Source organism: Caballeronia glathei (genome assembly GCF_000698595.1).
Lineage (GTDB): Bacteria > Pseudomonadota > Gammaproteobacteria > Burkholderiales > Burkholderiaceae > Caballeronia > Caballeronia glathei.
Genome location: NZ_JFHC01000050.1, coordinates 1 through 57,025 on the forward strand (window position 1 = coordinate 1; position 57,025 = coordinate 57,025).

Here is a 57,025-nt window from a genome sequence, read left to right on the forward strand (position 1 = left end):
ACGCCGACGGGTTCCGCTGACGGATACGACCGCGAAGCCTCAAAAGCGAAGCTGGAGCTTGAAATCCAGAAGTTGCGCAGCGACGGTGCGCGACAGGCACGGGTTGATGCCCGCGACGAGCGCGTCGTGAAGACGGCAGATTTGATGGAAATGAAGAAAACGGTGAGTGCTTACGGGCGCGGCCATTTCCGACTGCCACTAAAAGAGTGGGTTCGCGTAAATGTCCGCGTACGCCGGCCATTATCCGGAGATGCTGGCGTGACCATTGTTCCAGGGACCTACACGGTAGACCATCGAGGCAACGACCTCAGGTTCATTGACCCCAGCGACCCGGAGGGCAGGATCTACGTCGATCTTCGCGACCACCCGGAGAGCGGCACTTTCCCGGACGACGTTGCGCCGGACAGTCCGATTGAGATTGTTCGCTCTGGCGATGATTGACGGCGGTGACTTGACAGTCGGAAAGCCGCCCACAAGGAATTGAAAGCGGACGCCGGCTCGAAGATCAGCGTGCCGCAGGAGGGCGGCGGGCGGCGGCGCTGAGGGGAATTTTCACCCGGGCGAGCCGAACGGGACGTGCATACCTCCACTGATGAAAATGGCGGACTACGACGCCTCCGCTCGCCTATGCTGTTCAACAGTCGCGTGACGCGCGTCGCGGATTACCCCGTCGACGTGCGCCAACCCCGGAGCCTTTTTTCAATCCGGTACGAAACCACGGAGCGACGATGGACGCGCTGATCGAACTGATGGACACACCTGGGCGTTCATCTTGATAGTGGCCGTACTGGTCGGTGGGGGTGGCTTATTGGGTGAATGTAAATGCGCTGCGGCGGGAGGTGCACAATCGCAGGAAGCTGGATCTGGAAATCATGAAACTCAAGGAGGAGGTGGACCGATCGGAACTAAATCGAGTCAAGCTAGGATGGGAAATTCGAAAGTTGTGTGAAGACGCCGAACGACAAGCTCGCAGCGACGCAAAAGCCGAACGCCTCATCAGGGAGTTTCAGGTGGAGCGGGAAATTTTGGACGCTTGTTTTAGCCTCACACAATAGCTAAAGATCCACTTAACATGGCCGATAACCCAGCCATGAAAACACAAAACAATGAACACGCCGACGCGATGGACGCCGTCGCTTGCATCTTCGGCAGCACTCCGGCGACCATCGCCGAAAAGCCAGCACAGATCAATGTCGCGCTCGCTGCCGACGATCATGTGACGGCAGCCGCCGCCGTTTTCGACCAAGCGAAAGACTTCCGTGTACCGATCACCGAGCACGATCCGCGAGCCGACAAGACGATTCCGTATCCGGACCTGGCGCCGTTCGGCAATCAAGGACTGGAGCAATTTATGGAAGCGCTCCGGCATTTGGGCATGCGAGTAGTGGTGCAGCCTCTCGAAGGCTAAAGTATCCGAAGACCCTCGATTCGCGCCGATCGGCCACTCTTCATGTCAGACGTGCATTCGCCACATTGGCTATGGATGAATCCGGTGTAGGCTAATGCCTAAAGAACGCGAAACGAGGAGCGCCATGAAACAAGCTAATGCAATGTCCCAATCGGCCGTCGATGTGGCGGCTGTGCCGCTGATGGTTTTTCTCGACTTCGACGGTGTACTTCATCCTTTCGGCGACCGGCACGGCCGGCGCTACAGCGACCTGCCAAGGCTTGAAGAGGTGCTGAGGCTGGGTTCTGATGTCCCAGTAGTGATTACCAGCACGGAGCGAGAGAACCTGCCGCTCGACGCGTTGAGGCAGCCGTTCTCGCCCGACATCGCCGCACGCATTGTCGGCCAGACGCCTGTGCTAGTGCCTGCCAGCGCGACCGAGCTTGCCGGCATCCGATATCGCGAGATTCTGCAGTTTCTCGAGGACCATCCGACCCAACACTGGATCGCGCTCGATGACGACGAAAGCCTCTTTCCGCCCGACTTCCCGAACCTGATCCTCTGCGAAAACGGGTTTGATCAGCGCGCTGCAGCGCAACTGGAATCGGTCTTGAGAGCCGCAGCGAAACGGTCCGGGGGTGGGTTGTCTTCCACTGTCTGCGCGCCAGTTACGGAAGATCCATGAGCGCACCGGCAATGCTTAGCAACCGGGCACCACGCAGTCCGTGGAAGGTCCGCTATTTTCTGGATACCGAGTTTACGGATTTCAAAGCCTGCCAGCTGATCAGTATCGCGGTCATGAGCGAGGATGGGCGTGAATTCTATGGCGAATGCTCGGACTTCGATCGGCCGCTTTGCAGCGACTTCGTCCGCGATACGGTGCTGCCGCAGCTCGGCAACTTTCCGGGCCGGTCAATGCCCTTCTCTCAGCTACGTGAGGAGTTGCAGGCGTGGCTGTTGGCTGTTCCACTCAAGCCCAAACCGATTCTCTGCTATGACTTCGAGGGCGATCTCGGACTGACCCACCGCCTATTGGGCGGCCCGATGCCGCGAGGCTGGAAAACCGAAAACGTCGCGCAAAAGCTCGATGTCGCACGGCTTGCCGAGTATGTCGCCGCACATGGCGGCATGCACCATGCACTCCACGATGCCCGCGCCAATGCTTATGCCTTTCGCTGAGAAAGGCCGAAACGCCCTGTGCATCGGCGGGCTCGAGGGCGAGTGTCCAATTGGACAAGCGTGCCACAGCGTGACGTGGTCGAGAAGAGTTGGACCGCAATAAACACCAGCGACCAAGCCATCAGCGCTAGCTCGCCCAGATTTCCCAGTTGCTGGCGTAATACCGCCCATGGCAGTCCGCGCACAGCCGCTTAACCTCGCCTGTGAGGTTCACCTTGACCGCCGGCATAGCGCCGCACTGCTCGCACGGCATAACGACGTCTTCGGGCCGGCTGCCGGCGTCAAATAGTCCGTTTACGTGATCATCGGTTAGTCGGGGTGGAAGCGCCATATAAGTAATCCTAATCTATAAGCCAATAAAAACGCGTTCGTCTAGCTGCGGTGACGAAAAAGTTAGAAGAGCGCGGTTTGTCGCTCCGATACGATTGGCGCGACCTTCAATTCGGCAAGCCGCTCGCGTGCTTGCGCAAGGTCGTGCAGCACTTGGCGCTGAAGCCAGGTTTCTGCCCCGCCACCGAATGCCAGCTCGAGCCGCAAGGCCATTTCCGGCGAGATGCCGGCCTTGCCGGTGAGCAGGTTCGTCAGCGCCTGCCGCGTGACGCCCAAGGCACGCGCACCTTCCGTCACACTGAGATTGAAGCGTTGGAGGCACTGCTGGCGAACCAAGTCGCCCGGGTGAGAAAAATCGGTTTCGGCCATTAGCATACAGTAGGCTGAACCATCTTTTTCGTCAAGTGACAAGCGACACTTACTTTTTCGGCGCCCGCCCATTCGGTCGAGCCTGGAAGCCTCGATCTCTTCCGGTGTGAAGGGGCGCTGGAATGGCGTAGCCGCGTGCGGTTGCTGCAATAAAGGGTGAGACTGCTGATCCAGTAAAGTCGCGATCCACTCAGGCGCTTGCGTGAGAATGGCCTGCCAGCCCGCAATGTACTCTTCCGACTTCGAGGCTCGATCTTCCCAATCCTGCACTTCCCGCCTTGCGGCTGCGAGTGTGTCATGAGCCCGCGAAGGGTCGCGCAGCGCCTGGAAGAAGGGTTCATGCCAGGCGTGTCTTTCCTGCAGCGCCCCCTGCCTGAGCTGCTCCAATATTTTCAGGTTCATATCGAGTCCCTGTTGTCGAACAACGGGTGGCATTCGGCCAAAATGAACACTATAGATTGTAGCTCTAAAGTGTTCAACATGAGGTCATCGGCTCCTGCTACCAGGAGCTCGAATGACACAGTCAGACACGATGGGTATTGGACAGGCGATCCGCATCGTGCGCAAAGCGCGCGGCCTCACGCAGGAGGATTTCTCGGATGTCTCCAGCCGCACCTACCTCAGCAGCCTCGAACGTAATATGAAGTCGCCGACATTGGAAAAGCTCACACAGATCGCCAGCGTGCTGAAGGTCCATCCGGTTACCTTGGTCGCTCTCTCCAGCCTGCCCTCCCCGTTTGCTGCGGACGTGCGGCGACTCATGTCCGTGCTGGAACGCGAGCTAGATACCTTGGTCGGGGCAACGGCGATAGATTATTAAATCCCCCGCTTAGTGGCAGATCGCTTTTACTGATTACCTTCGACGCCCTTTCCTTGTGCGAATGGCTTGGGCGGACGTCGAATCGGGCAACGCAGACGACCATGCATCCGCGGTTGTAGCTCTCGGTTCGACAACCAATGCTCTCGGCCCCGCGGCAGCGAGTTCGATCGCCTCAGAACGGGTAGATGTCGTGTTCGGCATGACAGGCCTTTTTTCGTTTCGCATCTGCAGAGCGATGTAATCGGCCTGCATCGCGCGAAGCTCGGGGTTTTGAACCGTCATGCCAGCATCGACAGCTGCCTTGACCATACGCTCCACGAAAATCGCATCGCCCCCCGTCAACACGATCGAGCGCCCCCATTTCTCGCGCGCATGCAGCATCGTCACCGCCAGATCCTCGTCGGTGACGGTCTTGCGCTCGAACGTCAACTTCTTGCCCTTATCAACGAATACGAGCTCACTCGTGGCGCGTCGATATTCGACATTGCCGTTATTCGTTACCCGCCAGGTCAACCCGCGGATCTGACGCAGCAGAGCATCGGCTTGATCTGCGCGTATGCGATCAAGTCGAGCCGCTCGGATGGAGATTTCGTCCTTTTCGTGCGCGAGCAAACCTGCCAACACCGCATCAGCGTCGTCCTCGCTCGGCAAAGAACTGACGGCGCTCGCGCCAATGGACAGACCAAACCGCTCCTGTTCGCGGCGCTGGCGCCCCGCTTCATGAACGAGGCCGCGAAGCGCTTTGAGCGCGGCCGGATCGCCCGCTTGGGCTTCAGCTTCGAGCCACGTTCGCCAGGCAAGCGGAGCCGGACGCAAGGCGAGAATGACCTCGCGTCGCGCCTGCGCCTCCATTTTCAACAGTCGCCGGTCTATGCCCGTGCCAACGGTCAATGCCTTGCGTCGACACTTCCGTTCGTATGAATCCGGCTCGTCCCGCAACAAGGCTTCCTTTGCCGCGGCGGCTTGCGCCTGCCGCGCAGCAGATTTCACCTTGTACCATGCAGCGAGTTCCGCGAGCTGCTGGTCGATCGCGAATCGAGCGGATTTCACTGCCTCCTGCGCTGCTCGATAGCGCTCGATCAACGCGGAGCGTTCTGCTGCCCGCTCGAACCGCCTCGACTCGCGCTTGACCGGATCGCGCTTCAGTGTTCTGTGACTCTCGTGCAGCTCCTGCGACCCTAACGGTTTCGTTTCCGCCGTGATCGGAGCCCGACTTGGCTCGAAGGAGCCCATCGCACTCTCTGCGGCGCTCAGCTTGATGCCTCGCAACGCCTGGCTAATGGGTAATCGAACCGTACGACCGGCATCATTGATGGCCTCAAGCTGAAAGGCCTGGGCGCCCGTTTTATGTAGCCGCATGCCATGCTCGTCGAGCAAGTGGTGTACGGCGTCCCATCCGGCCGCCGAATCGAGCAAGCGCGCCATCTCTGCGTTGACCCTCTCGCGGCAATACTGAACCAGACTGGGCTTGTCCGACCAGGCCGCCATTCGTTGTGCCTTCTCTCCGCGAAGCGCATTGACGGCGTCCGGTGAGTTTCGATAGCTTGTATTCGGAACCACGGCTTTTTGCCCATCTGGCAAGATCCGGACGACAAAAAGTCCGTCATCGTGGGACCACCCATTTTTGATCTCGATCTCGCGTGCGGCCCGGTGCAGGGTTCGGTGCATCCACGGCAGATGCTGGGATCGATAGGTGTCGGGATGAACACGGCTGACTTCGATGTGGCAATGCAGATTGTCCGTATCGTTGTGAATCGCCATCAAGGACTGGTGTTCATGCAAGTTAAACGCTTTCAGGACATCGCGGCCGGCCGCAAAGATCGCCTCGTACGACGGCCGCTCATGCTCTGGCCAGCTCACGATCAGGTGCACCACCGGATTGTCGACACTAGGATTGCGCATCGCGACGCTGCGAAACTGCGCGGCGGCGGTAGCGGCCGAACGAATGCGGTGCAACGACACAGCCACACATTTGTCTTGCCCCGCCCGACCCTGAGCTTGGGCGACATACTCTGTGAGCGGACCAAAGCCGCGACGCTCGCGCACGGCCCGCGCATGCTCGTCGGAATTTATTCCCTCGGTGATATATCGCGCGAGTTCGCCGAAATCCGATTTTCCATCATGTCGATTCGGAACCTGTTTGACAATCATCCTAAATCTGCCCGCTGCATCATTTCGATGCATTCGTTCACGAACGCTCTGAAAACTTCGTCGTTCAATGTCGAACCTGGATTCTCGCGAATCTCGTTTCTTAAAGCGTCGACGTTATCAGCAATGTTGGTGAGCGCCAGAACGATGTCTGCGTTGTAGTCAACCTCAATACGTCGGCCCAGCGCGCAACGCCGAACATATTCTGAAAACGTCAGTCCCGACTTCAATGCACGACTTTCGATCGCCGCAGCGTCTTTGGGTGTAACCCTGAATTTTTTGGTTGTCGTGGCGTTGCTGTCGACACTATGCGAGGTGAATTTGCTTTTCATCGTTTTTTGGCGCGGTAGGCGCCAGCTTGTTTAAGCGCGGGTCTCGGGGCGCAGCCCTGAGGATCCCCGGGAGGGCCGGTGGCGACGGGCGCGCAGCGATCTAGCCAGCGGGCGATGGGGACACGAACGAAATTCGTGTCCACGCCCGGCATCCTGTCCTACGATTCTAAGTTTTAATGTAGATGCAATGTAGATGGAATGAAGATCAAGTGTAAGTGAAACTGCTTCGACTTTGCTTTCGGATTGGGTAGCTGTTTGTATAGTTTGCGATGTTAAGCTGATACGGCTGTTGGATCAATCAGCGGCGGGTAGTACAAAGTTTTTCAGCCCGACTTCTGCGCACTTGTACATTTTTTATTCGTAAATTATGCACCAAGTTATGCAGACGTTATTCGTTATTAGCGCGGACGCTTTTTAAAATAAAATGGAAGCACTAGAACGCCGCCGAAAGTACATCACCCTGGTGGACTTCGAAGCGATAAAAATATCGATGGAGTTTGCGGCATTCGTAGCCGAGGTAGACGAATATACCCAGCTTTCGGTGTTCACCGACGCGATGCCGAAGATTCACACGATGCGACGTCGCGGGTTTTCCTTTCGGCAGATCACCCGCGTCCTGAACAGCGCGGGCATGTCGCTGACATATGCCTCCGTGCGCACGTACTATTACCGGCTATATCCGACAATGGTTAGGGAATGCGAGCGTTACGCGAGGAAGCAGATCGAACGAGTCAGTATCCTCGCAGCAGGCGATGTGGAGCAGACTGAACTCACGTGTTCGACAGCAGCTCGCGCCCCTCGAGCCTCAATCGAACGCGGTCGAGCCGGGACAGGGTGCGTCAGGCGCGCTTCCGATCAATAGCGATCCGGCTCGCCGGCACTGCCGGAGAAAGGTGACAAATTCCGGCCTAGCGCTTTTTCGGGCTCGATGGCCATTGGCGCCGCGTGTGCAACACGCGCAGGATGTGCACATCGTCGCCCTCGAGGCGATAAACCAGCAGGTAGTTTTCGGTGGCCACGCATTCGCGCGTGCCGCGCACGCGGCCCGCCTTGTACAGTTTCGGGTGCGTTTCCAGCTGCGCGGTTTTGCTCTGGAACTCGGCCGCAAGCATTTCGGCGCCCTGCGGGCTTTCCTCGGCCACCGTATCGAGAATGTCAGCCAGGTTCAGCAGCGCTTCGGCAAGCCACTGCACCGTCATGCGCGAGCCTTGCGCCGGGTCTTCGCGGCAGGTTTGCTTGTCGCCCTACCCGCCAGCGCCCGCAGCGCCGCGGCGTCGCCGGCTTGCAGCGCCTCAGCGACCACCTCGTGAGCGACCTTCTGAGTGGCCGGATCGTCTGCCTCGGCGATCGCGGCCGTTATTTCCGCGCGAAACCATTTGTCGTAGGCCGCCGCTTCGTGCGCCGCCTTCATCTGCGCGCGGGCGCGCTCGGCATTGCTTTCTGACCGCGCGGACGCTGGCGCGTGGGGGTCGTAGTCGGCCGCGTCGACCTCGAAGTGGACGATGCCCATGTCGCGCAGGTAAGCCACGATGGCTTCGAAGCGCCGGAACACCCGTACATTGCCCCGCTGCGCGGCCAGTGGCCGTTCGAGAGTGCCATATTTAAAGATGACGCCCCAGCCACCAGGTTGTCCCACCACCTGCGCGGCGCGAATCGCACCGGCTTCGACGAGCCGTGTGACGCTGTCGTGCGTAATGGTTTCGGTAGACATCGCGGCGCCTCCTGAGAATGCGAGCGACCAGTATCGCACGGAACAGGATTCAGAGTATCCGTTGACAGGACTTTGACGGGAAATCCGGGCATAACGCCGGAGGCAGGCAAGCCTCGCGAACGGTACCCATTAAGGCTTTCCTGCTTCCATCAAGGTGACATATTCCGACCTGAGCTTTCGGGAGGGCCGACAGACTTACGACGCGCCTTGACCAAAGACTTTCCACGATGTCAGCGCCCTCGGTTCGTATTCAGCAGCGTCGACGGCGAACTGCATAACGCCCCTCTCACGCAGGAAAGGTACGACATTCTCGGACCGCTTAAAGACGCGCGCGGCCCAGCTGTGCCGAAGAAGCCGTTCGACCGTGACACGCCAAACGCGCAGACTTGCTGAAAGGTAAGATTGGGCGGCACATCGGCCTTTCAACGTGAAGTCGACAAGCCTCAGCCGACTACCTCAGCTTATCTATCCATCGCCTTCAAGTCTTAAGTGGCGTTGTGGCATGGCGCTGCACAGGCCTCGCCTCCTGACATTTTTCACGATTGTCCTGATCGCTCTTTCGATGACAATCTCATTCATCGTCGAACGGTTCGGCGAAAGGCGGAGTCCGACGCCCGACAGGGGCTTATCAATTCCAGGGCGAGGGCTCCAGCTGCCCCAGCGATCTCAGGGCCCGCGTTTGCTGGTTTAAGGTAGTGGGGTTGAGCGACCGCTGATGAGGAATGTCACTGACACCAGTGCGGAAACACGAGTGACGGCTCCGAGTCAGGTCGTTCGCTGCCGCTGGATTATCGCTCCGAGAACGCATCGTGCGCAGCCGTCAGCACCACCCATTCGCGCCAAATAGCGCTGAAAATTCACCCGTGATTTATCGATGAAAGTCACACCAATCGGCATCGACGGCGGCCAGCGTCCATCAAACCTTCGTTTCTTGGACGAACTATCGGTCTGCGGTTCTGAATACTGAGCGTGCTGGCGCTGCTTGATCGACCACCTACGCTATTCTAGTTCGGGTTCGAACGACCGAGTCCGGGCCATTTGCTGCCGCTCGCTCATCCGCCGAAGCCGTCACTCGAATGGCTGGTTCACTCGGATAGCTGCCCGAAAACCAATTAATGCATTCGGCCTTTGCTGACGTTGAAGCTGGCTGCGTTCTATGTCAGCAGCCTGCCCGGTTGCTGACAAGGACGACGCGGCGCATTGCATCGCCTTCACACGAAGATTTGAGGCGCTGCTCCTGATGATGAGCGAATGCAATTACACCTGGACGGCCGAGCAATTGATCCGCTTCGCCTATGGCGCATAGGGAAGCTCGCCTCTGACGCCAACGGATTCTGAGTGGGAGCGCTTCGGCCATTGCGGACGTTCATCCTTCTATAGTGATACGACTGCTGAATCGTCGGTTCAGGCCGCCGCTGCGTCGGGACTCCGTTCGGCAACTCCGCACCTTCAAAGGTGCGATGGCATCCCCGCCTGGGCATCCGATTACAGAACGGCGTTGGTTTGTTCACACAGTTCAAGCTGTTCGGTCCATACTGCTTCGGCCGTTGCCTTCTATTACTTTGAGCGGGTTGAATGTGTATCAGCGAGCACGCGGTACAATCCAGCCTCACATCGTTGTCCAGCAACTTCCGTTACGAAGGGAAAAAAATGCGTATCGCGTCGAAGCTTCATGATGGGCGAATAAACGCGACTAATTACTTGATCGAGATATCGATTGGAGATTATATTGATCTCGCCCGCGCTGTACTAGATAACAATGAGTTCCAGCGAAAACGCGTATCCAGTTCGAAGACCATCTATTCTTTGCTAAAGACAGATGCGGTGCAAGGTTGTGTGATTCCACCGATCGTGCTGGCATTGTCGTCTTCCGACCCAGCGGAGCTCACCGACCAAAACCTGAAGCTCGCGTTAGAAGAGCATGTTGATCGACTCATGATTCTTGATGGTCTTCAACGCACGCACTCATTCATTGATATCGAGGACGAGTTTAAGCGACGCGGAGACGACGCCGGACTAAAGGCTTACCGTGATTTGCCAATAAGATGTGAGATATATCTCGGCATCAACCGGTTGGGAATTCTATATAGAATGCTGACGTTGAATACCGGCCAGACCCCGATGTCACTGCGGCAGCAAATAGAGATGCTCTACCTTGATTATTCAAAGGAAGAAATCGCTGGCGTAGTGCTAGCGCGAGAAGTCGACGCTACCAAGGCCAAGGGACTCAACGCATATAACTTTAAGGAAGTCATTGAAGGCTTCAACTGTTATCTTGAGAGAAATGAACTTCCTCTGGAGCGCGCTGACCTTCTCGAAAACATCAAGAGTTTGGAGAAATTGTCGCAGGAAAACTCGGGAAAGGACTTGTTCAAAGAATACGTTAGCTCCTTCCATCAGTTCGTTATTCGGATATATGCGATGATGAACGACGAATCTTTGGACGAGGATAAATTTGGGGAAGGGACTGTCTGGGGAAAGACAGCGACGCAGATATTCAAGAAGCAGCAAACGCTAGCGGGCTTCGGCGCAGCGATTGGCAAGTTGCGAGACAACGCGGTCATAGAAGGATTCCAAGACGTCGTTTCGGTGTTGCCGACTATCGAGCTCAACGGCGAGGTGCAAGCGTTCCTGGTTGAATTTAATAAGGCGATGCGCTGGATTGCCGATAATGCAAAAAAAATCGGTAACGCACAGCGGATGTACTTCCAGTACTATTTTCGCGAACTCTTCAACCCTTCGAGCGACGGATACCTGAAGCTGTACGAAGCTATTCCACTAGCGCTCCAGAAATACAAAAGCCAGGTTTTCTGAGAGGCCACCGTGTTGAGAATACGTACAGCGAACGGAGAGGTAGCGCAACTGTCGTCATACTCGTGTAGCTTAGACGGGCGGGAATTACGAGGCATCGTAACATCCAAAGATTATGAAGGGGATGTCACCATTACGAGGCCCTACTCGGACCGTGTTGCGCGGGAATATCTGTTGTTCTTCTTCACATCGTCGCTTCCGGGTGAAGGGCAGATCTTTGACCTTGTAGACACAGCAATTGACGAACGGGTCGGCCTTCTTGCCCCCGTTCGCGCACTTGCATCTCGTGAGCACTCACGAAGCGACGACGAGTATTTTCAGACTGTTGCGGCTTCCGCATTTTGGCAACTCGTCGAGGACAAGGAACGGCATTCGCAGGAGTCGACCATTCTCGATATTGCCACGTATAGCATATCCGATTTCTATGACGAAAATTTGTCTGTCCTCATCGTTAATCCGCTCATGCAGCCGACTTTTAACCTGAATGCCTACGTGCCCGGTCTCTTTTCTTACGGGTATTCAGTCTATACTCCTGGACGGCCCATGTCATGTAGCTTCGATTTCAAGGATTTGCCCAAAGGGAAGAGCCTGAAGCTCGCGCCGGTATGGCGGGATTATGTAATAGAGCCTTACTTTAAAAATCTCTACACGGAAATACTCCCATACGAGATAAACCCAATAGCCACTTTTTTGCTCCAATATCAAGTGTTCGAAGTGCTTATGCAAGCGGTTTTTGCAGAGCGACTGCAACAACTGAAGGAAGCAGTCGGGAAGTTCAGCGGAACGGCGTCCGACTTAAGAGAACTCGTTACTCCTATCCAAGAATTAAGTGCGGAGCGAGACCGAATTCGCACGTCGATTTCAGCCGCATCGGTTCCGGCCGAGCTTTTACACGATATTTGCGATGCCTGTAAGGCGCTTCTAGCCGGGGCAAACAAGGCGTGGAAGAGTGAGCAATGTGGCGATCTTCTATACGACGTGCGGAACTTAATCTTTCATAATTTCCGCGCGATACCCAATTCGGACCGACAACTCATAACTAAAATAAACGGAGGCCTTGTGCGAGCTCTGCCTCGCCTCCTGTCGCGCCTGGCTTAAAAGACGCGTCGACTGATTGCGTAGCGAAAGAGAGAATAAATGAGCGGCGACGAAAAGAAGGCGGCAAGACTCAACTTCCGTCCAGGTGTCTTAGAAAGTCTTTACAAACGAGCCGGCGGGAGATGCTCCGTACCTCGATGCAAGAACCCAACGATGGGCCCTTTTCTAAATCAAGAGGGCGCAGTAAATATGGGTATGGCGTGTCATATCTTCAGTGCCGCGAAAAACGGCCCTCGCGGGCGAGGCGGGAAGGATGAAGAGTTCATCAGCAGCGAAAGGAATGGCCTCTGGTGCTGCAATTATCACGGCACGTTGATCGACAAAGCAAAGGGATGCGACTTCTCAGCAGACACTCTGTTCGCGTGGAAGGCCTTGGCGGAGGCCCGGACTGCAAAACAGATGAACGACATTCCATCGCCGCTCGGTTGGGTGGAAGAAATCGCATTCACTCAGTTCGCAAATACTGATTTTCTTCCACGAATTAGGTTGTCTCGTCGCACTCTGCTTTGGGGAAAAAGTGGCACTGGGAAGACGATTCTCTTAGAAGCCGCAGCATCTATCTCGCAAGCCAAATACGCCGAACGCTTTTCGGCTAGTTATATCGTGAATGACGATGGAGTCCGGAGTCCTGCGCCTTTTGGCGCTAAGGTAACGTACTCAACAGTCGATTCGCTGAGCAAGGAAATAAGCTTGCGCATCTTGGGAATTGAGCTAACCCGGCAAGATGGGTCAATCCCTTGTCTGCTGCCGCCGGGTGATTTGGAAGTTATTTACTGCTCAGAGCTGGACTGCCGTCGGCGGGATGATGAAGACGATCTGGACTTTATGATGAGAGCACTACACGTTGACAAAAGCGCGCTTCTCGCACTCGCCAAAAAAGGAACCAACACGGTCATGGCGGGTGAGATCACTATTCGTCAGGGTTCAGAAACTGATGACGACACCGGCGATGCAACTCTCAGGTATAAGGAAAACGGCGATCCATACTTCGAGCTTTTGTTTCGAAAAGCCTGTCAAAATTTCTTCGTAACTTACAACCGTCTTTCCGGTAGCGAAAAGGATCGCCTTATTCTTGATCTTCTTATTGCGAAAGCGCGTGAAGTGTGCAAGCAAAGGCTGACCCTGCTGCTAATCGAGTGTCTCGCGGTAAGTCTCGATTCTAATAATCTTGAAAACCTGCTTGGTAAGCTTACTGAAGGCCAATTTCAAGTTATAGTGACTTTGCCACCACGCGCCGAAAAAGACGTTCTGGAAGTCAAGTCGGGGCGACTCAAACTCCGGGAAGCGGATTACTTAAAAAGTTGGCAACTCGCATTGTTGTGAACCGCCATGAGATATCCAATGCCGAATAAACTGCGGAGCGGAGTAATCATAAGCGCCCCAGTGCGCGAGGGAGCGCGAAACCAAGAAAAATTTGTCATCGCTCTTTTTGCGCGTCATTGTTGCGGCAACGCCTTTGGGGTGTCCGCGAGCAAGCTGCGCTAACCGGCACGTCGAATGGCAAAAACGCCGGTGGAATTGTGTGGGCCCGAGAGCTCGATTTGCTGCTGAGTCAGGACTGCAAGCTCGCGAATCGGAGGTTGCCGTTCGGTTGCGCGATGCCGCCACCGTCGGAACTTCCTCACGCTGCTGCCGTAGATCCCAGTCCGCCCCGACGTCGGCGAAGGCCATCTGCTGTCCCGGAGAAGCCGGCTTGGATGGCCGGACCGCTCCCGTTACCTGTGTTTGGAACGCTGACGGTGCGACCGTCGGCCGAAGGTCGGGAATCGCCGATGGAGGACCGGCGCCAGCTGTTCGATGCGGCAAAATCACAACGGACCGCGCTCGGCCAGCTGCGCCCATTGGACCGCGCTTTCACAAGGACACTTGGACGTCGTATCCATCTCGTTAGCTCACATTCGAACACCAAACCCAATGCAGTCGCGTTCGCGTTCTCCTCATTGCCAGTGGTAATTGGACGGCGACAATCATGTTGGCCGGTGTAGCGGCGAAGGTTTTGGCCGGTGATGTGGAGTCAAAGGCGGCGTAGCGCCGAAGGCGACGCATCACCGGCTGCGCCGAGTCGGCTGGGTTTTACGATGGCTGATCGAATAAAAAAGCGATCAGCTACATGTCTGGAACCCGCATTACCGACCAACAGGTTCGCCTCTACATGTCTAAACGCAAACATCACTCGCAGGAGATCGCCGCAGCGAAGGCTGGCATCAGCGTACGCAGCGCCCGGCGCATAGAAGGAAACGCCACAATGCCTTCACAGAAGCCGCGCGGCTACTGGCGCTCACGCCCCGACCCGTTCGCTGACGTCTGGGACACCGAAGTCGTTCCGATGCTTGCAAATGCGCCGCAACTTCAGGCGATCACGATCCTGCGTAAACTGCAGGACGATCACGCCGGACAGTATCCCGACAGCACACGCCGCACACTTGAGCGGCGCGTGAGGCAATGGAGGGCAATGTCCGGTCCGCCCAAGGAAGTCTTCTTTCCCCAGCAGCATGAGCCCGGCGCACGCGGTCTGTCCGACTTTACCGACATGGCCGAAGTGCGCGTGACGATCGCTGGCATCCAGCTCGATCACCGCCTGTATCACTTCGTGCTCGCATTCTCACGTTGGGAATACGTCAACGTCGTTGAAGGCGGCGAGAGCTTCGAGGCCCTGTCCATGGGATTGCAGAACGCCCTGTGGCAAGCGGGTGGCTGTCCGCGTGAACATCGCACCGATAGCCTGTCAGCAGCGTTCAGAAACCTCGCCGACGAAGACGACTTCACGGCGCGCTACGCGGCGCTGCTTGAGCACTACGGCATGCAAGGCACGCGCAACAATCGTGGCCTCGGTCACGAGAATGGCAGCGTTGAATCGTCGCATCGCTATCTTAAAGAAGCCGTCGATCAGGCGTTGATGTTGCGCGGTCATCGAGACTTCGCCGATCGTGCGGCCTACAACGAGTTTCTGCGCGAGATCGTCATGCGCCGTAACCGGCGTAACGCGGCGGCGTTCCGCCTTGAGCGCGAACAGCTCATGGATCTGCCGCCAAGGCGCACGACCGACTTCGTAGAGGAAGAAGCGCGCGTCACACGCTGCAGCACATTCACTGTGCGCGGCATTCTGTACAGCGCGCCATCGCGCCTGATTGGCCACCGCCTGAAGGTGCGTGTTTATGGTGACCGGCTTGACTGCTATCTGTCCGGCGCACTGGTGCACAGTACCCCGCGAGGCTCGCGTGCCGGCGATAACCGTCGTTCACTGGATTACCGACACTTCATCGAGAGCCTCAAACGCAAGCCACAGGCCTTCAAGGGACTTGCGTTTCGCGACGAGCTGTTCCCGCGTGAAGCCTATCGCCGGACATGGGAACAGCTGGAGGTGCGATTGGCGCAACGCGAGGCGTGCAAGACGATGGTCGGATTGCTCGAGCTTGCCGCGATGGATGGCGTCGAGGCTCTGTTGGCCGCGCGTCTGAATGCCTTGCTCGTTGACAGTAATCTGCCCGATCTGAAGGCGTTGCGCGAGGAATTTGCGCCACGTCATGCCACTTGCCCAGTCGTCAATGTCGAGATGCCACCCGTAAGCAGCTATGACGACCTTCTGCACAAGGAGGTGGCGGCATGAGCACACCCGCTTACGATGCTGGCCGTCTGGCCCTGATGCTCAATGAACTGCGCCTGCCGACGATCGCCCGTCTGTGGCCCGAGTTTGCGCAGCGTTCCGATAAGGAAGGCTGGCAGGCTACACGGCTGCTCGGCGCACTGCTCGAGCACGAACTGGCCGAACGGGCGAAACGACGCATCGAACGACACCGTGCCGAGTCGCATCTGGACCCGGCCAAAACGCTTGCAACCTTCGACTTCAGCATGGTGCCGATGGTCTCGAAGGCGCACGTTATGGCACTCGCGACCGGCGACGCATGGCTTGAGAAAGGCGCCACGGCGCTTCTGTTTGGGCCACCCGGACACGAGACATAATGCTCACCTCCCTATGTTATTGAAGATCAATGGATAGTTGATTTGGATCTGCCGATTGCGGGCCTTCAGCCGAATCCCGTTGTGCGCAATACGCGTCTATGTCGGTGCGATGTATAACCCACGGTGCGCCAATGCACGCCTGCGTAGCCGGCAATTGCTTCGTGCGGATCAAACGCAGAACCGTGGGCGCGCTGATACGTAATAACGCAGCGGCTTCCGTCGCCGTCAGTTCGTTACGCTCCTGCCTCTCTCCTTCGCGATAGACAGAAATCGAATGATCGTGACGTAAGATACCAATGCGCGCTGCGGTCCATGTATGCCCCCTGGCCGTGCGTCTGCCCAGGCGATTGATGATCGCAGCAATCGATAGGTCCGGGAGGGTTCTTGCCAAAGCGCGAATGATATCAATCGTCTCGCTGTCGGTGACCCAGCGATGCTGCCCAGTACGGTTCGTTTGGAATTCGAGTTCAGTGTGTTGGCCTCCCTGCCAGTGAAGAAGCGCCCGGATGGTGTGGTCCTGCTTCGTAACGACAATCTCCTTGAGAACAGTACGCAAGATACGTTTCTTGATTTCGAGGGCACTGGCGGGGTGATTCCACAGCCGGGGCAGATCCGTTCCCAACCTCATGAGTTCGTCGCGAGCGGCGTTGCTGAGTGAATCTGCCGGCTGTTCGCGCAGCGCGTCAAGTTCGGCTTGCCGTTGCGCTTGTGTTGTTAACGCATCGTTCCAGCGGCGCTCCAGCTCGGCGGCAACCAACCGGTTATCAGGGTCGATGGCATCGTACTGTCGACGAGCGCGGGTGGCTTCATAACGTGCCTGTTCGAGCGCCAGCTCCTTATGCCGGACTCGCTCGTCGTCACTCACACGATTACGCTCGATGGCGTCCAACGAGGCGCGAATGCCCAATGGTTCAAGTCGCCGTAAAACTTCCTCCGAAACGCGCTGATCTACACGCAACGCACCGAACGAAATACAACCGGGACCGCCGTGATTCAGCATGCTGCCGCGGCAGTGATAACGGGCCACCACACCTTTGGTGCCAGAATACGCAATATGCAGCTTGCGTCCGCAATGACCGCAACGTAATAGACCCGGCAACAGCGAACTGCCGCGTTTAACCGAACCACGGACCATGTTGCCCTTCATGTTGGCATTGTCGGTAATCAATTTGCGGTTGCTCTCGTATTCTTCCCAGCTAATGTAGCCCGCATGGTGCTCGACGATCAAGACCTGCCAATCCTTGCGATCGACGTGAGTGCCGCTGTGAAGACGCTTGCGGCCGTTCTCAATGCGCACGATTGTCCTGGTCTTGCCAAACGCATAGGCGCCGCCGTAGGTGGGATTCGACAGCATCTTCAGCACAGTGTTATATATCGGCAATCTCCAGACGACATGGCGACCCTCTTGACCGTAAGTGACCGCCGGCAATTCGATATTCTCCTGCCTGATCCAGAGCAAGACCTGCCTGACGCTCCCTAACTCACGAAACTTCTGGAAGACCAGCCCGAGTGCTTCACGGATACGCCGATCCGGATCGATCTCGATTCGATTGTTTGGGACCCGAACATAGCCAATCGGAACCGTCATGAATAACTCACCGCGTTTGGCCTTCTGGTCCAGTGCGGCCTGGGAACGTTGGCGAAACGTCGATAGTTCCATCTCGGACAGCGTGCCCTTCATGCCCAACAAAAGCCGGTCGTTAGGTTCCCGAGGATCATAGATTCCGTCCTCGTCGATCAGGATCGTTCCGACAAGTCGACAGAATTCCAGCAGCGTGTGCCAGTCACGCCCATTGCGCGCCAGCCGGGAGGCTTCAATGCAGAATACTGCACCAATCTCGCCACTGCAAAGTGTAGCCAGTAGCCGTTCGAAACCCGGCCGATGAATACCTGATCCCGAGCGGCCTAGGTCGTCGTCAATGACGGATACGTTGGGCCAGCCTAGCGCGCGGGCGCGATCCGCAAGCCCATACTGTCGCAACTGGCTCTCGCGGTTGTGCTGAACCTGATCGAATGTTGATTGCCTGATATACACGCATGCACGGCGCGCAAGATGTTCAGCGCGGATCTTGCTCATCGCGCACCTCCATCTCGATCGCGTCGATTACCGATTGCATCAGCAGCGCCAGTTGCGCCACCACTTCCGATAGCGTCTCCGCTGGCAAGTACGTTTCGTCGTGGGCTTCGTCGAACAGACCCTTCTGCCTGATCACCTGTTTGCGCATCACTGTATCTCCCGTGTGTTGACGACACACGGCAAGATAAAGCGGCGTCAATCAGACGCTGCAGCTCGACCAATACAGCATGCGGCAACTCTGGCTGCGAGACCACGTGCATTTGGCTCGCTTCCTCCCAGGTCATCCACGGCGGAAGGTGCGCACGCGTACCATCCGGCTGCATGATGATCAGGTACGACTCGCCTCGATAGCGATTCATACCTATGACATTGATGCACTCGCCGAAGCGCGGGTGAAACGGATAGCGAACGACGACGTCGTCGCCTTGATTATGGGCAGTATGTTGCTGGTTCGCCCGGGGCTGGAAAAAGTCATCTGGGTTCGGCCATCGGACACGCGCTGATCGACGCAGGCTACCGGGTGATGTTCACGCGCACCAGCGAACTCGTGCAGAAGTTGCAGGCTGCACGGCAGAGCCTGCAGTTGCCGTCGGCCCTTGCCAAGCTCGATCGGTTCGACCTGATCATCCTGGACGACCTGTCGTACGCCCGCAAGGACCAGGCTGAAACGAGCGTGCTGTTCGAACTGATCGCCGAAAGATACGAGCGCCGTAGCCTCCTCATCACGGCTAACCAGCCGTTCTCGGGCTGGAACGACGTGTTCCCGGATCCCGGCATGACCGTCGCTGCAATTGACCGGCTCGTCCATCATTCGACGATCTTCGAGATGAATGTTGAAAGCTACCGTCGTCGTACCGCCAGCGACAAACAGAACAGCCGGCGCCGACAATCATCCAGCGACAATCAAAAGGAAGGAGCGACAAACATGGGCGAATAACCGCCGACAATCAGCCCGGTCGACCGGCCAATATGGTTGTCGGTAAACCGGCCATCCTGCTTGACGTTATCCAGGTAATCCTGCGTAGCAGCCTAATTGCCTTTTTATCCGGATCTCATTCAATCGTTGAGCTTTTCTCCTCGAGAGAGAAATATGACCTCATATCTGATTTGCTGGAAGCCGTCGACGGAAAATTCGGAGCAAGGCTGGCCTGAAGCACATCTGGCTACTCTCGCAGAGACCCTTAGCAAGAGCGGCCGTGCCGTCGAACCTTGGCGATTTAATAAACAGAAAGGATTGACCGTTGGAGAACGAGTATTCCTCGTTCGGCAGGGAAAGCGAGGACATGCGATCCTTGGATATGGGGCGGTAGACGGCGAGCCACGTGGCACGGACGGTCGCGTTCCAGTTTCGTTTGAGGCGCTGGTTGATCCGCGCTCCAATCTGGTCTTCGCGACATCTGCCGAATTGCAGGAGATCAAGGCAGGTAGGCAACCTTGGGGTACTCAATCGAGTGGGGTCGTGCTGGCTCCCGAGATTGCTGATGCCTTGCAGGAAAAGGTAGTAGGTCGCTCCCCGGTACCCGAATCAAAGAGCAGCAATCCCGACTGGACTCGCGATGAACTAATTCTCGCGCTGGATCTATATTTCCGGGTTCCTGCCGCACGAGGGAGCAAAATCCATCCTGAATGCATCAGGCTAAGTGAACTTCTGAATGCGCTGCCGATCCATCATGGCCAATCCCATGGCTCCACATTCAGAAATGCCAACGGCGTTGGCATGAAGCTTAGCAATTTCCTGAAATACGACCCCACCTACAAGGGAAAAGGTCTAACAGCCGGCTCACATTTGGAGAAAGAAGTCTGGGACACGTTTTCAGGTAATCTTGCGTATCTTAGAAATACTGCCGCGGCTGTCATCGCCGGAGCAAAAGAACTACTATCCGCCGCTGATGACGAGGCTTACGAAACTGCTGAAGAAGATTTTGAGGCGGAAGAAGGTCGTATCCTGACTGCAATTCACAAGCGTAGAGAACGCCAGATTGCTTTGATCAAGAAGAAAAAGGATGGTGTCAAAAAACAGACGGGCAAGCTACAGTGTGAAGTCTGCTCCTTTGATTTTTCGGTTCAATATGGCGGCTTCGGCGAGGGATTCGCAGAATGCCATCATGGACGACCCGTTAGCTCAATGGAGCCCGGCGAGAAGACAAAGCTTTCGGACCTTCATATCCTTTGTGCAAATTGCCACAGAATTATTCATAGGCAGCGCCCTTGGCTTTCGATTGAGCAATTGCGTCGCATTGTTGACGCGATGAGATAGTGGTATAAGGCCGCTGATAGGCGGCTTCTTGCCGAGTCCTGTCTCACGACGGCGTGCCCGATGGCCATTCGTCGCGTGTGGACAGTACACCGCCGACGGCAGGTATGGCCGAGCACCAAACGCCCCAACTATTCGAAGGAACCTTGCAGTTTGCGAGCGGCCGCTGGAGGTACGCGCAGGCCGACGGCCGAGATGGGGTCGATCAGAGACCCTCGCGGACGGCCGCGCCATCGCGATGACCATCGCCCGCGAATCGTTCGCGACTATTTCAGAAGTTTTCCACCTCACCGGTGCGGCTTTCATTTTGTGTGACACCCGACACCTGCTTTGTTTCTAATTGCCCCATTTTCACCGGTGAAAATCGAGCGTTTTGCGGCGTCGAGCTCGTTGCGCAAAACGGACCGACGGCCGTCTCAGCTCCGAACCATCCCGGGACAGTCATAGATGGATGTCGAGTGATGCCACAGCTTCATCGATGTCCTCGCCTCTTGATCGCTAGGATTTTCACTAGTGAAAATCCTAGCGTGTTTCACGTCGTCGAATTCGACTTGACGCTTAAGGGACCGAGGGCCGCCGTCACCGCATCGACAACTGCTTGCTGGACAATACCGGACGGTTTCAGCTCGATGCCTAGGCCGCCAAAGCCTAAGTTCGTCCGAGATTATGGGATTCGACAAACAGGAGCAAGGCCTGACATCAGAGCCGCGTTTCACCGCAGACAATATCGGATCGTTTCAAGTCCATGCCAAGTCACGCTACAGGCTCAACGATAGTACGTCGTTTCGTTCCGCCCTCTTCGTGATCGCCACAATTTTCACCAGTGAAAATCCAACACGTTAAAGACCGTCGACGTCAACGCTACGTCTAGCTCGCCTAGCCCGCACGCGCCCAGGACCTTCCAAGAAAATCTTAACATTGGATTGGCAATTCCCACATACGCGTGAATTATCTCTTGTTTGAAAGCACCACCATGCAATTTTTCTTAGCAATATCGGTACAATTTATGACAAATCCTAAACTCCCAAACATTACTCACGATGAGCCGTCAAACCTCAACAGACATTGAAGTGATCAAACTTCGTACAAGAGCATTAATAAAAACTCTAATGCGGGAGACTGGATGCACCAACCCCAATCAATTTGGCGCCTGGATCAATAGAGAATCTGAGAGGCTAGGATGGCCGGACACACAGTCGTCCAACAAGTGGTATCACCTCGTTGATGGCAAACTAAAAAAGGCTCCTCTTGATGTAGTGAGCATGCTAAGTCAGCTATTTCCCAATGCCGCAATGCTTTACCACGATGGGCCTGCAAACTTGTGGAGAGCGCTTTGGGGGGACGCCTGCGACCCGAATGTTCTCTGGCCGCTTTGTCGCACGCGATTTTCAGACGACGGTCCTTGGTACGACGAGATTACTTGGAATGAGATAAAAGCAAAGTGCCTAAATGAAAGAACGTTTCGTGAAACTCTTCGCGAATTCGAAGGAGAGTTACTTCTTGCCCAAGCATATGACCAACCCTTTACTCTAAATCATTTGACTGAAGCGATTGCGCTATATCGACTACATCAAGCGGTCAATTGTTTAGCTGTCTCCGACATTGATGGCGTTGGCGCATACCGATCAGTTCGACTCTGTCTGGCCGATTTTGGCATAACCTTTCACTTGCACAGATATGGCGGGTACCAGCTTGTATGCAATGAGCTTGTAAAGATCGAAATCGGACGACTTACCAGCGAACAATCTTATTTGGCGTCCGTTGGCATACAGAGGGATCAAGTGGGGGTCTACGCGGGAGACCCTCTTTTGTGGATTGACGACAGCGCCCGATGGAACAGTTTAAATTTGGACTGGGCCCCCGCCACAGCGCCGCTCCCTGAAGGCCACAAAGTCGGGATGTCCTCGATTGACGAGACCGACCGTAAGGATCTGGACTGGAGATCAGCGATAGACCTAGCACTTGAAGCAAGAGCAGCCGAGCTACCGTGGAGCTTTTAAGGTAAGCAATCGACGCTCGTCTGCCGCTGCCATCCGCTATCACCTTACGACTACTTCTATTGACGAAGTTTTCCACAGACACGCAAAGGTAAGAGAAAGGTAGAAAGAAGGTAGAGAGCGAAAAGCGTCTTCCAAACACTTTACCAGCAAGGATTCCGGCATAGTGTCTGGAACGCTACCCCGAAGATGCGGAACGCTACCCCGCCCGGCCGGAACGCAAACCCGAAGCAAGAGGAACGCTACCCCGATAGCTGGTTCGGCTGTCAAGCCGTGTCCACGCGGCCTGTTCAATTCCCTTGGTGCTAAGTTCAATGCGCCCCGCCGCTATGATCTCTACGCGCTCTAGTTCCTTCATCGCAGCGTCCAGCGAGCTTTTGAACTTTCGCATCGGACTGCGATATTGCATTTTCTCCTTTAACCACTCAAGGCGGAATCGTTGCACGATATCGTCCGAAGTTGCAACGAGGCGCTGAAGCGTTTTCGCCATATCTTGCCCCTGCCGTATTTGCAGACGCTTTGTCCAATCAATCAAGGCAAACTCGCGATTTTCGTAGAGATAGCGCCACCTTGGATCCACTCGAACTGAGTACTCCTTGCGAATGTCGTCATAATCAAATCCGTCAAGCATATGCAGTGCGCCGGAGGCGCCGACGTACAGCTTGGGCTTATCACCGCTCGTAGCCTCGATCACGAGCATGGCAAAGGAGAGCGCTTTCATCGTGCGGTGCAGCCACGCATACTCATACTTGCCAGTATGTCGGCCGATGGCGCGCAGAAATCGAGCGCGGCAGATGAGGATCGGTTCGCCCAAGGGACGTGTCCTTGCCTCGTACATAATCTGCATCCAAACATCTGCCTGCGCCTCATCGAGTTGCTCGCCCCAAAACTTGACGACCGCGTCCTTACGGGTAACAAGAACGGTTTCTCGATGTAACGTCTTCGGCCCTCTAGCGACTGGAGAAAATAGGCTTGAGCGAGCAATGTGGTTCGGCATCGCGCGTCTGAGCTCGTCTAGGCCCGGGAGGAAGAGTTCCGGCGGCGCCGCAGCCGCCGGAGCCTTCGTTGCCGCTGCGGCGCGACGATTTTCTGCCAACCGTGCGAGCGCAGCAGCCGCGGCGCCTGGCTGCTTCGCCCGCACCAATGTGAGCGTCATGAATCAACGAGCCGACTGACTCGTCGGCACTTTGCCGGATAAGGTTCCCTCGCCACGTTGCCTGGTAACCTGATCGGCCTTCGTCGGGCGACCGCGTTTCCGTGCGGCAGTTTTCCGCTCAGGTTCGGCTTCCGCAACCACCAAGCCCACGTGTGCACCGAGCCAATTTTCGACATCTTCTACCCGCCACAGAAGACGCTTCGTTCCCGGCAGACGACAGACAGGGGGTAAGGACTGAGGGTTTCGAGTCGCATCGCTACGAATGCTCGCGACTGATTTACGAAGGCATTGCGCCAGTTGATCAACCGTGAGTAATGCTTGCATGGACAATGGCCCTTTTGCGCCATGTCACATTCGTGCACACAGCGGCGTTGGTTAGCTGATGCATGCAAGGTTGCGTTTTAATGTTGGTGAAATCTCGGTCGAGTTGCTGAGCGTTTTCTACCAATGATCCGCTTGATCAAAGAAAACGGTGTGGCGCCACAAATTTGCCACACGCAGTGTGCAAAAACCTGCGCCGCAATGCAAAACAACGCACTACATCGCAAGACGTAGTGCGTTGTTTCTAAAGAAAAACTTGGTGGAGAGGAGGAGGATCGAACTCCCGACCTTCGCATTGCGAACGCGACGCTCTCCCAGCTGAGCTACCCCCCCAACGAACTACGATTTTAGCACAGCCCGGCCACAGTCTGACAAGCGGTCCGGACCCATAAAACCGCACCTTACTTCGACGGCGCGCCCACCAGCACCCAGGTGACCACAGTCTGGATATCGGCGCCGTTCATCGCGGGATGCGACGGCATCGGGATCGCGCCCCACACGCCCGCGCCGCCATTCTTCACCTTCAGCGCCAGCTTGGCCGGCGCCTGCGCATCGCCCTTGTACTTCTCCGCGATCTGCTGAAACGACGGCCCGACGAGCTTGCGGTCCACCGCATGGCATCCCATGCACGCGTTCTTGCGGGCAATCGACATCGCGTCGGCGGTGGAACCGGGCTGTTCGGCGGCACGCACGCCCACGCCGACAAGCGCAAGGCCCGCAAGCCCCGCGCCCATCACCACACGCAACCGCATCATTTCGCTGTCGGTTTCGACGGGTTGCCCGGATGCACGTCCGAGTTCTTCACGGGCGCGGGCGCCTGCTGATCCAGAGGCTTCGCGCTCACCGACGAATCCGGCACAGCGCCCACCGTCGCCTCGGCACCTGCCGGCGCGCCCGAAGCCGGAGCCGCCTCGCTCGCGCCCGAGGCGGCAGCCGCGGCCAGCGCCTGTGCCTCTTCCGGCTTGACGTATTGATACACCTTCACGACCTGCTCCACGCCCGGCACGCGCGCGGCGACATCGGCGCCGTGCGCGCCCTCGTCGGGCGTGACGAGTCCCATCAGATAGATGGTGCCCCGCTCGCACACCACCTTGTAATAATTCGCCGATAGATCCTTCTCGCCAACCATCGCGGTCTTCACGCGCCCTTCAAGATACGAGTCGTTAGCGCGCGACGAAATCGAGCTCGCGCCCTGCACGGTCAGCTCGTTGACGATGCTGTTCACGTTGTTGATGCCGCGCACGACCTCCTCGGCCTTCTGCTTCGACGCATCGTTGGGCACTTCACCGGTGAGCAGCACGCGCCGGTTGAACACGGTCACGTTGACGTGCGCCTGGTCGGGCAGGTTCTCGTTGATCTGCGCACTCGCCTTCACCTGGATCTCGCGGTCCTCGGTCTGCGCGCCGAGCGTGCGCCGGTCGGTCGCGACGAGCGTCCCGGCCCCCACGCCGCCGACCACGAGCAGCGGACAACCCTGCAGCGTCAGCACGACGCCCGACAACAGGCTCGCCATCAGCGTGGCGCGCGCAAGCGTCGCCTTGACGCGTGTCTTCATCATCAAATCCGTTCCCCTTGTTAATCAGTCTTCGCCCAGCAGCATCGCGTCGATGCCGTCACACAGGCAATGGATGGTTAATAGATGCACTTCCTGAATGCGCACCGCACGCTCCGACGGCACGCAGATATGGATGTCGGTGTCCGCGAGCATTTCGCCGATCACGCCGCCGCCCATGCCGGTCAGCGCGATCACGATCATTTCGCGCTCGTGCGCTTCCTGGATCGCCGCGAGCACGTTCACCGAATTGCCCGACGTGCTGATCGCAACCAGCACGTCGCCCGCCTGGCCGAGCGCGCGGACCTGCTTCGAGAAAATCTCCTCGAACGCATAGTCGTTGCCGACGGCGGTGAGGATCGACGAATCGGTTGTCAGTGCGATCGCGGGCAGGCCCGGACGTTCCCGCTCGAAGCGGCCGATCAGTTGCGAGGCGAAATGCTGCGCGCCGGCAGCGGAACCGCCGTTGCCGCACGCGAGAATCTTGGAGCCGTTGGCCACCGCGCCGAAGAGCGCGTCGACGGCGGCCGCAATCGGGACCGCCAGCGTTTCGAGTGCTTCGAGTTTGACCGCCGCGCTATCGCGGAAATGCTGTTGAATGCGTTCGACTGACATCGACTCTTGAGTTTGACCGCGCCGTGCGCGGGGTTCGTTGCGTGCGACGCGTGAGCTTTGCGCGAAAGAGCGCTCGCGGCCGGCACGGAGTTCAGGCTCCGCGCAGTTTACCGCATGCACAATCACGGCCGCCGTCGCCATCGGTCAGCGGCGATGCAGGCTCACGTATCGTCGGCGCGAAATGCATCCGGCAGCCACACGATACGCCCTGGATCGAACGCGACGACATCGAGGCGGCACGCCGGCACGGCGCCGCGCCACGTGCTCAGATAGTAGTGGGCCGCGCGTATCAGCCGCTCGCGCTTGGCCGCGCCGACGCTCGCGGCTGCATCGGCGAAGCGGCGGCTCCTGCGCGCACGCACCTCCACGAAAACCAGCGCGCCGTCGCGATCACGCATGACCAGATCGATCTCGCCGCCGCGGCACGTCACATTGCGCGCGACGATCCGCATGCGCTGCCGCTGCAGATATTCGAGCGCGCGTGCCTCGAAAGCGTCGCCGACCGTTTTGGACAAGGCTCCTCCGTAAAAGTTGTCCGCGGTGCGCGTGGCACAATGTCGTCCTTCATACGACGTCCGCCTTCATGACCCAATTCACCGATCTCGCGCAGGGCCAGCACTATCCGGCGGGCGCGCTCTACATCGTGGCGACGCCGATCGGCAATGTCGCGGACATCACGGTGCGCGCGCTGCACGTGCTCGGGCTCGTCGACCGGATCGCCGCCGAAGACACGCGCAACACCGCGCAACTGCTCGCGCGCTACGGCATCTCGAAGCCGTCGATCGCCGTGCACGAGCACAACGAGCGCAGCGCCGCCGAGCGCGTGATCGGGCATCTGCGCAACGGCGAGCGGATCGCGTGCGTATCGGATGCGGGCACGCCGGGCATTTCGGACCCGGGCGCGAAGCTCGTCGACGCGGTGCGCGAGGCCGGCTTCCCGATCATCCCGCTGCCTGGCGCGAGCGCGCTCACGACCGCGCTGAGCGCGGCCGGGTCGTGGGCAGGCACGTTCACGTTCATCGGCTTTCTCGCGGCCAAGCCGAAGCAGCGCGCGGCGCAGCTTCGCACGCTCGTGCACGGGCCCTCGGCGCTGGTGTTCTACGAGGCGCCGCACCGGATCGTGGAAACGGTCCAGGCCCTGGCCGATACGCTCGGCGGCGAACGGCAACTGCTCATCGCCCGTGAACTGACGAAGTTACATGAGAGCCTGCACCAGTGCACCCTGGCCGAAGGGCCAACATGGCTCGCGGAGGACGCGAATCGTCAGCGCGGCGAGTTCGTGCTGGTGGTCGAAGGCGCGCGTGAGCAGGAGGACGCGGAGGACGCACACGATGCGCTCCTCGCGACGCTGCTGGAAGAACTGCCGGTGAGCAGCGCGGCGCGGCTCGCCGCCAGCCTGACCGGCGCATCGCGCAATACGCTGTATGCCAGGGCGCTGCGTCTGAGCAAGCCGGAGGAGGAATAGAAAACGGGCCTTCGAAACGGCCCGTTTTCATGTGGCGGGTAGAGGATTCAGAGGCGGGTCAGTTCGTTGCGTCGTCGGAGGCGTACTGCTCGCGTGCGACGCGCGCTTCCTTTTGAGTCAGCCCTTCGATCTTCACCTTTTCCGTACCGGCGCCGCGCATGCCGAGCGCGGCAGCCGCCGCATACGACAGATCGATCACGCGACCGCGCGCATAAGGGCCACGGTCGTTGATCTTCACGACGACCGTCTTGTGGTTGGCCGTATTCGTCACGCGCACCCAGGAAGCCAGCGGCAACGTGCGGTGCGCCGCGGTGAGCGCATGCATGTTGTAACGCTCGCCGCTCGCGGTCTTGCGGCCGTGGAACGGCTTGCCGTACCACGAAGCGCGACCCTGCTGCTCGAAGTCGCCGATGTTCGGACCGCTCGTGATCGGTTCGGCGTCGGCGAGCGACGGTGCGTCCGGCTTGGCGTCCGGCACGGTGTTCAGTTTCGAGTCGTAGGCAAGCGGCGCCACAGGCCGGGCATTGCCCGTGCTAAGGAAGTTGTTACCTGAATTCGCATTCGCGGCGAGGTCGCTGGAACCCGGCGCAGCACAGCCCGCCAGTGCCCCGACGGCAAAGAGACTCCCGATATGTCGAGTAAGTCGAGCATTCATAGACGTGTATCAACGGTTGCAGAGCCGCCTCCCCGTGCCGCGAAAAACGCGCGCAGGCAGGCCGCTCAAGGCTTTTCCGCGCAAAGCAGCGCGCCATTCGATCAAACGAACGGCGAGCCGATGCTCGGGTGCGACGTACCTCGCCGCAAACGCCCGGTTAATTTTCACGTCTGGCGCAACCTGTCCCCGGCAGCCTGACCAGACCCCACATGCCGCCATCGAACGTGGCATCACGTTCTTGCGCGATGAACTGCGCAGGAACGGCGGCGTAGGCCCCATCCAGCGTCACGGCAGCTAAGGCCGTCGGCAGATGCATCGCATCTGGCTGGACAAGACGTGCACATCGAATGCAATCGATGCTTGAGTTGCAGTTACGAGGCTTTTGGCCCCCAACAGCGTACTGACGGTGATTGTAAAAACGCGCTATGCGCTGACCAATCACCTAATGACTGCATGGTAGTTTCCATGCATAAGTGATGCCATTATACGCAGAAACATTAGTCAACCACCCCCAACGACACAATTTGTCATTGATTTTCGCTATGAACGTAAGAATTGCCGGTTTTGGATGCTATTTCGCGCGCGAAAGGGCGCTTTCGGCGCTCCGTTCGACCCCGGTACAATGGACATTTTTACGCGTCGCTTGTAGCCCAATGAAAGTCATCCTCATTCCCGTGACGCCTTTCCAGCAGAACTGTTCGATCGTCGTGTGCGAAACGACGCAACGCGCCGCCGTCGTCGATCCGGGGGGCGATGTCGCGCGGATCATCGGCGAAATCGAGCGTCTGAACGTGAGCGTCGAGAAGGTGCTGCTCACGCACGGCCATCTCGACCATTGCGGCGGCGCGAAGGCGCTCGCGACCCACTACGGCGTCCCGATCGAAGGCCCGCACGAGTGCGACGCGTTCTGGATCGACCAGTTGCCCGAACAGACCAGGCGCTTTGGGTTTTCCGACGCCGCCGAAGCCTTCACGCCGGAGCGCTGGCTCGCCGATGGCGACTCCGTGCGCTTCGGCGACGAATCGATGGAGGTCTATCACTGCCCCGGCCACACGCCGGGCCACGTGATCTTCTTCAGCCGCGCGCACCGGGTGGCGTTCGTCGGCGACGTGCTGTTCGCCGGCTCCATCGGACGCACCGACTTCCCGCGCGGCAATCACGCCGACCTGATCCGCGCGATCCGCGAAAAGCTCTGGCCGCTCGGCGACGACGTCACGTTCGTGCCGGGCCACGGTCCGGCGTCGACGTTCGGCGAGGAACGCCGCACCAACCCGCACGTTCGCGACGGAGTGCCGGCATGAACGCGATTCCCGAGATCTACGTCAGCACGGACATCGAGGCAGACGGCCCCATTCCCGGCCCGCATTCGATGCTGAGTTTCGCGTCGGCGGCGTACACGGCGGACAAGCAGCTGATCGGCACGTTCTCCGCGAATCTGGAGACGCTCGAGGGCGCGAGCGCACACCCGGTTCAGGCGGCGTGGTGGAAGACGCAGCCGCAGGCGTGGGCCGCGTGCCGCACCGACCTGCAGAAGGCCGAGACCGCGCTGCCGGCGTACGTCGAATGGGTCGAGGCGCTGCGGGGCAAGCCGGTGTTCGTCGCGTATCCGGCGGGCTTCGACTTCACCTATATGTTCTGGTACATGATGCGCTTCGCCGGGCGCTGTCCGTTTTCGTGGTCGGCGCTCGACATCAAGACGCTCGCCTTCGCCATGACCGGCCTGCCGTACCGCAAGGCGATCAAGCCGCGGCTGCCGAAGCACTGGTTCGACGAGCACCCGCACACGCACGTCGCGCTCGACGACGCCATCGAACAGGGCGCGCTCTTTTGCAACATGCTTGCCGAATTGCGGGCGTCGCAGTCTCACGCGGCCGCCCATGCCCCCGCCGACACCAACGTTGAAACGAATCCGGAAGGTAAAAACGCGCAGTCTGGCGGATGAGTTAGGGAATCTCCCTCACATCAGGCGCTTCGCATTGCGTTTATTTTCGCGCCCCTCTACCATGAGAGTCAGGTCGCGACCAAACGGAGGCGCAGTTGACTCTCGATACATTCTCACAAAAAATCCTGCGTCTGCTCCAACTGGACGCGCGCCGCTCGGTGCAGGAAATCTCCGATCAGGTTGGCCTGTCGAGCACGCCTTGCTGGCGGCGCATCAAGGACATGGAGCAATCGGGCGTGATCCAGCGCTACACCGCGCTACTCGACCGCGAAAAGCTGGGGCTGCATGTCTGCGCGCTCGCGCATATTCATCTGACGCGGCACACCGAAGGCGGCGTCGAGCAGTTCGAGCGCGAGATCGCCACCTGTCCGGAAGTGACCGAGTGCTACAGCACGACCGGCGAATCCGACTACATCCTGAAAATCGTCGCGCCCGATATCAAGGCCTACGACGCCTTTCTCCACGACCGCATTTTCAAGATACCGGCCGTGGCGCAAGTCCGCACGAGCGTCGTCCTGCGCGAAATCAAGTTCGACACGCAGCTGCCGCTCTGAGCCTCAGCGCGGTGCCGCGGCCGCGTCTGTCGCCGACGGATCGCCGGATGCGCCCGCGGCGGGCGTTCGCATCGCGAGCGCGAATCTGATTTCGCGCGCACCCAGCCGGCGCCGGAGCGCCCCCACATCGACCTTATCGAGCCGCTCGGCGAGCCGCGCGCGCTCCTCCTCGCCCGACGGCATTGGCAGCAGCACGTCGACGTCGAAGCCGGGGCTCAGGTAATGCAGGTTCAGTGCAGCGAACGAAAGGCCCTGCGCGGACAATGCCGCCCGGACCGCCTCGCTGACCGCGCCGCGCATCGGCAGACGGCCGGGCGGCGGACGCAGCGCGTCGCTTTCCGGATCGACGTGAATGAGCGCATCGACCACACGCGCATCCTTCAATAGAAGCGCGCGCGCCGATTCAGCGATGTAATGCCCCTCAGATACCGAAATCAGCGGATCCACGAGAATATGCGCATCGACGATTGCGAGATCGCCCATTTTCCGCGTGCGTAACTCGTGCACGTCCCGCACGCCGGGCGTACTCAAAAGAAGCGCGCGCAAATCGTCGGCGGTGGCCTGATCGAGCGCGCGGTCCGACAAATCCTGCAATGCGTCCCAGCCGAATTTCCACCCCATTTTCGCAACCATAAAGCCGACAATTGCCGCCGCGATTGGATCCAGCACCTGAAGCCCGGCCATGCTTCCCATAATCCCGAGCGCGACGACGAGTGAAGACGCAGCGTCTGAACGCGCGTGCCATGCATTTGCGATCAGCATTGCGGAGCGCACGCTTTGAGCGGCGCGCAACATATAGCGGAATAAGGCTTCCTTAGAAACAAGTACCGTCAGTGCTACAAATAAGGCGCTCGAATGAACCGGAGGAATATCCTGAAGATTCGCAATGCGTTCGCCCGCGCGCCATAACATCCCGCAGCCCACGGCAATCAGCAATCCGCCGAGAAATAATGAAGCGACCGTTTCATAACGGCTGTGGCCGTAGTTGTGGTCGTCATCCGGGGCGACCGCGCCGTGGCGATTGGCGATCAGCACCACGAAGTCCGACACTAAATCGGCGAACGAGTGAACGCCGTCGGCAATCAAGGCCTGCGAGTGAGCGAATATACCGACCGCGATCTGCGCCGTGGTCAAAACGGCATTCAGCGCGATGCTCGTATAAGTGGTCCTGCGGGCGACTTCCTGCTTTTCTGCCGCGCGCGCCGGTGAAAGCGACATGTGATGACCCGGGTTGAATCCGATGAACCGATTTTACTCGCGACAGCCATCAGGACACGCGCAGTCAATCAAAAAAATTCTTTAAAAATCAAAAAGTTAATGAAAGGAGAAGCATTCGCGCCTTCCTTCGCCCGAATGTGCGCGGTGTCCGCGCGCAGCGCGTGAGCCCGCGCAGGCAATAAAAAAAGCCGCGCCCTATAATGCGCGGCCTTTTTTAGCGTGTGCTGCCTTACTTCTGGATCAGGAAGTTATCGCGCTCCTGACCCGCGATCCACTTCGGCGGCTTGCCGCGGCCCGACCATGTGCTGCCGCTTTCCGGATCGCGATACTTCGGCGCCACTCCGGCACGGGCACGGGTACCCGCTTTTGCACCCTTGGCGCTACGGCCGCCCGACAATTCCTGGAGCGTGATCCCGTAATCAGCCATTTTCTGCTTGATCTCGTTAAGCACTTCCGCATATTCACGCGACTTCGCTTCTTCAATCTGTCGTTCGAGATTCTCGCGCTGAGCGAGGAGTTCCTTGTATGACGGCATGGTAATTCCCTTGTGGTATGCAAACTCGCGAGTCGTATCGCTCGCTTTCAATTATCGGTTCAGCCTCGGCTAAACGGAGATTAACACAGTTCGTATTATGGCGGCATGTTCGCATCGCCACTCAAAATCCACTTTGGGAATTTTCCTCCTGACAATTGATGCGGCTTCCGAAACGCTGCGAGCCGTAAAGCGGTTATTCACATAACTAAACGCAACGAAAACTGGCACACCGTGAAATCACGGCGATCGATCCGGCCCGGAAGATTTCATGCGATGCGAACTTTTTACCATGAGGGCGCGCGAAGAATGTATCACCTGCCACATTACTGAATGTTTCACGGGTGCCGCATCGAGATTCACCTATGCCGTTCAATACAATCGACCAACGCACCTTTCAATTCCTCGACGGTGAGTTTAGGTATATCGAAGGTAAAACGATTGCGGCTTCCTTCCTGCCTGAAATCACATCCGTAACGATCGACGCCCAATAAATCGAGATTTGCAGGACGCCGCGGAAAATCGTCGAAGAATGCGCAGAGGGCCGACTCCACGTCCGCCGGCAGCGGATCGAGCGGGTCGAGCGCATTCGCATCGAGCCAGCCCATCGCGCCGAATCCGCCGATGAAGCGCATGCGCTCGAGCGACATCGTCCAGAAAGTGAAATCGCCGAGTTCGAGATAGCGCTCGGCATCGGGCTGATACCGCAGATAACGCCGCGCGAGCTCGGACGTGGCCTGATGCGGCGCGGGCGTGAACGAGCCGAGCATCGTCAGGCGCTGTCCTTCGAGCACGCTGCCGTCGCTCGCGTGCGCCACGAGGAAGCCAGCGCGCGGATCGGCGTGCAGGTTGCGGGTGTGCTCGGCCAGATGGCTGATGAGAAGCATCGGCAGATGGCGCGCGGTCGGGGCGAACGGCAGCGCGGTGGGATACGGAAAGCCGCGGGGGTCGCGCGAGTGCGTGGCGAGCGTGCCGTCCGGTACTCGATGCAGCAGATGAAGCGGCGCATGCGGCGGAATGTTCACGATGGGCTCCTCGTGCGGATGGCTTCGCGGGCCGGGGCGGGCCGGCTGGAACGCCGGCGCATTCATTCGATGTTAGCGCAGGACGGCAGGCAGGACGGCACGGCGCTGCACCGCGGGCGAGCATGTGTCACGGCCGTTCGCTAGAATCGAAAGCTTCGCGCGAAGCATCTCAGGCGAGCGCACCCTTCAACGACGAGCCCATTTGTGTCCGAATCCACCCCTGCTTCCAGCGCCTCCGAGCACAATGCCTCGCTCGCGGTCCATCGCAAGCTGCCGCCCGCCGCGCGCGAACGCGCCCGCTACGCCACGATGGCCGTGTTCTTCATCGCGGGACTGCTCTACGCGTCGTGGGGTGTGCACGTGCCGACCGTGCGCGACAAGTTCACGCTGAGCCCCGGCATGCTGTCGTTCGCGCTGCTCGCGGTCGCGGGCGGCTCGATTTTCGCGATGCTGACGACGGGTTCCTGGATCGCCCGCGCCGGCACGCGCGCCGCCTGCCTCGCGGGCGGCATCACGATGACCGTCTGCTGCGCGCTGATCCTGCTGGCGCCGTATTACTGGCTATTGCTGATCGTGCTCACCGTGTTCGGCTTCGGCATGGCGACGCTCGACGTCGCGATGAACGCCGAGGCGAGCGCCGTCGAACAGGCGCTCGCGCGGCCAATCATGTCGTCGCTGCACGGCATGTTCAGCATCGGCGGGATGGCGGGCGCGGCGGCGGGCGGCGCGCTGCTCGCGCACGGCATGTCGCCTGCAATGCATCTGGCGCTCGCCTCCGTCGCGAGCCTCGTCGTGCTGCTCGTCTCCATGCCCGCCGTGCTGCCGCACGTGCCGCATCACGATGCGCACGCGAAGGCGTCGTCGTCGAACCGGTGGCGCTCGTCCGCCCTGTGGGCGCTCGGCGGCCTCGCGCTGATCGCGCTCGTCGCCGAGGGCGCCATGTACGACTGGGCGACCGTCTATATGCGCGACGTCGTGCTGGCGACGCCCGCCGTGTCGAGCGCCGCGTATGCCGCGTTCACGGGCGGCATGGCGGCGGGCCGCTTCGCCGGCGATTTCGTGCGCGCCCGCTTCGGCGCGCCGCAGCTCGTGTTCGGCAGCGCGGCGCTGGCGTTCGTCGGGATGATCGCGGCGCTCGTCCTGCCCGACACGATCGTGACGATGACGGGCTTCACGCTGATGGGGCTCGGCCTCGCGAACATGATGCCGGTGCTCTTTGCGGCGGCGGCACGCGTGAAAGGCGTGACGGCGGCCGAAGGGCTCGCGCAGGTGGCGGGGCTTGCGTACTTCGGGCTTCTGCTCGGGCCGGTGCTGATCGGCGGGGTCGCGCAGGTGAGCACGCTGCCGATCGGGCTATCGGTGGTCGCGGCCTGCACCGCGCTCATCGCGCTCGTCGGGCCGAGAATTCTGAGACGGCTCAGGATCTAGCGTCCGCGAGCCCGCCCGCTGCGGCAGCGGCTCCGGCCCAAACAAAAAGGCACCCGAACCGGAGTCCGCGTGCCTTTTCTTTTCTCCGCCCCGGGCGGTCCGGTGAAGGACCGCCCGGTGCCGGACGCATTTACATCTTCACGACGTCGAGCAGGGTCTTCTTGCCCTTCTTGTAGTCGTACAGCGAAATCACGCCGTGCTTCAGGTCGCCCTTCGAATCGAAGGTCGTCTGGCCGATCACGCCCTTGTAGTCCGTGTTCGGCATCGCGGCCAGGATCTTCGCCGGATCGGTCGAGTTGGCGCGCTTCATCGCGTCGGCGACGATGTACACCGCGTCATACGTGAACGGCGCGTAGATCTGGATCGGCTGGCCGAAGCGCTTCTGATACTTCGCGGCGAACGCCGAACCGCCTTCCATCTTCTCGAGCGCCATGCCGGCTTCCGAGCACACGATGTTGTCGGTCGCGTCGCCGGCCAGGTCGGCCAGCTTTTCGGTACACACGCCGTCGCCGGCCAGCACCTTGGCGCGCAGGCCGAGCTGCTTCGCCTGCTTGGCGAACGGGCCGCCCGTTGCGTCCATGCCGCCGTACATCACCGCGTCCGGGTTCTCGCCCTTGATCTTCGTCAGAATCGCGCGGAAGTCGACAGCCTTGTCGTTCGTCGCGTCGTGCGAGATCACCTTCAGGCCGAGCGACTTGGCGGTCTTCTCGAACTCGTTGGCAAGACCCTGGCCGTAGGCCGTCGAGTCGTCGACGATCGCGACGCTCTTGATCTTCAGCTGCTTCGCGGCGTAGTTGGCAAGGGCCGGACCTTGCTGCGCGTCGGTCGCGACGACGCGGTACGTCGTCTTGAAGCCTTGCTGCGTGTAGGTCGGGTTGGTTGCCGACGGCGAGATCTGGACGATGCCCGCATCGCTGTAGATCTTCGATGCCGGGATGGACGTGCCCGAGTTCAAGTGACCGATGACGGCGACGACCTTGTCGTCGACGAGCTTCTGTGCGACTTGGGTGGCCGTGCGCGGGTCGGCCGCGTCGTCTTGCGGGTCGAGGACCAGCGTGACCTTCTGGCCGTTGATCGTCAGGCCCTTCGCGTTGATTTCTTCAACTGCGAGCCGCGCGCCGTTTTCGTTATCCTTGCCCAGGTGGGCAATGCCGCCGGTCAGCGGTGCAACGTGACCGATCTTGACAGTTTCGTCGGCTGCTGCGGACGTTGCCAACGCAGCGAACATCATTGCAGCAGCGCTGATCGGCAACAGTTTTTGAAGCTTGGTGTTCATGTAAGTCTCCAGTTTCGGTCCCAAAAACAACGTAATCGCCCTGTGCCCCGTCTTTCATCACGATCGCTCAGTCCCGTGGACGACCACGCCGGATGCATCGTCATGCACTTGGCAAGTCCTTCAGGCCGGCCGTTTTTGGCGGCCGCCATCCGCACTGCGCGCAAGTGTAGGGCTGTCAAATTAATTTAGGGAAGCTTTTTGGGATACTGGTGCGACTACTGACTAAAGTGTTGTTGAGAAGCCGATCGGAATGTGCTGGTGTTCCGCGTAAAGCCCCTGTACATGCGGGTTTCCGAGCAATGGGTGCTGAATGGCAGCGAACGGATTCAAGTTTCGCGGGCGCGTGCCGTTAATCGTCGATGGCCGTCTTCTTTAGCCTCTTTTTAAAAGCTTATTCGCCGATTCGCGTCTCATAATCAGCCCGCCCGTCAAACAGCGTGCCCGCCCGGGAACGAGCAAGGCTTCGATTACGGCTTCGTTACGTCGCGCCTTCATCTGCCGGCGCCGCGGCGTACCGCTGAAACCCTTGCCAGCATTGGCGCTCGAATGGTGGCAAACTCCTTTGCCTCGCGACTTTTTCGCGGCTATCGACACATCATTGACGCACTACGAAGGAGCATCGACGTGACCGTGACCGTAACTTCCCGATGGATCGACATTCCGGCGGACGGCGGCAGCTTTCAGGGCTATCTCGCGCTGCCGAAGACGGGCCGGGGCCCTGCCGTCATCATCGTGCAGGAAATCTTCGGCGTGAATTCGCACATCCGCAGCGTCGCCGACCAGTACGCCGCCGACGGCTATGTCGCGCTCGCGCCGGACGTGTTCTGGCGCACGCAGCCGCGCGTCGAGCTCGGCTATGAGGGCGCCGATCGCGAGAAGGCGCTGGAACTGCTGCAGAAGACCGACGTGAATCTCTCCGTCGCCGATGTCGGAGCCGCGGCGAAAGCGCTGCGCGCGCTGCCGGAAGTGCACGGCAAGGTCGCGGCGATCGGTTATTGCTTCGGCGGACGCCTCGCCTATCTGGCGGCGGCGCAGGGCACGATCGACGCGGGCGTCGCGTACTACGGCGGCGGCATCCAGACGCAACTCGACCAGGCCGAGAAGATCAAGGTGCCGATGCTGTTCCACTACGGCGAACTCGACGCGCACATTCCTGTGTCGGCGGTGGGCGAAGTGCGCGAGCGTTTCGCGGGACGCAACGACGCCGAGGTCTTCGTCTATCCGAACGCCGACCACGGCTTTAACTGCGGAGATCGCGCGTCGTACAACGCGCATGCGTCGGCGCTCGCGCACGGGCGCACGCTGACGTTCCTCGGCGAGCATATGTAAGGCTGGAAACCGCGGGCGTCGTGCGACGCCCGCGTTTCGTGGCGTCGATGAAACGCGCGTGACAGCACGCGCAGCGGCAGATCGCGGCAGGCGATGCACCCGCGCCGCGAACCGCTATATCAGCGCAGGCAGGCCCTCGACCAGCAGGAACGCCACCAGCACGCCAACCAGCGCGCCGAAAGCCCTGAGCACGTTGTTCTTGAAATGCGAGGCGCACGGAATGGCGCCGAGAAACAGGGCGCCGGCGAGCGCCATCGGGATGATCAGAATAAAGTCGCCGATCGTAAAGTACGTCGTCATTGCTCGTCTCCCATCGTATTGCTTCTTGCGTCCAGCCGTGCTCGCTGTCCGCCGCACTTTCGATTTGAGTATAGGCCGCGCTTTGTAGCGCGTAAGCCGATATGCGCGCGAGAACGCGGCGCATCGAACACCGAGCCTTGTCCGGCAAGGCTTTCCGCCCGGTGTTATTAAGCGGTAGCGGAAAAACCCTGATGATCCGCAGATTTCGCTTTCCTTTCGGCAAGCGGCGGCGCTTTCACGCGACGCCGGTCCGCTCGCGCCTGTGCAGATACCCGGCGCCCGCCAGTCCGGCGAGCAGCAGCGCGCAGATGAGGCCTGCTACGCCGGCCCAGCCGAAGCTCGTCCAGAAGTGGCCGCCGTACGAGCCGATCACGCTCGATCCGAGGTAGTAGGCAAGCAGATAGAGCGCCGCCGCCTGACCCTTCGCGTGCGTCGCGAGCCGTCCGACCCAGCTGCTTGCCACCGCATGTCCGGCGAAAAAGCCGAACGTCAGGCACGCGATCCCGCCGATGATCACGGCAAGCGACATCGAAAGCGTCAGCAGCACGCCCGCGATCATGAGGAGAAGGCTCGCGATCAGCACGCGGCCGCGCCCGAACGCGTCGGCCATCTTCCCCGACCACGGCGACGCCACGACGCCCGTCAGGTACACCGAGAAAATCGCGCCGATCTGTGTCTGGCTGAGCCTGAAAGGTGCGCCGAGCAGCCGGTAGCCGGCGTAGTTGTAGAGCGTGACGAAGCTGCCCATCAGCACGAAGCCGATCAGAAACAGAAACGGAAGGCCGCGATGGGTCAGGTGCCCGGCGAGCGCCCGGCGGTGATGATGAAAACCCATGCCACGGCGCGGGACGAAACGCCGCGAAGGCGGCAGGAGCGCGCGGAACGCGAGCGTCGAAAGCAGGCCGAGCGCGCCGATGCCGCCGATCGCGACACGCCACGAGAAGAAGTCCGCCAGAATCCCGCTGATCACGCGCCCGGCCATGCCGCCGATCGCCGTGCCGCCGACATAGAGCCCCATCGCGAGTCCGAGGCCTTCGGGGTCCACTTCCTCCGCGAGATAGGCCATCGCCACCGCAGGCACGCCGCCGAGCGCGAGCCCTTCCAGCGCGCGCACGAAGAGCAGGCCGTGCCAGCTCGGCAGAAACGCCGTGATGACCGTCAGGACCGACGACGCAGTCAGCGACAGCGTCATCAGCCGATGCCGGCTCCAGCCTTCCGACACGAACCCCGCGACGAAGATGGCGAGCGCGAGCGACGCGGTCGTCACCGACACCGAGAGCGCGCTTTGGGCGGGGCTCACGCCGAACGTCGCGGAAAACTCGGGGAGGAGCGGCTGCACGCAGTAGAGCAGCGAGAAGGTCGCGTAGCCTGCGAACAGCAGCGCAAGCGACGCATGCCAGAAGGCGCGCGAACCGTGTTCGAGGTAAGGCGTGGGGTTGGACGTGGGGCTGGGCGCTGCGCTGGTCGATGAAGAAAGAGGATCGTCGGAAGAGGGCCGGTGCGGCGCCGGCGAAGAAGTCACGACAAGGCCTCCGTTGGCAAAGATCATAACGATACGCCGATCGCAAGTCACATGCCCGTGAACTCACTGCGCGCTTTCGCGTCGCTTTCAAAGTGGGCGTACGTTACCGGGCGCACGTAGCCCAGGCGCCAATCGTCGGCGTTCCCGGACGCAACCCTTCGACTCCATGCGTCTCGATGCGCTAAAGTAATAGCGCAATCGCTGAATCAAGGACGTTTTCGCTCTCGTTTTACGCATTGAAAGGGCGGCGGCGTTCAGGTGCACGAGCCCGAGGGCACGTGCTTGGTAAAAAATAAATGACCGGCCCGGCATCGCTTGGCCGGCACACAAACGGGGTTTCATCATGCAAATCGGTTCGATTGTCCGCTCCGTGCATATCGCCGTGCCTCAGGGCGCGCGCGGCATCGTGATGCGAATTCTTGGCGACATGGCGATGGTCGCGTGGTACGCGGGCGAACCAGGCACGTCGAAGCTGCTCAACACTGAACCGTTCTTCCTCGAAGACCTCATCGATACCGGCGACATCGTGCGTCCGGCGAATGCGGTCGTGCATTGAACCCTGATTACCGGTCCGCGGGAAAAGGCAGGTCGCGTGAGCCGATGCGAGGCACAATGCCGGAATGACATCCGACCATCCCGACGCTTCCGACGCTTTTGCCACGCCCCCGCATGACCAGTCTCATGCCGCGCCTCCGTTTGCCGGCCTCACGCCCGAGTGCGTCCTCGACGCGCTCGACAGCGTGCTGATCCCCACGGGCGTACGCACCGACGGGCGCATGCTGCCGCTCAACAGCTACGAAAACCGCGTGTACCAGGTGGGGATGGAGGACGGCCCGCCGGTCGTCGCGAAGTTCTATCGGCCGCAACGATGGTCGAACGAGGCGATTCTCGAGGAGCACGCGTTCGTCGCCGAACTCGAACGGCGCGAGATTCCCGCCGTGCCCGCGCGCGTGATCGACGGCACCTCGCTGCACAGCTTCGAAGGCTATCGCTTCTCGATCTTCGATCGCCGCGGCGGCCGCGCGCCCGATATCGACCGCAGCGACACGCTCGAATGGCTCGGGCGCTTCATCGGGCGAATTCATGCGGTCGGCGGACTTGAGGTGTATCGCGAGCGGCCCACGCTCGATATCCATACGTTCGGCTTCGAGCCGCGCGAGTTCCTGCTCTCGCACGGGTTCGTGCCCGCCGACGTGCGCGAGGCGTACGAGCGCGTCGTGGCGATGGCGCTGGAAGGCGTCGAGCGCGCTTTCGAGCGGGCGGGCGACATCCGCCCGATCCGCCTGCACGGCGACTGTCACCCGAGCAACGTGCTGTGGACCGACGCGGGTCCGCATTTCGTCGATTTCGACGACAGCCGCATGGGCCCCGCCGTCCAGGATTTGTGGCTGCTGCTGCCGGGCGAGCGCGCGGAGGCGTCGCGCGCGCTCGCCGACCTGCTCGCAGGCTACGAGGATTTCTGCGACTTCGAGCCGCGCGAGCTGCATCTCGTCGAACCGCTGCGCACGCTGCGGCTGATTCATTACGCGGCATGGCTCGCGCGCCGCTGGGACGACCCGGCGTTTCCCGCCGCCTTCCCCTGGTTCAACACCCAGCGCTACTGGGAAGACCGCATCCTCGAATTGCGCGAGCAAGTCGGCGCGATGCAGGAAGGGCCGCTCTGGCCCGTCTGATCTTGTCGTTCGGCCGTTCGTAAAAAGTTGAGAAAACTTGGCGGCCATGCAATGATAACGATTCTCATTTGCGAGCCACGCTGGGCCGGCGCATCGACGCCAGGTCCACCGTGGCTTTTCTGCTCACTTTTTACCCTGAAGAACGGAGAGACGCGTGAACGCGCCCGAAACCATCAAGCCGGAAGCGCCATCGAACGCCTCCGCGATGCACTACAAGCAACACGCGACGGCGCCCGGCACGCGTCTTATCGACGATGCAGAGCAAGCCGTCCGCAAGAACCGCTCGCGGCGCGCGACGTTCATCAAATGGCTGCGCAAGGTGCATGGCTGGGTGGGTTTGTGGGGCGCGGTGCTCGGACTGCTGTTCGGCACGACCGGATTTCTGCTCAACCATCGCGGCGGGCCGCTCAGGATCTCCACCGGTGAACCGCAGGTCTCGCAGGTGCAGCTTCCATTGCCCGCTCACGGGCTCAAGTCGCCGAAAGAGCTCGGGACCTGGCTCAAGAGCGAACTGAAGATCGAAGGCAATCTCGGGCGCACGAAGCGCGAGCCGGCACACACGGTCGGCTGGGGCGATCAGAAGACGATGCAGCCGGAACTGTGGACCGTCGCGGTGGCGTCGCCGGGGGGCGGGGTATCGGCGGAATACTGGGTCGGCAATGGATTCGTATCGGTGAAACGCACCGAAAACAGCTTCCTCGCGACGATGAGCAACCTGCACAAGGGCGTGGGCCTGAGCGTCGGATGGGTGCTGCTCATCGATACGCTCGCGGGAAGCATCATCCTCCTCTCGCTGACGGGCGTGCTGCTGTGGACCGAGCTGAACAAGCGCCGGACGGTGGGCGTGGTGCTGGTCGGCGCGTCGATCGTGGCAGCGGTGGTGTGCGGGATGATGTGAGCTTGCGAGGGTCGGGCGGGCGCTTTGAAGCGTCGGCCGTGACCTGACACGCTGGAAAATGAAGGGCCGTTGCGCATCGCGTCGCAACGGCCTTAATGAGATGGTCACCCCCACCCTGCACGCGGGTTACGCTGTAGGGTGTTTTCTTTTCTGGAGAGGCCATCATGCAGAACGTGACACTGGTTGGAATCGATCTGGGCAAGCACTCGTTTCATCTTCACGGTCAGGACCAGCACGGCAAAGCCGTGTTCCACCGAAAGGTAAATCGTAAGCAACTGATCGAATTCTTCGCCACCTTTCTCGCTTGCACGGTGGTCATGGAAGCCTGCGCCGGCGCCCATTACATGGCCCGCAAACTTGCTGCCTTCGGGCATCAGGCCAAACTCATCTCGCCGCAGTTTGTGCGACCTTCGTCAAGAGTAACAAGAACGATTTCGTGGACGCCGAAGCCATCTGCGAAGCAGCGTCGCGTCCGGCCATGCGCTTCGTGACGCCGAAGACGGAATCCCAACAAACGTTGTCGGCCTTGCACCGGATGCGCGAATCCATGGTTCGGGATCGCGTTAAAACCTGCAACCAGATGCACGGCTTCCTGCTCGAATTTGGCATCAGTTTGCCTATTGGACAGGCTGTCATCAAGCGCTTGCCGGCAGTATTCGCCGATCATTCCCTCCCGCCGCGACTGGTCGCGATCCTTGATCGCTTGCATACCCACTTCAAATACCTCAGCGAACAGATCGACGAGATCGACAGGGAGATGACCCGGCAACTGGCCGATGACAACCTCGGCCAGCGCCTGCTCAGCATCCCGGGTGTCGGTCCGATCACCGCGAGCGTGCTGGCTTCCGAAATGGGCGATGGCAAACAGTACGGCTGCAGTCGGGACTTCGCGGCGTCGATCGGGCTCGTGCCGCGCCAATACAGTACGGGCGGCAAGGCAAATCTGCTGGGCATCAGCAAACGCGGAGACAAGAATATCCGATGCCTGCTTGTGCAGTGCGCCAGAGCCTACATGCAGCGGCTCGACCGGCAGACCGGCCGGTTGGCCGAGTGGGTGCGTGCGATGCTCGCACGCACCCACTCTAACGTGGTGGCCTGCGCGCTTGCCAACAAGCTGGCGCGCACCGCCTGGGCGCTGGCAACCCACAACAGCACATTCGATGCGGGAGCGGGGGCTGTACCGGTCTAAGCATCCGATTCCTAACCACGTTTTACTGAGTTTCACCTACCTGGTTTTGCGACCGCTGAAATTTGATGACGTGAATGGCACACCGGCCTGACGAACAACCCGTCAAAGAAATTGGCTTTAGAAGCCGCGGCCTTTTTTGGGACCGTCAGGCGCGATTCTCATCGTGGCGCGGGGAGCGATCCCCACAACGACGCCGGATAGATTTAGGCAAGCCAATCCACACCGTCAAAAGTCAGTGTAGCAAAAACGGGGGTGACCATAGATTTTCTTTACGCGCGCATCAGGAAGACGCCGCCCGCTTGCGCCGGCTGTTATGGCGCGTGAGCCACAAATACAGCCCGCTGCCCAGCACGACGATCGTCAATACATCGAACGCGGCCCAGAAGATCTTCAGCGGCATGCCGCCGAAATCGCCGAAATGCAGCGGCTGAGAGCCAAGCAGCAGCGTCAGATACCACGGCAATTCGCGCGAATCGGTGAGCTTGCCCGTCGAGGCGTCGACGAGCACCGGGCGCAGCATGCGCGTCGTGAGAATGCCGTCGCCGCGCATGAATACCGTGTAGTGATGCGGGCTGCTGAAGCGCGTGCCGGGGAACGCGACGAACGACGGAATCATGTCCGGCGCGACCTCGCGGGCGATCTTCACGGCGTCGTCCACCGACGCGCTCGCCGTGATCGGCGGCTTGCCCTGATACGGCGCGAGCATCTGCGCGAGTTGGTCGTTGCGCCACGCTTCCAGCATCAGATCCGCGAGCGTGTTGATCGACCCCGTCCCGCCGACGATCACGGCCCACACGAGCGTCAGCATGCCGATCGCGTTGTGCCAGTCGAGCCACACGGCGCGGCGCTTCTTCTTCAGACGCACGCGGCCGAGCCCGACCTTCCTCCAGAACGGCAGATACACGACGACGCCCGACACGACCGCCGCGAGAAACGCGACGCCCATCGCGCCCAGAAAGAGCTTGCCGGCGAGGCCGGCGAACATGTCGACGTGCAGTTTCAGCAGCACGAATTTCAGCGATCCCTTGCCGGGCGGCGCGCCGAGCGCCTGCGCGGTGCGGCCGTCGATGACGGTGGTCAGCGTGTCGTCCGGAGGCGTATCGGCGCGCGGCGCGCTGACGACGAGCGGCAGCATCGGCTCGTCGGGCTCCCAGATCATGTACTGCGGCACGTGGCCGGGATGCTGCGTCAGCGCGGAGCGGAGGATCGCGTCGTACGTCGCGCGGGCATTGGCCTGCGACGCGGACAGCTCGGGCGCTTCGATGGCGTCACCGAGCAGCACGTCGAGTTCGTGACCGAAAACGAGCGGCAAACCGGTGAGACAAAGCAGCAGCATGAATGCAGTGCAGACGAGGCTCGTCCATCGATGAACGATCGACCAGACGCGCAGCGAGCGCTGGCTCATGCCGCGTTTCGGGTGGTCGTCGTGCCGGTCCGCCGGACGATGCGAAGGCGCTTGCGTCGTTGGCCGGTCGGATTGCTGGCCGGTCAGGTAGTTGCCTCGCATGCGGGAGGGTCCTTTCGGGTTGGGATGGAGCAGTAAAGACGCGCGCCGTGCGGGCGTCCAAATGAGAATGATTATTATAAACGGAGGAACGGGAGGGTGTAGTGCGGTCAGGCCGCGCATCGGCGATTCATGCCCGGAATGCAGCAGTTCGATCGCGCAAGCGGGACGTACGTCATGAAGTCAGGCGGCAAGCGCAAGCGGCGCCGTGGTTCGATCCCTTCGCGCGGCCTCGGAAACGACGTGCCGAGGCAGATGCCTTTCGAGGAGCACGCAATGAAGGGAAGAAGCCAGTCAAAGCGGCGATTGCGATCGCATTTGCAGCAGGCGGCTTTTACGGATGTTTCGTCAGGACGGTACCGTATCGCGCCGAAATCGATCGTCGGTAGCGGGTGACGCGCTTCCCCGCGAACTCATGATTGAGCGCAAAGGTCCTGCATCGACGAACCCGCTTCCGCGGGCATTTTTCAGGGGGCCGGGCGAGTGCATCAAACCCCACAAACCTCCCCCTCCTTCCCCGCCACCTCCCTCGCGGCCTTCGCCCCTTCGACCTTGAGCAATTCCGGCAGCGAAACCCCGTTCTTCGCCGCCGTCACCTCCGCGAGAATCGACACCGCGATCTCCGGCGGCGTCCTGCTTCCGATATAGATCCCCACCGGCCCATGCAGCCGCGCGAGCTCCACATCCGACAGATCGAACTCCTTCAGCCGCTCCCTGCGCGCCGCGTTATTCCTGCGCGACCCCAGCGCCCCGACATAGAACGCCGGCGTCTTCAACGCCTCCATCAGCGCGAGGTCATCGAGTTTGGGATCGTGCGTGAGCGCAATCACCGCGCACCGTTCATCGAGCTTCATCGCCATCACGGTGTCATCGGGCATGGTGCGCACGATCGTCGTCCCGGGCACGTCCCACTCGTCCGTGTATTCCTCGCGCGGATCGCACACGGTCACCTGATAATCCAGCCCCACCGCGATATTGCACAGGTACCGCGACAACTGCCCCGCGCCGATCACGAGCATCCGGTAGCGCGGCCCGTGAATCGTGAGCAGCGTTGCATCGTCGAACGCGACGCCGTCCGTCGCCTGCGCGGGCTCCATGCGCACCTCGCCCGTCGCCATGTCGAGCGTACGCGCGACGAGCTGACCCGCCTCCACCGCGTCACACAGCCCGGCGATCCCGCTTTCCAGCGACAACGGCTCGAGCACGAGCTGAATCGTGCCGCCGCAGGGCAGCCCGAAGCGGTGCGCCTCCTCGGCGGTAATGCCATATTTGACCGCTTCCGGCCGGCTCTGCTCGATACCGCGCTGGCGCACGCGATCGATCAGATCGTCCTCGATGCACCCGCCCGACACCGACCCTGCCACGTGCCCGTCGTCGCGCACGGCGAGCATCGCGCCTTCCGGGCGAGGCGACGAGCCCCACGTCTTCACCACCGTGACGAGCAGCACGCGATGTCCGTCCTCGAGCCATCGGGCGCTGTTCCTCAGGACTTCGAGATCCACGCTGTCCATGATTTCTTCCCTTTCTTTTCCGCGTCGGCGGGCGGGTCTTCGTCTACCGATTCCACCGAGTCCACCGACGCCTCCGAATCCTGTACTTCAGGCGCCCCCTGCAGTTGCGCGCTGAACCGCTTGAAAAATTCTCCCGCAATCTTGCGCGCGGCGCCATCGACGAGCCGCGATCCGATCTGCGCCAGCTTCCCGCCGACCTGCGCGTTCGCGTTGTAGGTGAGGACCGTCGAGTCGGCGTCGTCGCCGGGCTCGAGGTTCACCTTCGCCGTGCCCTTGCCGAATCCCGCCGCGCCGCCCTGCCCCTCGAACACGATCGTGTACGTATGCGGCGCGTCGACATCGGTGAGATTCATGCGCCCCTTGAAGCGCGCCTTCACTGGCCCGACCGACGCCGTCATCGCAACCGCGTAGGCATTTTCGCCGTCCGCCTCGATGCTCTCGCAGCCCGGAATGCACGCGCGCAGGATTTCCGTGTCGTTGAGCGCTTCCCATGCCTGCTGCTGCGGCACCGGCAACGTGTGGGTGTCGGTCAGTTCCATCGCGTGTCTCCTGTTTTACCGGGCGTGGTGCGTCCGCCAAGCGACGCCAGCTCCCGGCCGACAGCCGCGAGGCTGTCGAGGTTATGCGCCGCGAGCATCACATCGACGTGCGGCAGGATCGCGCGCACGCCCCGGGCGCGCGGCGTGAATTCCGGGTAACGCAACAACGGATTGAGCCACACGAGCCGGTGCGCGAAACGGGCGAGCCGTTGCATCTCCGCGTCGAGGACGTCGATCGCTTCGTGATCCAGGCCGTCGGTCACGAGGAGCACGGTCGCGCGGCCCGCGAGCACGCGCCGCGCCCAGCGCCGGTTGAACTCCGCGAGCGCCGCGCCGATCCGCGTTCCGCCCGACCAGTCCACCACCTGCTCCGCCAGTGCGGCGATCGCGACGTCCGGATCGCGTTCGCGCAGCGCGCGCGTCGCATTCGTAAGCCGGGTGCCGAACAGGAAAACCTGCAGACGTTCGCGCGATTGCAGCAGCGCATGGCAGAAGTAAAGCACAGCGCGCGAATATGCGCTCATCGAGCCAGAAATGTCGAGCAGCAGCACGAGCGGCGGCCGGCGCTCGACCACCGCCCGGTATTTCCACACCATCCAGTCGCCGCCTGAGCGCACGGCGTGGCGCGCGCTCGCCCGAAGGTCGGCGTGCGTGCCGTGCGACGCGGCTTTCAGGCGGCGCGTCGGCTCGGTCGCGAGCGGCATGCGGTGCGAGCGGATCTGATGGCGCAGCGTGCGCCATTCGTCTGCGGTAAGCGTGTCGAAATCGCGATGGCTCAGCCGTTCCTGCGCGCTGAACGTCATGCGCGCGTGCAGCTGTTCGGGCGCCGGGTCGGGCGCGGGCGGTTTCGCGCGAGCCGCATTGTGCGCCGCCAGCGCGTCGGCGAGCCGGTTGTTGCGCGTGGGCGGCGGCACGCCGCTCGTCACCTTCGGCAGCAGCATCGCGCGCAGCTTGCCCTCCCAGTCGGGGTCGCGCCAGAAAAGGTCGAAGGCGGCGTCGAAGGTCTCGCGCTCATCCGGTGCGTGCACGAGCAACGACGCGAGCGTCGCGCGCACGTCGTCGCGCCGGCCGATATCGATCCAGCGAAGCGCGTCGAGCGCATCGACCGCCTGCGCCGGCGACATCCCGAGCCCCGCGCCGCGCAGGAGCCGGATGAAATGCACGACGTTGCGGGCGAACGGTTCCATCGTGCGTCACGCCGGCTCGGCAAGGCACCGCGCGATGGTCTCGCCGTCGAGGCGCGTGAGGTCGTCCTGATACTTGAGCAGCACGCCGAGCGTGTCCTGCACGGACTGCGGGTCGAGTTCGCTCACGCTGAGTGCGGCGAGCGCGCGGCACCAGTCGATCGTTTCCGCGACGCCCGGCGCCTTGAAGAGGTCCAGCGTGCGCAACTGGTGCACGAACGCGACGGCCCGCGCCTGCAGCGCCGCGCCCGCTTCGGGCGCGCGCGCGGCGACGATCGCGAGTTCGACGTCGCGCGCCGGATAGCCGATCCACTTATAAAGACAGCGCCGCTTGAGCGCGTCGTGGACCTCGCGCGTGCGGTTCGACGTCATCACGACGAGCGGCGGACGCTCGGCGCGCACGGTGCCGTATTCGGGAATCGACACCTGGAAATCCGACAGCAATTCGAGCAGGAACGCTTCGAACGGCTCGTCGGCGCGGTCGATTTCGTCGATGAGCAACACGCGCCGCGCCCCCGCATCCAGCGGATCGGGAAGCAGCGCCTGCAAGAGCGGGCGCTTCAGCAAAAATTCGCTGCGATACAGCGAATCGTTCGACGGCTGTTCGCCCGCCGCTTCGGCAAGCCGCAGCGCCATGATCTGCCGCGGGTAGTCCCACTCGTACAGCGCGCTCGCGGTATCGAGCCCCTCGTAGCATTGCAGCCGCAGCATCGACGTGCCGAGGAGGCCCGCCGCCGCCTTCGCGAGCTCCGTCTTGCCGACACCCGGCTCGCCCTCGAGAAAAAGCGGCCGCTGCATCTTCAGCGCGAGAAAAAGCGCAGTCGCGAGTTCGCGGCTGGCGAAATACTGCTGCGCGGCAAGGCGTGCGAGCGTTTCGTCGATCGACCCGGGCTCCATGAAGCTCCTGAGAATGCTTGCGGAAATGTGCGAACGCGTGCGCGGCGCCCCTTGCCGACTGCCCTGGCCGGGGCGCCGCGCGTCCTCAGAACGCGTTGGCGCGCTCGATCGCGCGCCCCGCGAGGACCGGGATCAGATGCGCGCGATACTCGGCGCTCGCGTGCATGTCCTCGTTGAGCGTGTCGGGCGAGATCTTCACACCACGCGCCGCCGCGACGGAGAAGTCCTTCGACAGCGCCGCCTCCAGTTCCGTCGGACGAAATACCGACGCCGCCGCGCCCGTCACGGCGACGCGCACGCCCGTCACCCCCTTCGCGACGAACACGCCGACCAGCGCGAAGTGCGACGCCGGGTTGCGAAACTTCTCATAGCCGGCGCGCTCTGCGAGCGGGAATTCGACCGCGGTGATCAGTTCGTCAGGTTGCAGCGCTGTCTCGTACATGCCGAGGAAGAAGTCGTCGGCGGCGATGCGGCGGCGGTCGGTCACCACCGTCGCGTTCAGCGCGAGCACGGCGGCCGGATAGCACGCGGCGGGATCGTCGTTGGCAAGCGAGCCGCCGATCGTCCCGCGCTCCCTGACCTGCCGGTCGCCGATGCGCCCCGCCAGATCCGCGAGTCCGGGCAGCGCCTTCTTCACGTCGGCGCTCGACGCGACCCGCGCGTGGCATACGGCGGCGCCGATCGTCACGGTGCCGCCACTCACGGTGATGTCCTTCATCGACGCGATGCGCGTCACGTCGACGAGCGCCGAAGGCTGCGCGAGCCGCAGGCGCATCGTCGGCAGGAGGCTCTGGCCGCCCGCGAGGTACTTCGCGTCGCCGTTGGCGGTGAGCACGGCGACCGCTGCGTCGGCCTGGCCCGGCCGCTGGTAGTCGAAGGTGTACATGTCGGTCTCCTCAGGCTTGAGTGGCAGCGGCGGAAGCGGAAGCGGCGTGCATCGCCGCCCACACGCGATGCGGCGTCGCGGGCATCTGCAGGTCCTTCACGCCGAGCGGCGCGAGCGCGTCCAGAATCGCGTTGATCACGGCAGGCGGCGAGCCGATCGCGCCCGCCTCGCCGCACCCCTTCACGCCGAGCGGATTGTGCGTGCACGGCGTGCCCTTCGCCGTTTCGACCGTGAAGTTCGGCAGGTCGATGGCGTGCGGCATCGCGTAGTCCATGAACGAGCCGGACAGCAGCTGCCCGCTTTCGTTGTCGTACACGCAGCGCTCGAGCATCGCCTGCCCGATGCCCTGCCCGAGCCCGCCATGCACCTGGCCTTCGACGATCATCGGGTTGATCACGTTGCCGAAGTCGTCGACGGCGGTGAACTTCTGGATGCGCGTTTCGCCCGTGTCCGGATCGACCTCGACTTCGCAAATATACGCACCCGACGGATACGTGAAGTTGGTCGGGTCGTAGAACGCGTTTTCGTTGAGGCCGGGCTCGAGCGTCTCCAGCGGAAAGTTGTGCGGGACGTAGGCCGCGAGCGACACGTCCGCGAACGTCTTCGTGCGGTCCGTGCCGGCCACGCGGAAGATGCCGTCCTTGAACTCGATGTCCTCCGCCGACGCCTCCAGCAGGTGCGCCGCGATCTTCTTGGCCTTGGCCTCGATCTTGTCGAGTGCCTTCATGAGCGCCGAGCCGCCCACCGCGATCGAGCGCGAGCCGTACGTGCCCATGCCGAACGGAATGCGCCCGGTGTCGCCGTGGATGATCTCGACGTTGTCCATCGACACGCCGAGCCGGTCCGCAACCACCTGCGCGAAGGTCGTTTCGTGCCCCTGGCCGTGGCTGTGCGACCCGGTGAACACGGTCACCGAGCCGGTCGGATGCACGCGCACTTCACCCGCTTCGAAAAGGCCGGCCCGCGCGCCGAGCGCGCCCGCAATGTTCGACGGCGCGAGCCCGCACGCCTCGATGTAGCAGGAATAGCCGAGGCCGCGCAGCTTGCCGCTCTTCTTCGCTTCGTCGCGCCGGGCGGCGAAGCCCTTCACGTCGGCGATCTCGAGCGCGCGGTTCAGGATGCTGTCGTAGTCGCCGGTGTCGTAGGTGAGGCCGACCGGGGTCGCGTACGGAAACTCGCGGATGAAATTGCGGCGGCGGATTTCCGCCGGATCGATGTTCATCTCGCGCGCCGCCGTTTCCACGAGCCGCTCGACCACGTACGTCGCCTCCGGACGGCCCGCTCCGCGATACGCATCGACGGGAACCGTGTTCGTGAACACGGCCTTCACCTCGGCGTAGATCGCGGGCGTCGCATACTGGCCGGCCAGCAGCGTCGCGTAAAGGATGGTCGGCACGGAGGACGCGAACGTCGACAGATAGGCGCCCATGTTCGCAGTGGTGTGCACGCGCATCGCGAGGAACTTGCCGGTGCTGTCGAGCGCGAGCTCGGCTTTCGTCACATGATCGCGGCCGTGCGCATCGGTCAGGAACGCCTCGGAACGCTCGGCCGTCCACTTGATCGGCCGCCCAGTCTTCTTCGACGCCCACGTGAGCGCCACGTCCTCCGCATACAGGAAGATCTTGGAGCCGAAGCCGCCGCCGACATCCGGCGCGATAATCCGCAGCTTCGTCTCCGGCAGCGAGAGCACGAAGGCCGCCATCAGGAGGCGCTCGACGTGCGGATTCTGGTTCGCCACGTAGACGGTGTAGCTGTCGTCGTATTTCGAATAGCTCGCATTGACCGCGCGCGGCTCGATCGCGTTCGGAATCAGGCGCTGGTTCACGATGTCGAGCGTCGTTACGTGCGCGGCCTGCGCGAAGGCGGCGTCGGTTCGCGCCTTGTCGCCGTGGCCCCAGTTGTAGCAGACGTTGTCCGCCACGCCGTCGTGCACGAGCGGCTGGTCCGGGTTCGACGCGCTCGCCGTATCGACCGCGGCCGGCAGCACGTCGTAGTCCACGTCGATCAGTTCGACCGCGTCCTTCGCCTCCTTCACCGACTCGGCGATCACGAGCGCGACCTGGTCGCCGACATGGCGCACCTTGTCGTGCGCGATCACGGGATGCGGCGGCTCGTTCATCGGCTTGCCGTCGGTGCTGTGGATCAGCCAGCCGCACGGCAAGCCGCCGACGTTGTCTGCCGCGAGATCCGCGCCGGTAAAGATCGCGATCACGCCGGGCGACTGCTTCGCCGCGGCCGTATCGATGCTGCGTATCTTCGCGTGCGCGTGCGGCGAGCGCAGGAACACGCCGTAGCTCTGCTGGGGAAAGACGACGTCGTCGGTGTACTGGCCTGCGCCCGTCAGGAAGCGGAAGTCTTCCTTGCGTTTGACGCCGGCGCCAATCATGTGCGGTTGTTCGGGTGCATTCATCGCGGTCTCCGTTGTCGATCAGAGTAGGCGCTTCAGCGCCGTACTCTGATCCCATGCAAAGCGGTCGATCAGAGCAGGTGCTTCAGCGCCGAACCCTGATCCCATGCAAAGCGGTCGATCAGAGCAGGTGCTTCAGCGCCGAACCCTGATCCCATGCAAAGCGGTCGCTCAGAGCAGGTGCTTTAGCGCCGAACCCTGATCCCATGCAGAGCAAAGTCAGGCCCAATTCATCGAAAAGGGATGGTCTTCAACGAGGCGTGGCTGCGGGGTGCGTGTCACCCGCCCGCCTTCATGGCCTGTGCCCCCTGCAGGACCGCCTTCACGATGTTGTGATAGCCCGTGCAGCGGCAAAGATTGCCGTCGAGCTGCTCGCGGACCTCGGCCTCGGTAAGATCGGATTCCTGCGATGCGAGCGCCGTCGCGCTCATCACCATGCCCGGCGTGCAGAAGCCGCATTGCAGGCCGTGGCAATCCTTGAACGCGGCCTGCATCGGGTGAAGGTGCCCGTCCTTCGAGAGCCCTTCGATGGTCGTCACCTGCGCGCCGTCCGCCTGCGCGGCGAGGATGTTGCACGCCTTGATCGCGCGGCCGTCCAGATGGACGGTGCACGCGCCGCACTGCGCGGTGTCGCAGCCGATGTGCGTGCCGGTGAGCCTGAGTTGATCGCGCAGAAACTGGACCAGCAGGATGTGAGGTTCGACGTCGGCGGTCACGGGTTTGCCGTTGACCGTCAGGCTGATGCTGAGCGCCATTTCTTCTGTCTCCTTGGGGGGATGGACCAGCCCAAAGCACACTCACGGTCTACACGTCCTGAACCTGCCTTGCTGCTGTGAGCGTCTGGCTGGGAATTCGTGTTATTTGTTCTAGCAACGAGTAAAACACAAATCGGCGGCAGTCGCTATCGGGCCAACGGCGCATGCGTGGCGCTGCGCGACATGTTCCGCAGCGCTGCCGGCTTGCGGGTTCGTGCGCGGGTTCGTGCGCTGCTTCGCAGCATGGGCGGATGTTGCAGGCGCGCTCTCGTGGCCGGGTGCTCCAAAGCAAAACGCGCCGCCCTTCCGGGCGGCGCGTTTTGCGTGGCAAGGCGCAGGCGGGCGCCGTCAGTGGATACCGCGACCCAGCTTCGAGTTGCCGCGCGAGTAGCCGAAATAGATCACGAGCCCGATGACGAGCCACACGACGAACGCAATCCACGTCGTCGCCTGAAGATTGATCATCAGGAACAGGCACGACGCAACCGCCAGAACCGGGACGAGCGGCACGCCCGGGCAGCGGAACGCGCGCGGCAGCGCCGGGTGCGTGCGGCGCAGGACCAGCACGGCAATCGACACCATGCAGAACGCCGCCAGCGTGCCGATGTTGATCAGCTCCGCGAGCACGTTGAGCGGCACCAGCGCGCCGATCAGCCCGAAGCAGATGCCGACGAGCCAGGTCGTGAAAAAGGGCGTCGCGAAACGCGGGTGCACCTTCGAGAGCCGCGCGGGCAACAGGCCGTCGCGCGACATCGCGTAGATCACGCGCGTCTGGCCGTAGCTCATCACGAGAATCACGGTGAGCATGCCGAGCACCGCGCCGAGGTCGATGAAGCCCGCCACCCAGTTCTGCCCGACCACCTGCAGCGCGTACGAAACCGGATGCGAGACGTTGGCGAATTGCGGCGACGGCACGATCCCCGTCACGACGGCGGCCACCGCCACGTACAGCACGGCGCACACCGCGAGCGACGAGATGATCCCGATCGGCAGGTCGCGCTTCGGATCCTTCACCTCCTCCGCCGCCGACGACACCGAGTCGAAGCCGATGAACGCAAAGAACATCACGGCCGCCGCGCCGAACACGCCCGACCAGCCGTTCGGCATGAACGGCTGCCAGTTCGCCGGCGTGACGTGGAACACGCCGACCACGATCACGAGCAGCACCACGGTCACCTTGATCGCGACCATCAGGTTGTTGACGCGCGTCGATTCCCTGACGCCGACCGAGAGCAGCGCCGTGATCGCCATAATCACGAGAAACGCGGGCAGGTTGAACACGGTGAAATGGCCGGGCACGGCGCCGGGCGCGGCGGTGAGCGCCATCGGCAGCGAGATGCCGAAGCCCGACAGCAGCGACTGGAGGTAGCCGGACCAGCCGACCGACACGGCCGAGGTCGCGAGCCCGTATTCGAGCATCAGGTCCCAGCCGATGATCCACGCGGCCAGCTCGCCGAGCGTCGCATACGAATAGGTGTAGATCGAGCCGGCGACGGGAATCGTCGACGAGAACTCGGCGTAGGCGAGCGCCGCGAAGCAGCAGGCAATGGCCGCGATGATGAACGCGATCATCAGCGCCGGCCCGGCCTGCACCGCGCCGGTTCCGGTCAGCACGAAAATGCCCGTGCCGATGATGGCGCCGACGCCGAGAAAGGTCAGATCGAGCGCACCGAGCGACTTTCTCAGGCCCGTGCGATGCGCACCGGCGAGCAGGTGCTCGATACTTTTCTTGCGAAACAGGGACATGGACGGGTACCTCCAGACGACGCGAAGCCGGACACGAACAGGGACGCAAACACGCGTCGGCTTCGTGGAAAACCCGGGATTTTATCGGAGGGAAGGCAGCTCGCCGGTGGCTTTCAGGCGATTGGACATCAAGAGTATTCGGCGCTTTGACACTTTTCGGATTGAAATTTGCGCTATCAGCGGCGTATTCGCTCAAAAATCCTCGAATGCGGCGCGCACGAGGAATTTCCGCGCCAATGCACGCGAATGGTGCAAATGCTTCAAAACGACTCAGCCCGCCATGGCCGGATTCATGTCGACGAGCCGGTTGCTCATCACATAGAAGGTCAGTTCCGCGTTGTTCGAGAGCTTCATCTTGTCGAGCAGGCGCGAGCGGTAGACGCTCACCGTTTTCACCGAGAGCGACAGCGCGTGGGCAATGTCCGTCAGCCGCTTGCCCGACGCGAGCATGCAGAGCGTCTGGAATTCGCGGTCCGAGAGCTTCTCGTGCGGCAACTGCTCCGAATCCAGCGACACGTAGGCCGCGAGCGCCTCGGCCATCGCGGGGCTCACGTACTTGCGGCCCGCCGCGACCTGCTGGATCGCGTTGATCATCAGCGCGGGGTCGGCGGTTTTCGAGAGATAGCCCGCCGCGCCCGCCTTGAGCGCGCGCACCGCGTACTGATCCTCGCGGTACATCGAGAACATCAGCACCGGCAGGCGCGGCGCCTGGCGCTTCATGCGCTTGAGCACGTCGACACCGTTGATGTCGGGCAGCGAAATGTCGAGGAGCGCCACGTCGACGGGGCGCTGCACCGCGTAACTGAGCGCCTGGGCGCCGGTTTCGGCCTCGAACACATGCGAGGCGATGCCGCGCTCGATCAGCAGTTGCGAGACGCCGCGGCGCACGATCGCGTGGTCGTCGGCAAGCAGGACCCTGAGTGTCAAGACGCAGCCCTCACGAGTTGAGCGCAAAGCGCGCGGGCCGGATCGGCGACACGGCGGCGTGCGAAGCCGTCAGCGGAAAGCGGGCACGCACGGCGGTGCCGCCCGTCGCGGAGGCGGTGATGCGCAGGCTGCCGCCCAGCGCCTCGCAGCGCGAGCGCATGCCGCTCAAACCCAGGCGCCCGGGCTTGCGGCGCGCGGCGGCCGTCATGCCGCAGCCGTCGTCTTCGACGAACAGCGTGACGAAGCGCGCATCCCCCTCCGCGTTCACCTCGATATGCACGCGCGCCACGCTCGCGCGGGCGTGCCGGGCGACGTTGCTGAGCGCTTCCTGCGCGACGCGGAAGATCGCGAGCGCAACGGGTTCGCCAAGGCGCGCGAGCCGTGCGTCGGGTGCGCAGGTGAACGTCACGTCGAGCGACGTGCTCGCCGCGAAGCGTTCGGCCCAGTCGGCGAGCGCGCGGGCGATGCCGCCGTCCAGCTGCGGCGCGCTCAGGCCCGCGACGGCCTGCTGATTCGCCTCGCACACCGCATCGAGCGACTGCTTCGCGATGCCGAGCGCTTCGGTGCACGGCGCCGGAGCGTCGGCGGGCAGCCACGTTTCGAGGCGCGCCAGCGCGAAGCGCGCGGCGGTCAGCGCGGCGCCGGCGGCGTCGTGCAGTTCCTGCGCGAGCATGCGGCGCACGCGCTCGTCGGTGGCCGCGAGCTGGGTGGAAAGCTGATGCACGCGTGCCGAGAGACGCTGGATTTCGCGATCCGCGGCCAGCTTGGCGTCCATCAGCGCGGACAGCGCCGAAGCCGGGCAAGCGGCGGCATCGTGCGCGGCGTACGTGCCGGCCGCCTCGCCAGGCGCGAGCGCCGGCGACTGAACGTCGCAAAAGGTCGCATGGCGTGGCTGGCTCTGATCCAGTACAGAAGCAGTCGACGTCTTCATTTCAACTTTTCCTCGCAGGGAGCGCAGTCAGCTACGTTCGCGCCAGTCCGACACCGCGACGTAACCAAATTTACACTCTGTAACAGCAAGAACGTCCCGTCGCGCCAAGGCTGGCGCTCGTTCCAATGTTGCGGATCATATCTCAAAAATATTATAAGTCTATGTCCCGTAAGGATTCGAACAGCGAACTTCATGCCGTTTCGCAAGTTAGCGACACCTACGCTTGTCGGAAAAACGCCTACAGGCCGCGTAACGGGCGGCAACACTTGTAACTTTCAGATCGCCCCGTCCGGATAGGAACGTGAAAAGCGGGCGAAAAAAAACCGGAGCACGAGGCTCCGGATTTTTGGAAAGCGTGTGTGCCGACGGGTCAGCCGACGAAAGCCTTCTCCACCACGTAGTGGCCCGGATGGTTGTTGCTGCCTTCCTGGAAGCCCATCTGGTCGAGCAGTTCGCGCGTGTCGCGCAGCATGTGCGGGCTGCCGCAGAGCATCACGCGGTCGTTTTCCACCGAGAACGGAGCCACGTCGAGATCCGAGAACAGCTTCTTGGTTTCGATCAGATCGGTGATGCGGCCGCGATTCGCGAATTCCTCGCGCGTGACGGTCGGGTAGT

General features: G+C 61.2%; 54 protein-coding genes, 1 tRNA gene and 3 pseudogenes (1 of these 58 cut by a window edge). 26 read left to right on the forward strand and 32 right to left on the reverse strand.

Going from position 1 to position 57,025, the window contains the following annotated elements:
* The 5 genes from BG61_RS42930 to BG61_RS26160 form a co-directional block, all read left to right on the forward strand.
* The coding region (locus tag BG61_RS42930) for a hypothetical protein (protein WP_035942469.1) at positions 1-441 on the forward strand (441 nt) is incomplete at its 5' end.
* A gap of 431 nt (positions 442-872) precedes the next feature.
* Complete coding sequence (locus BG61_RS26145; protein ID WP_035942470.1) at positions 873-1,055, forward strand: hypothetical protein; 183 nt, start codon at positions 873-875, stop codon at positions 1,053-1,055.
* A gap of 35 nt (positions 1,056-1,090) precedes the next feature.
* Positions 1,091-1,408, forward strand: a complete 318-nt coding sequence (locus BG61_RS26150; RefSeq protein ID WP_035936524.1) for a hypothetical protein — start codon at positions 1,091-1,093, stop codon at positions 1,406-1,408.
* A gap of 124 nt (positions 1,409-1,532) precedes the next feature.
* Positions 1,533-2,072 carry an HAD domain-containing protein gene (locus tag BG61_RS26155; RefSeq protein ID WP_051672794.1) on the forward strand — a complete coding sequence of 180 codons (540 nt, stop codon included), beginning with the start codon at positions 1,533-1,535 and terminating at the stop codon, positions 2,070-2,072.
* Positions 2,069-2,566: a 3'-5' exoribonuclease gene (locus BG61_RS26160; RefSeq protein ID WP_035936525.1), complete on the forward strand. Its 498-nt coding sequence runs from the start codon at positions 2,069-2,071 to the stop codon at positions 2,564-2,566. The genes BG61_RS26155 and BG61_RS26160 overlap by 4 nt, the downstream gene beginning before the upstream one ends.
* A gap of 393 nt (positions 2,567-2,959) precedes the next feature.
* Here BG61_RS26160 and BG61_RS44855 read toward each other — a convergent pair whose 3' ends face one another.
* Positions 2,960-3,667: a HigA family addiction module antitoxin gene (locus tag BG61_RS44855; protein WP_306434243.1), complete on the reverse strand. Its 708-nt coding sequence runs from the start codon at positions 3,665-3,667 to the stop codon at positions 2,960-2,962.
* A gap of 112 nt (positions 3,668-3,779) precedes the next feature.
* Here BG61_RS44855 and BG61_RS26175 point away from each other — a divergent pair, with 112 nt between their 5' ends.
* Positions 3,780-4,085: a helix-turn-helix domain-containing protein gene (locus BG61_RS26175; protein WP_081868189.1), complete on the forward strand. Its 306-nt coding sequence runs from the start codon at positions 3,780-3,782 to the stop codon at positions 4,083-4,085.
* Between the two features lie 33 nt (positions 4,086-4,118).
* Here BG61_RS26175 and traI read toward each other — a convergent pair whose 3' ends face one another.
* Complete coding sequence (gene traI / locus BG61_RS26180; RefSeq protein ID WP_075584226.1) at positions 4,119-6,236, reverse strand: TraI/MobA(P) family conjugative relaxase; 2,118 nt, start codon at positions 6,234-6,236, stop codon at positions 4,119-4,121.
* Positions 6,233-6,565 (reverse strand): plasmid mobilization protein, encoded by a 333-nt coding sequence (locus BG61_RS42155; protein WP_075584227.1) that lies wholly within the window; start codon positions 6,563-6,565, stop codon positions 6,233-6,235. The genes traI and BG61_RS42155 overlap by 4 nt, the downstream gene beginning before the upstream one ends.
* A 424-nt stretch (positions 6,566-6,989) precedes the next feature.
* On the opposite strand from BG61_RS42155, the gene BG61_RS26190 reads away from it, so the two are divergent.
* Positions 6,990-7,427, forward strand: a complete 438-nt coding sequence (locus BG61_RS26190; protein ID WP_035936531.1) for a hypothetical protein — start codon at positions 6,990-6,992, stop codon at positions 7,425-7,427.
* A 46-nt stretch (positions 7,428-7,473) separates the two neighbouring features.
* On the opposite strand, the gene BG61_RS26195 is transcribed toward BG61_RS26190, so the two are convergent.
* Together BG61_RS26195 and BG61_RS26200 are read right to left on the reverse strand one after the other, a co-directional pair.
* Entirely contained in the window at positions 7,474-7,764 is a 291-nt protein-coding gene (locus BG61_RS26195; protein WP_035936534.1) for a type II toxin-antitoxin system RelE/ParE family toxin, read from the reverse strand.
* Entirely contained in the window at positions 7,761-8,276 is a 516-nt protein-coding gene (locus BG61_RS26200) for a hypothetical protein (RefSeq protein WP_051672795.1), read from the reverse strand. The genes BG61_RS26195 and BG61_RS26200 overlap by 4 nt, the downstream gene beginning before the upstream one ends.
* Before the next feature lie 1,156 nt (positions 8,277-9,432).
* Between BG61_RS26200 and BG61_RS42935 the strand changes: the two genes are divergently transcribed.
* The 6 genes and pseudogenes from BG61_RS42935 to BG61_RS26225 all read left to right on the forward strand — a co-directional run.
* Complete coding sequence (locus BG61_RS42935; RefSeq protein WP_161783703.1) at positions 9,433-9,582, forward strand: hypothetical protein; 150 nt, start codon at positions 9,433-9,435, stop codon at positions 9,580-9,582.
* A gap of 269 nt (positions 9,583-9,851) precedes the next feature.
* Entirely contained in the window at positions 9,852-11,090 is a 1,239-nt protein-coding gene (locus BG61_RS26205) for a hypothetical protein (RefSeq protein ID WP_206540614.1), read from the forward strand.
* Between the two features lie 171 nt (positions 11,091-11,261).
* Entirely contained in the window at positions 11,262-12,185 is a 924-nt protein-coding gene (locus BG61_RS26210; RefSeq protein ID WP_035936537.1) for a hypothetical protein, read from the forward strand.
* A 39-nt stretch (positions 12,186-12,224) separates the two neighbouring features.
* Positions 12,225-13,508: a hypothetical protein gene (locus tag BG61_RS40370; protein WP_075584228.1), complete on the forward strand. Its 1,284-nt coding sequence runs from the start codon at positions 12,225-12,227 to the stop codon at positions 13,506-13,508.
* 787 nt (positions 13,509-14,295) lie between these two features.
* A complete protein-coding gene (istA, locus tag BG61_RS26220) occupies positions 14,296-15,792 on the forward strand; it encodes an IS21 family transposase (RefSeq protein WP_035936540.1) in 1,497 nt (498 codons plus the stop codon).
* Positions 15,789-16,133, forward strand: a pseudogene (locus BG61_RS26225) (ATP-binding protein); the annotation flags it as partial. The gene istA and the pseudogene BG61_RS26225, both read left to right, overlap by 4 nt.
* Positions 16,134-16,161: 28 nt before the next feature.
* Here BG61_RS26225 and BG61_RS26230 read toward each other — a convergent pair.
* Together BG61_RS26230 and BG61_RS42940 are read right to left on the reverse strand one after the other, a co-directional pair.
* Positions 16,162-18,222 (reverse strand): recombinase family protein, encoded by a 2,061-nt coding sequence (locus BG61_RS26230; protein WP_035936542.1) that lies wholly within the window; start codon positions 18,220-18,222, stop codon positions 16,162-16,164.
* Complete coding sequence (locus BG61_RS42940) at positions 18,203-18,370, reverse strand: hypothetical protein (protein WP_161783704.1); 168 nt, start codon at positions 18,368-18,370, stop codon at positions 18,203-18,205. The genes BG61_RS26230 and BG61_RS42940 overlap by 20 nt, the downstream gene beginning before the upstream one ends.
* Positions 18,371-18,449: 79 nt before the next feature.
* On the opposite strand from BG61_RS42940, the gene BG61_RS44680 reads away from it, so the two are divergent.
* From BG61_RS44680 to BG61_RS40375, 3 genes and pseudogenes are all read left to right on the forward strand, one after another.
* The gene (locus tag BG61_RS44680; RefSeq protein ID WP_129572232.1) at positions 18,450-18,725 is read left to right on the forward strand and encodes a hypothetical protein; all 276 of its coding nucleotides are present in this window, start codon (positions 18,450-18,452) and stop codon (positions 18,723-18,725) included.
* A pseudogene (locus BG61_RS26235) lies at positions 18,671-19,159 on the forward strand (ATP-binding protein); the annotation flags it as partial. The gene BG61_RS44680 and the pseudogene BG61_RS26235, both read left to right, overlap by 55 nt.
* A gap of 153 nt (positions 19,160-19,312) precedes the next feature.
* Positions 19,313-20,479 (forward strand): HNH endonuclease, encoded by a 1,167-nt coding sequence (locus BG61_RS40375; RefSeq protein ID WP_081868191.1) that lies wholly within the window; start codon positions 19,313-19,315, stop codon positions 20,477-20,479.
* A 2,193-nt stretch (positions 20,480-22,672) separates the two neighbouring features.
* Here the strand turns inward: BG61_RS40375 and BG61_RS26240 are convergent.
* The 6 genes from BG61_RS26240 to BG61_RS26265 all read right to left on the reverse strand — a co-directional run bounded on the left by BG61_RS26240 (position 22,673) and on the right by BG61_RS26265 (position 26,632).
* Complete coding sequence (locus tag BG61_RS26240; protein WP_063741124.1) at positions 22,673-23,629, reverse strand: replication initiation protein; 957 nt, start codon at positions 23,627-23,629, stop codon at positions 22,673-22,675.
* A gap of 578 nt (positions 23,630-24,207) precedes the next feature.
* A tRNA-Ala gene (locus tag BG61_RS26245) sits at positions 24,208-24,283 on the reverse strand.
* Between the two features lie 68 nt (positions 24,284-24,351).
* Positions 24,352-24,684, reverse strand: a complete 333-nt coding sequence (locus BG61_RS26250) for a c-type cytochrome (RefSeq protein ID WP_035936648.1) — start codon at positions 24,682-24,684, stop codon at positions 24,352-24,354.
* Positions 24,685-24,701: 17 nt separating this feature from the next.
* Positions 24,702-25,508 carry a BON domain-containing protein gene (locus BG61_RS26255; RefSeq protein WP_035936547.1) on the reverse strand — a complete coding sequence of 269 codons (807 nt, stop codon included), beginning with the start codon at positions 25,506-25,508 and terminating at the stop codon, positions 24,702-24,704.
* Positions 25,509-25,529: 21 nt separating this feature from the next.
* Entirely contained in the window at positions 25,530-26,117 is a 588-nt protein-coding gene (locus BG61_RS26260; RefSeq protein ID WP_035936650.1) for a phosphoheptose isomerase, read from the reverse strand.
* Positions 26,118-26,278: 161 nt separating this feature from the next.
* On the reverse strand, positions 26,279-26,632 hold the full coding sequence (locus BG61_RS26265) for a YraN family protein (RefSeq protein ID WP_035936548.1): 354 nt from the start codon (positions 26,630-26,632) through the stop codon (positions 26,279-26,281).
* A gap of 68 nt (positions 26,633-26,700) precedes the next feature.
* On the opposite strand from BG61_RS26265, the gene rsmI reads away from it, so the two are divergent.
* The gene (gene rsmI / locus BG61_RS26270; RefSeq protein WP_035936551.1) at positions 26,701-27,582 is read left to right on the forward strand and encodes a 16S rRNA (cytidine(1402)-2'-O)-methyltransferase; all 882 of its coding nucleotides are present in this window, start codon (positions 26,701-26,703) and stop codon (positions 27,580-27,582) included.
* 58 nt (positions 27,583-27,640) lie between these two features.
* On the opposite strand, the gene BG61_RS26275 is transcribed toward rsmI, so the two are convergent.
* The gene (locus tag BG61_RS26275) at positions 27,641-28,237 is read right to left on the reverse strand and encodes a septal ring lytic transglycosylase RlpA family protein (protein ID WP_035936554.1); all 597 of its coding nucleotides are present in this window, start codon (positions 28,235-28,237) and stop codon (positions 27,641-27,643) included.
* Between the two features lie 653 nt (positions 28,238-28,890).
* Here BG61_RS26275 and BG61_RS26280 point away from each other — a divergent pair.
* The 3 genes from BG61_RS26280 (at position 28,891) to BG61_RS26290 (ending at position 30,733) form a co-directional block, all read left to right on the forward strand.
* The gene (locus BG61_RS26280; RefSeq protein WP_035936557.1) at positions 28,891-29,538 is read left to right on the forward strand and encodes an MBL fold metallo-hydrolase; all 648 of its coding nucleotides are present in this window, start codon (positions 28,891-28,893) and stop codon (positions 29,536-29,538) included.
* Positions 29,535-30,179: a 3'-5' exonuclease family protein gene (locus BG61_RS26285; RefSeq protein ID WP_035936558.1), complete on the forward strand. Its 645-nt coding sequence runs from the start codon at positions 29,535-29,537 to the stop codon at positions 30,177-30,179. Before BG61_RS26280 ends, BG61_RS26285 begins: the two co-directional genes overlap by 4 nt.
* Positions 30,180-30,274: 95 nt before the next feature.
* Positions 30,275-30,733, forward strand: a complete 459-nt coding sequence (locus BG61_RS26290) for an Lrp/AsnC family transcriptional regulator (protein ID WP_008352298.1) — start codon at positions 30,275-30,277, stop codon at positions 30,731-30,733.
* Between the two features lie 3 nt (positions 30,734-30,736).
* Here the strand turns inward: BG61_RS26290 and BG61_RS26295 are convergent, their stop codons facing one another.
* The 3 genes from BG61_RS26295 to BG61_RS26305 all read right to left on the reverse strand — a co-directional run bounded on the left by BG61_RS26295 (position 30,737) and on the right by BG61_RS26305 (position 33,508).
* Positions 30,737-31,951 carry a cation diffusion facilitator family transporter gene (locus BG61_RS26295; RefSeq protein ID WP_035936560.1) on the reverse strand — a complete coding sequence of 405 codons (1,215 nt, stop codon included), beginning with the start codon at positions 31,949-31,951 and terminating at the stop codon, positions 30,737-30,739.
* A gap of 229 nt (positions 31,952-32,180) precedes the next feature.
* Positions 32,181-32,486, reverse strand: a complete 306-nt coding sequence (locus BG61_RS26300; protein WP_035936562.1) for an H-NS histone family protein — start codon at positions 32,484-32,486, stop codon at positions 32,181-32,183.
* A 356-nt stretch (positions 32,487-32,842) separates the two neighbouring features.
* Positions 32,843-33,508: a HugZ family pyridoxamine 5'-phosphate oxidase gene (locus BG61_RS26305; protein WP_035936652.1), complete on the reverse strand. Its 666-nt coding sequence runs from the start codon at positions 33,506-33,508 to the stop codon at positions 32,843-32,845.
* A gap of 204 nt (positions 33,509-33,712) precedes the next feature.
* On the opposite strand from BG61_RS26305, the gene BG61_RS26310 reads away from it, so the two are divergent.
* Positions 33,713-34,936, forward strand: a complete 1,224-nt coding sequence (locus tag BG61_RS26310) for an MFS transporter (RefSeq protein WP_035936564.1) — start codon at positions 33,713-33,715, stop codon at positions 34,934-34,936.
* A gap of 130 nt (positions 34,937-35,066) precedes the next feature.
* Here BG61_RS26310 and BG61_RS26315 read toward each other — a convergent pair whose 3' ends face one another.
* Positions 35,067-36,212: a branched-chain amino acid ABC transporter substrate-binding protein gene (locus BG61_RS26315; RefSeq protein WP_035936568.1), complete on the reverse strand. Its 1,146-nt coding sequence runs from the start codon at positions 36,210-36,212 to the stop codon at positions 35,067-35,069.
* A gap of 630 nt (positions 36,213-36,842) precedes the next feature.
* Between BG61_RS26315 and BG61_RS26320 the strand changes: the two genes are divergently transcribed.
* Positions 36,843-37,541: a dienelactone hydrolase family protein gene (locus BG61_RS26320; RefSeq protein WP_035936655.1), complete on the forward strand. Its 699-nt coding sequence runs from the start codon at positions 36,843-36,845 to the stop codon at positions 37,539-37,541.
* A gap of 114 nt (positions 37,542-37,655) precedes the next feature.
* Here the strand turns inward: BG61_RS26320 and BG61_RS26325 are convergent, their stop codons facing one another.
* Entirely contained in the window at positions 37,656-37,841 is a 186-nt protein-coding gene (locus BG61_RS26325; RefSeq protein WP_035936571.1) for a hypothetical protein, read from the reverse strand.
* Between the two features lie 235 nt (positions 37,842-38,076).
* Entirely contained in the window at positions 38,077-39,363 is a 1,287-nt protein-coding gene (locus tag BG61_RS26330; RefSeq protein ID WP_035936657.1) for an MFS transporter, read from the reverse strand.
* Between the two features lie 343 nt (positions 39,364-39,706).
* Between BG61_RS26330 and BG61_RS26335 the strand changes: the two genes are divergently transcribed.
* The 4 genes and pseudogenes from BG61_RS26335 to BG61_RS26350 all read left to right on the forward strand — a co-directional run bounded on the left by BG61_RS26335 (position 39,707) and on the right by BG61_RS26350 (position 43,123).
* Positions 39,707-39,919: a hypothetical protein gene (locus BG61_RS26335; RefSeq protein ID WP_035936573.1), complete on the forward strand. Its 213-nt coding sequence runs from the start codon at positions 39,707-39,709 to the stop codon at positions 39,917-39,919.
* A 64-nt stretch (positions 39,920-39,983) separates the two neighbouring features.
* Entirely contained in the window at positions 39,984-41,036 is a 1,053-nt protein-coding gene (locus BG61_RS26340; RefSeq protein ID WP_035936576.1) for a serine/threonine protein kinase, read from the forward strand.
* Positions 41,037-41,190: 154 nt separating this feature from the next.
* Positions 41,191-41,934: a PepSY-associated TM helix domain-containing protein gene (locus BG61_RS26345; RefSeq protein WP_035936579.1), complete on the forward strand. Its 744-nt coding sequence runs from the start codon at positions 41,191-41,193 to the stop codon at positions 41,932-41,934.
* A 164-nt stretch (positions 41,935-42,098) separates the two neighbouring features.
* Positions 42,099-43,123, forward strand: a pseudogene (locus BG61_RS26350) (IS110 family RNA-guided transposase).
* A 280-nt stretch (positions 43,124-43,403) separates the two neighbouring features.
* On the opposite strand, the gene BG61_RS26355 reads toward BG61_RS26350, so the two are convergent.
* From BG61_RS26355 to BG61_RS26410, 12 genes are all read right to left on the reverse strand, one after another.
* Positions 43,404-44,630, reverse strand: coding sequence for a PepSY-associated TM helix domain-containing protein (locus BG61_RS26355; RefSeq protein ID WP_232256356.1), 1,227 nt, complete (start codon positions 44,628-44,630; stop codon positions 43,404-43,406).
* Between the two features lie 485 nt (positions 44,631-45,115).
* Positions 45,116-46,138, reverse strand: a complete 1,023-nt coding sequence (locus BG61_RS26360; RefSeq protein ID WP_035936585.1) for an XdhC family protein — start codon at positions 46,136-46,138, stop codon at positions 45,116-45,118.
* Positions 46,111-46,677, reverse strand: coding sequence for an SRPBCC family protein (locus tag BG61_RS26365; RefSeq protein ID WP_035936588.1), 567 nt, complete (start codon positions 46,675-46,677; stop codon positions 46,111-46,113). The genes BG61_RS26360 and BG61_RS26365 overlap by 28 nt, the downstream gene beginning before the upstream one ends.
* Positions 46,668-47,864 carry a vWA domain-containing protein gene (locus BG61_RS26370; RefSeq protein ID WP_035936591.1) on the reverse strand — a complete coding sequence of 399 codons (1,197 nt, stop codon included), beginning with the start codon at positions 47,862-47,864 and terminating at the stop codon, positions 46,668-46,670. Before BG61_RS26370 ends, BG61_RS26365 begins: the two co-directional genes overlap by 10 nt.
* Before the next feature lie 6 nt (positions 47,865-47,870).
* Positions 47,871-48,758, reverse strand: coding sequence for an AAA family ATPase (locus BG61_RS26375; protein ID WP_035936594.1), 888 nt, complete (start codon positions 48,756-48,758; stop codon positions 47,871-47,873).
* A gap of 85 nt (positions 48,759-48,843) precedes the next feature.
* A complete protein-coding gene (locus BG61_RS26380) occupies positions 48,844-49,644 on the reverse strand; it encodes an FAD binding domain-containing protein (RefSeq protein ID WP_035936596.1) in 801 nt (266 codons plus the stop codon).
* 10 nt (positions 49,645-49,654) lie between these two features.
* A complete protein-coding gene (locus BG61_RS26385; protein ID WP_035936600.1) occupies positions 49,655-52,054 on the reverse strand; it encodes a xanthine dehydrogenase family protein molybdopterin-binding subunit in 2,400 nt (799 codons plus the stop codon).
* Positions 52,055-52,329: 275 nt separating this feature from the next.
* The gene (locus BG61_RS26390; RefSeq protein WP_035936603.1) at positions 52,330-52,806 is read right to left on the reverse strand and encodes a (2Fe-2S)-binding protein; all 477 of its coding nucleotides are present in this window, start codon (positions 52,804-52,806) and stop codon (positions 52,330-52,332) included.
* 348 nt (positions 52,807-53,154) lie between these two features.
* Positions 53,155-54,552, reverse strand: a complete 1,398-nt coding sequence (locus tag BG61_RS26395) for a branched-chain amino acid transporter BcaP (protein ID WP_035936606.1) — start codon at positions 54,550-54,552, stop codon at positions 53,155-53,157.
* A gap of 270 nt (positions 54,553-54,822) precedes the next feature.
* Positions 54,823-55,479: a response regulator transcription factor RqpR gene (rqpR, locus tag BG61_RS26400; RefSeq protein ID WP_035936609.1), complete on the reverse strand. Its 657-nt coding sequence runs from the start codon at positions 55,477-55,479 to the stop codon at positions 54,823-54,825.
* A 10-nt stretch (positions 55,480-55,489) separates the two neighbouring features.
* Positions 55,490-56,410, reverse strand: a complete 921-nt coding sequence (locus BG61_RS26405; RefSeq protein WP_035936610.1) for a sensor histidine kinase — start codon at positions 56,408-56,410, stop codon at positions 55,490-55,492.
* A 370-nt stretch (positions 56,411-56,780) separates the two neighbouring features.
* Positions 56,781-57,025, reverse strand: the 3' end of a protein-coding gene (locus BG61_RS26410) for a ferredoxin--NADP reductase (RefSeq protein ID WP_035936612.1). Its footprint extends 526 nt past the window's final position; 245 of the gene's 771 nt are visible here — the last part of the coding sequence; its start codon lies off the right edge, out of view; its stop codon occupies positions 56,781-56,783.

Coding starts and splice junctions, on each gene's coding strand:
- BG61_RS26145 (WP_035942470.1), top strand. CDS start 873: ATGAAACTCAAGGAGGAGGTGGACCGATCGGAACTAAATCGAGTCAAG.
- BG61_RS26150 (WP_035936524.1), top strand. CDS start 1,091: ATGAAAACACAAAACAATGAACACGCCGACGCGATGGACGCCGTCGCT.
- BG61_RS26155 (WP_051672794.1), top strand. CDS start 1,533: ATGAAACAAGCTAATGCAATGTCCCAATCGGCCGTCGATGTGGCGGCT.
- BG61_RS26160 (WP_035936525.1), top strand. CDS start 2,069: ATGAGCGCACCGGCAATGCTTAGCAACCGGGCACCACGCAGTCCGTGG.
- BG61_RS44855 (WP_306434243.1), bottom strand. CDS start 3,667: ATGAACCTGAAAATATTGGAGCAGCTCAGGCAGGGGGCGCTGCAGGAA.
- BG61_RS26175 (WP_081868189.1), top strand. CDS start 3,780: ATGACACAGTCAGACACGATGGGTATTGGACAGGCGATCCGCATCGTG.
- traI (WP_075584226.1), bottom strand. CDS start 6,236: ATGATTGTCAAACAGGTTCCGAATCGACATGATGGAAAATCGGATTTC.
- BG61_RS42155 (WP_075584227.1), bottom strand. CDS start 6,565: ATGAAAAGCAAATTCACCTCGCATAGTGTCGACAGCAACGCCACGACA.
- BG61_RS26190 (WP_035936531.1), top strand. CDS start 6,990: ATGGAAGCACTAGAACGCCGCCGAAAGTACATCACCCTGGTGGACTTC.
- BG61_RS26195 (WP_035936534.1), bottom strand. CDS start 7,764: ATGACGGTGCAGTGGCTTGCCGAAGCGCTGCTGAACCTGGCTGACATT.
- BG61_RS26200 (WP_051672795.1), bottom strand. CDS start 8,276: ATGTCTACCGAAACCATTACGCACGACAGCGTCACACGGCTCGTCGAA.
- BG61_RS42935 (WP_161783703.1), top strand. CDS start 9,433: ATGTCAGCAGCCTGCCCGGTTGCTGACAAGGACGACGCGGCGCATTGC.
- BG61_RS26205 (WP_206540614.1), top strand. CDS start 9,852: ATGTGTATCAGCGAGCACGCGGTACAATCCAGCCTCACATCGTTGTCC.
- BG61_RS40370 (WP_075584228.1), top strand. CDS start 12,225: ATGAGCGGCGACGAAAAGAAGGCGGCAAGACTCAACTTCCGTCCAGGT.
- istA (WP_035936540.1), top strand. CDS start 14,296: ATGTCTGGAACCCGCATTACCGACCAACAGGTTCGCCTCTACATGTCT.
- BG61_RS26230 (WP_035936542.1), bottom strand. CDS start 18,222: ATGAGCAAGATCCGCGCTGAACATCTTGCGCGCCGTGCATGCGTGTAT.
- BG61_RS42940 (WP_161783704.1), bottom strand. CDS start 18,370: ATGCGCAAACAGGTGATCAGGCAGAAGGGTCTGTTCGACGAAGCCCAC.
- BG61_RS44680 (WP_129572232.1), top strand. CDS start 18,450: ATGCGGCAACTCTGGCTGCGAGACCACGTGCATTTGGCTCGCTTCCTC.
- BG61_RS40375 (WP_081868191.1), top strand. CDS start 19,313: ATGACCTCATATCTGATTTGCTGGAAGCCGTCGACGGAAAATTCGGAG.
- BG61_RS26240 (WP_063741124.1), bottom strand. CDS start 23,629: ATGACGCTCACATTGGTGCGGGCGAAGCAGCCAGGCGCCGCGGCTGCT.
- BG61_RS26250 (WP_035936648.1), bottom strand. CDS start 24,684: ATGGGCGCGGGGCTTGCGGGCCTTGCGCTTGTCGGCGTGGGCGTGCGT.
- BG61_RS26255 (WP_035936547.1), bottom strand. CDS start 25,508: ATGATGAAGACACGCGTCAAGGCGACGCTTGCGCGCGCCACGCTGATG.
- BG61_RS26260 (WP_035936650.1), bottom strand. CDS start 26,117: ATGTCAGTCGAACGCATTCAACAGCATTTCCGCGATAGCGCGGCGGTC.
- rsmI (WP_035936551.1), top strand. CDS start 26,701: ATGACCCAATTCACCGATCTCGCGCAGGGCCAGCACTATCCGGCGGGC.
- BG61_RS26275 (WP_035936554.1), bottom strand. CDS start 28,237: ATGAATGCTCGACTTACTCGACATATCGGGAGTCTCTTTGCCGTCGGG.
- BG61_RS26280 (WP_035936557.1), top strand. CDS start 28,891: ATGAAAGTCATCCTCATTCCCGTGACGCCTTTCCAGCAGAACTGTTCG.
- BG61_RS26285 (WP_035936558.1), top strand. CDS start 29,535: ATGAACGCGATTCCCGAGATCTACGTCAGCACGGACATCGAGGCAGAC.
- BG61_RS26295 (WP_035936560.1), bottom strand. CDS start 31,951: ATGTCGCTTTCACCGGCGCGCGCGGCAGAAAAGCAGGAAGTCGCCCGC.
- BG61_RS26300 (WP_035936562.1), bottom strand. CDS start 32,486: ATGCCGTCATACAAGGAACTCCTCGCTCAGCGCGAGAATCTCGAACGA.
- BG61_RS26315 (WP_035936568.1), bottom strand. CDS start 36,212: ATGAACACCAAGCTTCAAAAACTGTTGCCGATCAGCGCTGCTGCAATG.
- BG61_RS26325 (WP_035936571.1), bottom strand. CDS start 37,841: ATGACGACGTACTTTACGATCGGCGACTTTATTCTGATCATCCCGATG.
- BG61_RS26335 (WP_035936573.1), top strand. CDS start 39,707: ATGCAAATCGGTTCGATTGTCCGCTCCGTGCATATCGCCGTGCCTCAG.
- BG61_RS26340 (WP_035936576.1), top strand. CDS start 39,984: ATGACATCCGACCATCCCGACGCTTCCGACGCTTTTGCCACGCCCCCG.
- BG61_RS26355 (WP_232256356.1), bottom strand. CDS start 44,630: ATGCGAGGCAACTACCTGACCGGCCAGCAATCCGACCGGCCAACGACG.
- BG61_RS26360 (WP_035936585.1), bottom strand. CDS start 46,138: ATGGACAGCGTGGATCTCGAAGTCCTGAGGAACAGCGCCCGATGGCTC.
- BG61_RS26365 (WP_035936588.1), bottom strand. CDS start 46,677: ATGGAACTGACCGACACCCACACGTTGCCGGTGCCGCAGCAGCAGGCA.
- BG61_RS26370 (WP_035936591.1), bottom strand. CDS start 47,864: ATGGAACCGTTCGCCCGCAACGTCGTGCATTTCATCCGGCTCCTGCGC.
- BG61_RS26375 (WP_035936594.1), bottom strand. CDS start 48,758: ATGGAGCCCGGGTCGATCGACGAAACGCTCGCACGCCTTGCCGCGCAG.
- BG61_RS26380 (WP_035936596.1), bottom strand. CDS start 49,644: ATGTACACCTTCGACTACCAGCGGCCGGGCCAGGCCGACGCAGCGGTC.
- BG61_RS26385 (WP_035936600.1), bottom strand. CDS start 52,054: ATGAATGCACCCGAACAACCGCACATGATTGGCGCCGGCGTCAAACGC.
- BG61_RS26390 (WP_035936603.1), bottom strand. CDS start 52,806: ATGGCGCTCAGCATCAGCCTGACGGTCAACGGCAAACCCGTGACCGCC.
- BG61_RS26395 (WP_035936606.1), bottom strand. CDS start 54,552: ATGTCCCTGTTTCGCAAGAAAAGTATCGAGCACCTGCTCGCCGGTGCG.
- BG61_RS26405 (WP_035936610.1), bottom strand. CDS start 56,410: ATGAAGACGTCGACTGCTTCTGTACTGGATCAGAGCCAGCCACGCCAT.